Raw genomic sequence first — 57,164 nt, forward strand, 5'->3', positions numbered from 1 at the left:
TACATGAGTCGTACCTCGCGGCGGCGCTATCGGCAATTCACGAGCGCTATGCCAGCGTGGATGCATGGCTGGAACAGGAATATCAGCTGACGCCCGACGCGCGCGAAGCGCTGCGCTCACGCTTTCTCGAGGGGTAAATGCCGTTTTTTCCTGCCACGATTTGCCGCAGAAATGAAAAACGGCGAACTACACTTGAAACAACTGGCAAAAAAGTGTGATTTCGTACACATCTGATTTCCCTGTTGGATGGAATGCACATATAATGCGCTCCCATCTATTAGCTGAATCATCTGACAAAGGCCTTTGTGGCTTTGCCACTGCACACGACATGAAGAATATGAAAATATCGACACTCTTAGCGGCAGCCTTCGCCCTCGTCGGCTTTTGCAACACTGCATCCGCTGTCACTTATCCGCTGCCGACCGACGGTAGCCGACTGATTGGTCAGAACCAGGTGATTACGGTTCCTGATAACAACAAGCAACCGCTGGAATATTTCGCAGCTAAATACCAGATGGGATTGTCCAACATGCTGGAAGCCAACCCGGGCGTGGATACCTATCTGCCGAAGAGCGGCACCGTGCTGAATATCCCGCAGCAGCTGATTCTGCCGGACACCGTGCATGAAGGTATCGTTATCAACAGCGCGGAAATGCGTCTTTACTACTACCCGAAAGGCACCAACACCGTTATCGTGCTGCCAATTGGTATCGGCCAGCTGGGCAAAGATACGCCGATCAAATGGGTCACCAAGGTAGAACGTAAGAAAGCGGGTCCAACCTGGACGCCGACGGCGAAGATGCACGCGGAATACATCGCGGCGGGTAACCCGCTGCCGGCCGTCGTACCGGCGGGTCCTGACAATCCGATGGGGCTGTATGCGCTGTACATTGGTCGTCTGTATGCGATCCACGGCACCAACGCTAACTTCGGTATCGGGCTGCGCGTCAGCCACGGCTGCGTCCGTCTGCGTAACGAAGACATCAAATTCCTGTTTGAGAATGTGCCGGTTGGTACCCGCGTCGAGTTTATCGATGAGCCGGTGAAAGCCACTACCGAGCCGGACGGCAGCCGTTATGTCGAAGTACATAACCCGCTCTCCACCACCGAAGCGCAGTTCCAGGGCGGTGAAATCGTACCGATTACGCTGACCAAAGAAGTCCAGGCGGTCACCAGTCAGTCCGATGTCGATCAGACCGTGGTCGAGCAGGCTGTCCAGAACCGTTCCGGTATGCCGGTTCGTCTGAACTAATCTTCTGACGTAACGACATAAAAAAAGCAGGCCTTGCGCCTAATGCGGGTCACTGAAAGGTGACCCGCTTTTTTTTTGGTTTATCGCCGGCCAGGGCGATGCCGGTAAACGGTGGTTTGCACCACCGTAAAAACTAAATCCCCGGCTTAACAGCGACCTACGGGGCAGGAACGCCTACAGATATGTTGAAGCCGCATCGAAACGGCAATCTCTGTGAGATGACGGATTCTTACACCTCTGGCGGATCGGTCAACCGCCCCCTGAACGATCGCCATTAGGCCCGGTGCCCGCCTTTTTTATCCGTTATTGACCAGGATAATGCCGCCATGATCGTAGCGATAGTGGCAGCGGGCATACTCCAGCGGCGTCCCGTCTTCCAGATAGATAACCTGCTCAACTTCCAGTACCGGGTCGCTCTCGCCGCAGTTCAGGTGCAGCTGGTCGAGGGCATCCGGCTTCATCGCCCGCACCACGCGATACGAGCCCATTAGCTTCAGCCCCAGCGTCTCCTGCACGTAGCGAAACACCGAACTTTCCAGATGCGTTTTATTTAGCCCCGGCACCAGCGCCACGGGCATCACCGTCATATCCAGCGAGACCGGTTCGCCGTTGAGCACCCGCAGGCGGACAAAATCATAGACTGGGGCATCGGCGTCAATAAGCAGCGAGGTTTGCTCTTTTTCCGTGGCAAAGCGCAGTTCAAAGCGGATCACCTGGCTGGCCACTTCCCCGAGATGCTCCCAGGTTTTGGTGGCACCGAAGTAATCGCTGCCCGGCAGTTCCCACTGCGAGAGCTGCAGAAAGTTTTTCCGCACGAAGGTGCCCTGCCCTTTGCGGGTATAAATAAGGCCCTCGACAATAAGCTGGCGCATCGCCTGCTGGATGGTCATCCTGCTGGTGTTAAATTCCGCCGCCAGCGCAAACTGGTCGGGTAACGGGACGCTGGCGGGGTACTGCTGGCTGATAATCCGTTTTTTTATTTCCCGCGCGATCGAAAGATACTTCGCCGTCATTCCCCGTCCTTTTTTATGATGATTGTCTCTGGATATACTCTGCTGCACCAGTGCTGGCGGGCCTAAGAATACACCAAACGCCCGCCGCTCGCCCCGCTACATCTCTGCACCATTGCTGCGGATAGCCTGCTTTAACCAAGCGTAGCTTTTCTTCGGCACGCGCTTAAGGTCTTTCAGATCGTGGTTTTCGCGATTCACATACACCACGCCGTAGCGCTTGCGCATATCGCCCTGAGAGCTGAGGATATCAATCAGTCCCCAGCCGAGGTAGCCTATCACCTGCGCGCCATCTTCAAATATCGCCTCTTTCATGGCGTTGATATGATCGCGATGATAGGCAATACGGTAATCATCGGCCACCGGCGTCTCACCATCCCATGACTCAATCACGCCAATGCCGTTTTCAATCGGGAATACCGGCAAACGCCAGTCGTTGTAATAGCGCGTGATGATCATGCGGAAACCGAGCGGATCAATCTGCCAGTTCCATTCCGTCGCTTTCAGCCAGCTATTCGGTTTATCGCCGAACAGCATATAGTTGTTCACCGGCGTACCGGGAGGAACGGGATCGCTGTCCAGAGTCCGGCTGGCATAGTAGCTGAAGGCCAGATAGTCGACTTTTACCGTCGCCATCAGCGCCAGATCCTCTTCCCGATAGATCTCGCTAAAACCTTCCCGCGCCACGAAGTGCATGACTTCCGGGCTGTAGCCTTCACCGGCAAATGCGCGGAGCAGGTTCTGGTTAAAGAACTCATCAAGCTGCTGGGCGCAGAGCATATCGCGCGGCTTACAGGTCGCCGGATAGACCAGCGCGTGCGCCAGCATACCGCCCATCAGGCAGTGCGGTTTCGCCTGATGCAGATAGTGGGTCAGGTGAACATGGGCCATCATCACGTGGTGCTGGATCTGGTACAGCTCGCGCAGAGTTTTCTCACCGCGCAGATAGCCCGTAATGAGGAACGCCTCCGGCATATGGTAGAGATTCTGCTCGTTGAAGGTCAGCCAGTACTTCACCTTATCGCCGTAGCAGGCGATCATCTTCTGGCCGTAACGAATAAAGGCGTCCATCACACGACGGTCGGTGAAACCGTTATAGCGTTCCGCCAGTGAAAGCGGCATATCGAAATGATACAGGCAGATCATCGGCTCAATACCGCGGGCGATCAGTTCATCAATAAACCGGTGGTAGAAAGCGATCCCCTCTTCATTAAATTCGCCGTCGCCCAGCGGACACACCCGACTCCAGGCAATCTGGAAGCGATAGCAGTTCATCCCCAGATCCTGCATCAGGTCGAAATCTTCCCGGTAACGATGGTATGAGTCCGTGGCGACTTTCCAGTCGGAGGCGAATTCCGCAGGCTCGCGAATATCGTACACCGACATCCCTTTCCCCCCTTCATTCCAGGCCCCTTCCGTTTGCATGCTGGAAACCGAATTACCCCACAAAAAGTCCGCCGGTAGTCTATTGTTCATCTCACGCCTCTATATGACTAGTCATTTAAATTTCATGACTAGTCATATAAACGATCTTCACCACCCAGGCAAAACAAAGGATCGTTTTTTGTGAGCGCAGCAAATAAAAAAAGCCGGATCGGGGGCCCCGATCCGGCCAGACAGCGACCTGTATTTACTGCTGTGCGAGCTGATCGCGGCGATATTCACCCTGCCGCTCCAGCATCCAGCCGGGGTATTCGCGCGGCAGTGCGCTGACCGCATCCAGCTGGGCCAGCTCCACCTCGCTCAGTTGAATATCGACGGCGGCGAGGTTGTCCGCCAGCTGCTCGGGACGTTTGGCGCCGATAATCACGCTGCTGACCGCCGACTGATGCAGCAGCCAGGCGAGGGCAATCTGCGCGACCGAAACACCTTTAGCCTCCGCGATGACGCGCATGACATCGATGCAGTCGAAGGCGCGATCTTTATTTACTGGCGGGAAATCAAACGCCTGCCGACGGCCGCCCTCGGCGCTCTGGCCGTCACGATCGTACTTTCCGCTCAGCAGACCGCCGGCCAATGGACTCCAGACCATCAAACCGACCCCTTCACTCTGCATCATCGGAATCAGCTCACGTTCGAGATCGCGCCCGGCAATCGTGTAGTAAGCCTGGAGGGAGGCGAAGCGCGACAGCCCCAGACGCGCGGAAATCCCCAGCGCTTTCACGATTTGCCAGGCCGCCCAGTTTGACACACCGATGTAGCGGACATGTCCCTGCTGCACCAGATTATCCAGTGCATAGAGCGTCTCCTCGATGGGCGTTGCCGGATCGAAACCGTGCAGCTGATAAAGATCGATGTGATCGAGCTGCAGCCGTCGCAGACTCTCTTTGACGCTCCCCATGATGTGAAAGCGCGAACTGCCGCGGGAGTTGACGCCGGCTGTGCCGGTTTCGCCAAAGACTTTGGTGGCCACCACCACGTTCTCGCGCGGAACCTTCAGATTTTTTAGCGCCTGACCGGTTAACATTTCCGAACGGCCTTCAGAATAGACATCGGCGGTGTCGATAAAGTTAATGCCCGCATCCAGCGCACTGCCCATCAGCTGTTCGGCCTCAGCCTGGCGCAACTGACCAATTTTTCCCCACATGCCGCCTTCGCCGCCAAAAGTCATGGTGCCCAGGCACAGTCGGGAGACAAACAGACCGGTATTTCCGAGTTTTTGATAACGCATTGGACTCTCCTCATCAGGATATTAAACCTCAGCGTTAACGTTATACGCCCGCGGCGGAACGGGCGAATGGGGTGATTCTGTCTGTTTCTTGCCCAATCCTCTGAAAATCAGGCGATGAATAACAGTAAGGCGTAGCCCACCAGCGCCGCCCACAGCAGCAGCGGCAGAGAGTAAAGATGGAAGCGCCACCAGATGCGGCGATCTGATGCCATACGCAGTGCAATTAAATTCGCCAGCGAGCCGGGAAGCAGGCCAAAGCCGCCGACGTTGACCGCCCAGGCCAGCAGCGGCGAAGGAGGAACATAGTTGAGCAGCAGTATGGTGGCCGGTACGTTGCTGATGAACTGCGACAGGCCAATCGTCGACAGCCACAAGCCGCCGGCAGAAAGCTGCCCCACCCCGCTTAAAACCTGATGCAGCGCGGGAAGTTGCGTCAACAGATGAACGTCAATGAACATCACCATAAAGACCAGCAGCAGCGACCAGTCCACATGGATAATCACCGCCCGCGCCAGCAGCAGAAAGCCGAGAATAATCAGTCCCAGCCCCCACAGTTCAAGCTTCATTTCTAAAGCCGTCAGGAAGATCAGATAAAACGCCAGGCAGCCCCACACCAGCTTCGGCTGCCACGATGGCGCCCGGTCCGCGCTTTGAAAGTGCAGACGGGTGGCGGAGAAACAGCACCAGCACAGTACCAGCAGCGTCAACATCATTGCCGCCGCCAGCGGTAGCATTTGCCCGATAAACCCAAGGAAGCTGAGGCCGGATCGCCCCCACAGCAGGATATTTTGTGGATTACCGATCGGCGTTAACAAAGATCCGGCGTTGACCGCCAGCGCCTCGAAAATAATCAGCCGGTTAACCGGTATCGCGCACCATTTTTTCAACGTCAGCGTGAGCGGTACGACGATAAACAGCGCCACATCATTGGTCAGAAACGTCGAGAGCAGCGCCGCCGCAAGGACCATAAATATGGCCAGCTGACGCTCGGTGGCAAACCGACGCGCCATTTTGCGGCCAAGCACATCAAAATAGCCGCTCAGTTCAATCCCTTTAGTCAGCAGCATCAAGCCGCTCAGGGTGATAATCGTGTGCCAGTCGATAGCCTGGGGCCAGCTTTTTGGCGCAAACGGGACAAAGAAACTTAAGCCGCAGGCGATGATCACCAGTAAATGCAGAAAACGATCGCGAGCCAGAGAGTGAACAAAGGGAAGATTCATTCTCCTTGCTGCCCGTATTTAAGGGTGAACTGATTAAATGCCGCCAGCGTCTCTTCACTGACGTGATGTTCCATCCCTTCCGCGTCACGACGGGCTATCTCCGGACTCACGCCCAGAACCAGTAAGAAATTCTCGACGATCTGGTGGCGTTCGCGGCTCTCATGCGCCAGCTTCTCACCTTCCGGAGTTAAAAAGACCCCGCGCCATGGAATCTGCTCAATCAGCCCGACGCTGGCCAGGCGTTTTAACATTTTGGCCACCGTTGGCTGGGAGACCCCCAGACGCGCGGCCATATCAACCTGACGCGCCTCTCCCACTTCGCGAATCAGATCTGAAATCAATTCGACGTAGTCGTCAATCAGCTCCCGGCGGTGGGCTTCGCGTACCTGGCGAAACCCCTCAACGTGTTCTTCAACATTAACAAGCTGCGTCACTTTTTTTGTTATAGGTCTTCCGGCGCGACGGTTCATTGTGCTTCCTCATACGTGTGACGCATCAAGCATCATCTCAAAAGATCCCCATTGTAAATGATTGGGCCCGTAGCACAAAAAATTAACGTTTTAGCCATAGCTATAAAATATAGCCTGTGCTATATCTGTATGTAATACAGACATCCTTCAAGGAGCGAAGGGCGAAATTACAGGAGGTCCCATGAACGAATTCAAGAGGTGCTTACGCGTGTTTACTCATTCTCCTTTTAAAGTCCGCTTAATGCTGATTAACATGCTGTGCGACATGATGAACGGCAAGAATCGCCAGGAAAAACCCCATCACTAAATGCGGCGTCGCGGTACGCCGCTTCATTTTTCCGTCACAATACCCTGTCAAACTGACCCGTTTCGCCGCGTTCTCGCCGCTTTTTTCAAGTTTTGTAAGCTTTCTCTCAAAACAATCCGTTATGTCCGGTTGACCTTATCATTTGCAAGCCCTATCTTTTGTCAGCCCTGCCACTACTGCGGCTCGCAGAGACCCTCTTCAGGCACTGTCCAGCAGGTTTTACCCCTTGATGCCAGGGGATGCACATGGCGTCTTTTTGATTAATTACTATGAATGTCACCCTGAAAGAAACGCTGGTCGCTCGCGGATTAGTCCCTAACCCGTGGACAGGATTTTATTTTCTCCAGTCTCTGCTGATTAACCTCGCACTCGGCTATGAATTTAGCCTGCTCTATACCGTCGCATTTACATGCGTGTTACATCTGCTGTGGCGTCATGCCCCGCGGATGCAAAAGGTTGTGGTAGGAGGCTACTCGCTGCTTGCCGCCTTCTATTACCCGTTTGGCCAGGCGTACGGCGCCCCCAACTTCAATACTCTGCTGGCGCTGCATGCCACCAATGTCGAAGAGTCCACCGAAATTCTGACCATCTTTCCCTGGTACAACTACCTGCTGGCGGTCTTTATTTTTGCGCTGGGCGTGATTGCCGTGCGTCGTAAAGCGGAAGCGCGTAAGCCGTGGAGCAAAATGGAGGTGCTGGGGCTGCTGTTCAGCATCGGCATCTTCTTTCTGCAGCCGGTGCAGAATCTGGCCTGGGGCGGCGTCTTCAAAGTGATTGATACCGGCTATCCCGCCTTCCGTTTCGTGAAAGACGTGGTGGTCAACAATAATGAAGTGCTGGACGAGCAGGCGCGTATGGCTCAGCTGGCCAATATGAAAGACAGCTGGCATGTGCTGGCGGTCAAACCCAAATATCAGCTTTACGTCGTGGTCATCGGAGAGAGCGCGCGCCGCGATGCGCTTGGGGCTTTTGGCGGCCACTGGGACAACACGCCGTTCGCCAGTTCAGTCAACGGCTATCTGTTTAATGACTACATTTCCGCCAGCGGTTCAACGCAAAAATCTCTCGGCCTGACGCTCAACCGGGTGGTGGACGGCAAGCCGCAATACCAGGATAACTTCGTCACGCTGGCGAACCGCGCCGGCTTCCAGACATGGTGGTTTTCCAATCAGGGGCAAATTGGCGAATACGATACGGCGATAGCCAGCATCGCAAAGCGTGCGGATGAGGTGCAGTTCCTCAAGAATGGCGATTTTGAGGCCAACAAAAATACTCAGGATGAGCAGCTGTTGAAGCTAACCGAGCAGGTGCTCTCCGTGCAGCGGACCCAGCCGCAGCTGATCGTCCTGCATCTGATGGGATCGCACCCGCAGGCCTGCGATCGCACCAAGGGAAAATATACCGTCTTTGTGCAATCGAAAGAGACGTCCTGCTATCTCTACAGCATGACGCAAACCGATACGCTGCTCGGCAAGCTCTATCATCAGCTGCAGAATTCCGGCGAAAGCTTCTCGATGACCTATTTTTCCGATCACGGTCTGGCCTTTAAAGAGCGCGGTAAAGAGGTTCAGTACCTGGCGCACGACGATAAGTACCAGCAGAATTTCCAGGTGCCGTTTATGGTGCTGTCCAGCGATGATAAAGCGCATAAAGTGATTAAGGCACGGCGCTCTGCCAACGATTTCCTCGGGTTCTTCTCCCAGTGGACCGGGATCCGCGCCGCCGAGATTACGCCTCGCTACCGCTTTATCTCTGAACAAGCCGCCGGGCCGGCCTATATCACCAACTTCCAGCTACAGAAAGTAGACTATACCCACCTGGGTAGCGATCTGTTCACGACCCACTAGCAGGCACGCCGCCGGGAAACGGCGGCGGCAAACCCGGGCGAACGTCGCGGGCTGCAGGCAAAAAAAATCCGCCCCAGTGAGGCGGATTTTTTATATCACCGAAGCGATTAGAAGCTGTAACCAACGCCAGCGATCCAGGTGCCAACGTCAACGTTACGAATACGAGACTGCTCGTAGGAGAAGTCCAGAGCAACGTTTTCGATCGGGTTGAACTGCATACCTGCACCGTAAGAGAAACCGTAGTCGCTCATGTCGTGCTTGTTCGGGTAGCTGTTGTCCTGGAATTTACCGTGACCGATACCCACTACGCCGTAGATGCTAGCCCAGTCGTTCAGACGGTAAGCCGGACCTGCGGTGATGCCGTAGTACTGGCCTTTCTGGTATACGCCAGATTCAGTACGGTCTTTTTCGGTGTAGGTGAAAGAACCGATAACACCCAGCGGGCTATTGTCTTGCTCGTAACGGTACTTCAGGTTGAAACCGCCAGCTTTGTTGGCTTCACCCTGCATGTCGCTCTGAGCATAACCACCGGTAACGGTAGAAGTTGCAGCGAAAGCGGTACCTACGGATGCAGCCAGAACAACGGCCAGTGCTGAAAAACGTGCAATTTTATTCATAACCACCTCAAATGTGTTTCTAATAAGTCCTAAGTCTTAAATATATCAAAAACTTTCAGGAAACTCTTTTGACTTTACACTGTCTAACATAGCTTTTCATGTAACCAAAAGTTTCCATAATTCTGTAACAAACTGGAAAACAACCGTTTTTGGCGAATACCCTACTATTAAGGCCGATAAAGCCCCGCACGTGCATCCAGATTAATCCTAATCAACAGGTTAATTTATCTTCTCGTCTCGCCCCATTGTACGCCTCCCGAACGCGTTTTTTTCAACAATAGATAAACCGTAGCCAGGTAATTCATTTACACTGGAACCTTTACCGCATTTGACAAACCCTGACAGGAGAAAGGATGCCCGGCTCGTCCCGCAAAATACCGGCATGGCTGCCGATACTGGTCATTTTAATCGCCATGGTCTCTATCCAGAGCGGCGCTTCGCTGGCGAAATCGCTGTTCCCGTTGGTCGGCGCACCCGGCGTAACCGCGCTGCGCCTGGCATTAGGCACCTTGATTCTGGTGATTGTCTTCAAGCCCTGGCGCCTGCGCTTTACCGCAGAGCAGCGCCTGCCGCTCCTCTTGTATGGTCTGGCGTTGGGGGCAATGAATTATCTCTTCTACTTATCGATTCAGCGCATTCCGCTGGGGATTGCGGTGGCGCTGGAGTTTACCGGGCCGCTGGCGGTGGCGCTGTTTGGCTCGCGGCGTCCGCTCGATTTCGTCTGGGTGATCCTGGCCGTACTCGGGCTGTGGTTCCTGCTGCCGCTGGGGCAAGACGTCGCGCAGGTCGATCTGACCGGTGCGCTGCTGGCGCTGGGCGCCGGGGCCTGCTGGGCCGTCTATATTCTGACCGGCCAGCGTGCCGGAGAAGAACACGGTCCGGCAACGGTGGCGATGGGATCGCTTATTGCCGCCGTGGTCTTTGTCCCGCTGGGCATGCTGCAGGCAAGCGACACGCTGTTCCAGTGGTCGCTGCTGCCGCTGGGACTGGCCATCGCCGTCCTCTCTACGGCGCTGCCGTACTCGCTGGAAATGATTGCCCTCACCCGTATGCCTACCCGCACATTCGGCACGCTGATGAGCATGGAGCCGGCGCTCGCCGCGCTATCGGGCATGATATTTCTGGGCGAGACGCTGACCTCTACGCAAACCCTGGCGCTCGGGGCGATTATCCTCGCCTCAATGGGCTCTACGCTGACGATGCGTCGGGAAAGTAAAATCGAAAAAGTGGATATCAGCTAGCCAACGTTACCCGTTCTGCACGAGGTTCTCGCATCGTGCAGAACCGCGCCACCCCGCTGACTTTTTACGCAATTTCACCCCTTTTTCAAAATAGCCAACCTCCCCGCACTATCGAACCGATAGGGACAACCGCCCTCCCCATATGGCAATCCGTTGCTATACTTAGTGCCATTAGTTACCGGGGACAAGCGCTCCATTTGATTCAAATTTGATGTATGACGAGTATAAATATCAAGAGGATATGAAACTATGAGTACCGCAAAACTGGTTAAAACGAAAGCATCCGATCTGCTCTATACCCGCAACGATGTTGCAGACAATGAGAAGAAAGCAACCGTCGAGCTGCTGAATCGTCAGGTGATCCAGTTCATTGACCTGTCGCTGATTACCAAGCAGGCTCACTGGAATATGCGCGGTGCCAATTTTATTGCCGTTCATGAAATGCTGGATGGCTTCCGCACCGCTCTGACCGACCACCTCGACACCATGGCTGAACGAGCCGTACAGCTGGGCGGCGTTGCGCTGGGCACCACTCAGGTGATCAACAGCAAAACCCCGCTGAAAAGCTACCCGCTGGATATTCACAACGTTCAGGATCACCTGAAAGAGCTGGCTGACCGCTACGCGATTGTGGCCAATGACGTGCGTAAAGCGATCGGCGAAGCAAAAGATGAAGACACCGCCGATATCTTTACCGCCGCCTCCCGCGACCTGGATAAATTCCTGTGGTTCATCGAAGCCAACATCGCATAAACCTGCACAATCACCGTCAGCCTCGCTGGCGGTTTTTTTTCAGATTATCCTCACTTCTGCCACCTGATTTTTTCCTCGCGCCTCACTCGCACCATTTTAGTGCGCAACAATGGACAAAATACGTACAAAAGTAAAACAATTGTAATAATCACCTCACACAATCGTTACGGCGAGATTGTTTTACCATCAGTGTTTGCGTTAAAAATGCACTTGTTATGCGGCGTGTTTATGACGCACCAAAATGACGCCCCATCGCGGTGCATCTGCCGTGATCTATAACCGAAACCGTGCAACAGGATAGACTTCGTTTGTTATAAAACAACAAGTTGTAAAACTGGCACGATTTTTTCATATGGTTACGCGTTCTCGCAGGGGATCGTCCCGTGGATAAAAAAGGAAATGCTATGAAGTCTGTATTTAAAGTTTCACTGGCTGCACTGACCCTGGCTTTTGCGGTTTCTTCTCAGGCCGCTGAAAAACAACTGATTGTTGCGACCGATACGGCGTTTGTTCCGTTTGAATTTAAGCAAGGTGATAAGTATGTCGGTTTTGATGTCGACCTGTGGGACGCCATCGCGAAAGAGCTGAAACTGAACTATACCCTGAAGCCGATGGATTTCAGCGGCATCATTCCTGCGCTGCAAACCAAAAACATCGACCTCGCGCTGGCGGGGATTACCATTACTGAAGAACGCAAGAAAGCGATCGAGTTCTCCGATGGCTACTATAAGAGCGGTCTGCTGGTGATGGTGAAAGCCAATAACAACGACATCAAAGATGTGAAGGACCTGAACGGTAAAGTTGTGGCCGTGAAAGGCGGTACCGGCTCCGTTGACTACGCGAAAGCCAATATCAAAACCAAAGACCTGCGTCAGTTCCCGAATATCGATAACGCCTATATGGAGCTGGGTACCGGCCGCGCCGATGCCGTTCTGCACGACACGCCAAACATCCTGTACTTCATCAAAACGGCCGGCAACGGTCAGTTCAAAGCGGTAGGGGAATCGCTGGAAGCGCAAAACTACGGTATCGCCTTCCCGAAAGGCAGCGACGAGCTGCGCGAGAAAGTGAACGGCGCGCTGAAAACGCTGCGTGAAAACGGCACCTACAACGAAATTTATAAAAAATGGTTCGGTACTGAGCCAAAATAATAATCAGCATTGATCGCTTACAGGTCTGCTGAATTCCGATCACCCGGACAGGGCTACTGGCCACCGTCCGGGTATCGCTTTGCCGCAGGCCTGAGTCATTTTTTCTCAGAGGCACGCCTCTGTTTTTCGACACGGTAACAGGAACGAACTATGCAGTTTGACTGGAGTGCCATCTGGCCTGCCATTCCAATTTTGCTGGAAGGCGCCAAAATGACGCTGTGGATTTCCGTCCTCGGCCTGGCTGGCGGCCTGATAATCGGCCTCGTCGCCGGTTTCGCCCGCTGCTTTGGCGGCTGGATTGCTAACCACATTGCGTTAGTCTTTATCGAGATCATTCGCGGAACCCCGATTGTGGTTCAGGTCATGTTTATCTACTTCGCCCTACCGATGGCGTTCAATGATCTTCGCATTGACCCCTTCTCGGCGGCAGTCGTGACCATCATGATCAACTCCGGCGCCTATATCGCAGAAATTACCCGCGGGGCGGTACTCTCAATTCACAAGGGCTTCCGTGAAGCCGGCCTGGCGCTTGGCCTGTCCCGTCGCGAAACCATCCGCCACGTGATTCTGCCGCTGGCGCTGCGTCGCATGCTGCCGCCGCTGGGTAATCAGTGGATCATTAGCATCAAAGATACCTCGCTCTTTATCGTCATCGGCGTCGCCGAACTGACCCGTCAGGGTCAGGAGATTATTGCCGGTAACTTCCGCGCGCTGGAAATCTGGAGCGCCGTGGCCGTGATTTATCTGATCATCACCCTGGTGTTGAGCTTTGTTCTGCGTCGTCTTGAAAGAAGGATGAAAATCCTGTGATTGAATTTAAAAATGTTTCCAAGCACTTTGGCCCGACCAAGGTGCTGCACGATATCGATCTGAAGATCAATAAAGGCGAAGTTGTGGTGATTATCGGGCCGTCCGGCTCCGGGAAATCGACGTTGCTGCGCTGTATTAACAAACTGGAAGAGATCACCAGCGGCGAGCTGATCGTCGATGGCCTGAAGGTTAATGACCCGAAAGTCGACGAGCGCCTGATCCGTCAGGAAGCCGGGATGGTGTTCCAACAGTTCTATCTGTTCCCGCACCTGACGGCGCTGGAGAACGTCATGTTCGGGCCGCTACGCGTGCGTGGTGCTAAAAAAGAGGCTGCCGAAAAACTGGCTAAAGATCTGCTGGAAAAAGTGGGACTCGCCGAACGCGCGCACCACTACCCTTCCGAGCTCTCCGGCGGCCAGCAGCAGCGCGTCGCAATCGCTCGCGCCCTGGCGGTAAAACCCAAAATGATGCTGTTTGACGAACCGACCTCGGCACTGGATCCGGAACTACGCCACGAAGTGCTGAAAGTGATGCAGGATCTGGCGGAAGAAGGGATGACGATGGTCATCGTTACTCACGAGATCGGCTTTGCTGAGAAAGTGGCATCGCGACTGATCTTTATCGACAAAGGGCGTATCGCCGAAGATGGCGATCCGCAGGTACTGGTGAAAAACCCACCGAGCCCGCGTCTGCGCGAATTCCTGCAGCACGTCGCCTGATATTCCCCTGGCTCCCCGTATGCGGGGAGCCGCTTTCGCTTTCCAGACACATCCCACGCCGCTTCTCCCGCTATCAACTTCTATACTTAATGGTTTTGGAATGAGATGGAGGCGCCCGTGCCGTGGATCCTGTTACTGCTTGCTACGCTGTTTACCGCCCCGCTTTCGGCAGCCACACTGCCCGGTGTCCCGGCCGCGAGCGCTGAACAACCCGCCAGCAGTGAACCAGACCTCGAGAAAAAAAAGGCCGCCTATGCGGCGCTGGCCGATGTGCTGGAAAACGATGCCGCCCGCAGAGAATTAATCGACCAGCTGCGCTCTGCCGCCGCCACGCCGCCGCCGGCCAGCACGCCAAAGCTGACGCCGCCGGAAGAGAAAGATGAACGGACGGTACTGGAAAACGTCACCCAGGTGAGCCGCGAGTACGGTGAACGCTTTGCTTCACGTTTTTCTCAGCTGTGGCGCAATATCACTGCCTCTGCACATAAGCCGTTTCATGCCGAAACCTTTCGCAAAGCCGCCGGCCATTTCCTGCTGCTGGCCGCGCTGGTATTCGCCTTCTGGTGGCTGGTCCGCCTCGCCGCGCTGCCGCTGTATCGCAAAATGGGTCAGTGGGGGCGACGCAAAAACCACGATCGCGGTAACTGGCTACAGCTCCCGGCCACCATCGCCGGCGCGTTTATCTTCGATCTCCTCCTGCTGGCGTTGACGCTGTTTGTTGGCCAGATGCTCAGCGATCGGTTTAATGGCGGCAACCGGACTATCGCCTTTCAGCAAAGCCTGTTTCTGAATGCCTTCGCCTTGATTGAGTTTTTTAAAGCGATTCTGCGGCTGATTTTCTGTCCGCGGGTGACGGAGCTGCGGCCGTTTAACCTCAGCGATGAGAGCGCGAAGTACTGGAACCTGCGCCTGAGCGCGCTGAGCAGCCTGATTGGCTACGGCCTGATCGTCGCGGTGCCGATTATCTCCAATCAGGTCAACGTTCAGGTCGGCGCGCTGGCGAATGTGGTCATTATGCTGTGTATCACCCTCTGGGCGCTGTATCTGATCTTCCGTAATAAAACGCGGATTACCCAGGGGCTGCTGCACCTGGCGGACCGCTCGCTGGCCTTCTTCAGTCTGTTTATCCGCGCCTTTGCGCTTATCTGGCACTGGCTGGCCTGCCTCTACTTTATCGTGCTGTTTTTCTTTTCACTTTTCGACCCCGGCAACAGCCTGAAATTTATGATGGGAGCCACGGTACGCAGCCTGGCGATTATCGGCGCCGCCGCGCTGCTCTCCGGCATCTTGTCACGCTGGATAGCGAAAACCATTACCCTGTCGCCGCAGACCCAGCGCAACTATCCCGAGCTGCAGAAGCGGCTGAACGGCTGGATCTCCGTCGCGCTCAAAGTGGCGCGAATTTTAGTGGTCTGCGTGGCGATTATGCTGCTGCTAAGCGCCTGGGGACTGTTTGATTTCTGGAACTGGATGCAACACGGCGCCGGGCAAAAAGCGGTGGATGTGCTGATTCGCATCGCGCTGATTCTGTTCTTCTCCGCCATCGGCTGGACGCTGCTCGCCAGCCTGATAGAAAACCGCCTGGCCTCAGATATTCACGGCCGCCCGCTACCGGGCGCTCGTGCCCGTACGCTGCTGACGTTATTCCGTAACGCGCTGGCGGTCATTATCAGCACCATCACGGCGATGATCCTGCTCTCCGAAGTGGGGGTGAATATCGCGCCGCTGCTGGCCGGCGCCGGTGCGCTGGGGCTGGCCATTTCGTTCGGTGCCCAGACGCTGGTAAAAGATATTATCACCGGCATTTTTATCCAGTTTGAGAACGGGATGAATACCGGTGACCTGGTAACCATCGGGCCGTTAACCGGCACAGTGGAACGGATGTCGATCCGTTCCGTCGGCGTGCGCCAGGATACCGGCGCTTACCATATTATCCCGTGGTCCTCGATTACCACCTTCGCGAACTTCGTGCGCGGCATCGGTTCAGTGGTTGCCAACTACGATGTCGACAGACAGGAAGATCTGGATAAAGCCGGCCAGGCGCTGAAAAACGCGGTTGCCGACGTGATGGATCAGGAGGAGATTCGCGGGCTGGTGATTGGCGAGCCGTCATTTGCCGGGCTTGTCGGCCTGAGCAATACGGCATTTACCCTGCGGGTCACCTTCACCACTCTGCCGCTGAAGCAGTGGACGGTACGCTTTGCGCTCGATACGCAGGTGAAGAAACATTTCGATCTCGCCGGAGTCCGGGCGCCCGTGCAAACCTACCAGGTTCTGCCGGCACCTGCGCCCATCTCCGCGCCACCTGCGGCGCCCGCAGAGCCGACGCTCTAGCCACGGAGCAGAGCACATTCCGGGCGAACCTGGCCGCCCGGAGGCATCATCCTTAACGTGCCAGCGGACGGCGGCGTTTAGCCTCATCCATGAAGGTCCAGGCGATAAAGCGACTCTGCTTCTGCCCCTGAGCCATCTCTTTTTTCACCACCTTCACCGCGCCGGCTTCGGTCAACGCACGGTAAAGCGGCGGCAGATTATCGCCGCGCGACACCAGCGAGGTGAACCATTTCACCTGGCGACCAAACTGCTGGCTTTCGCGGATCATCTGCGTAATGAACGCCACTTCACCGCCTTCGCACCACAGCTCCTGCTGTTGGCCGCCGAAGTTCATCACGCTGTCCGCCCCCAGCCCCAGATTGCGACGCTTACGCTCGCCGCCTGCCTGCGCGCTGGCAGCAGAATCGTGGAACGGCGGATTGCACAACGTCGCATCAAAACACTCATTTTTATGAATAATGCCGCTAAAGATAGCCCCGCTCTCTTTCTGTCGACGCAGACGAATCTGGCGACTGAGTCCCGGGTTAGCATTGATAATCGCCTGCGCGCTGGCGATCGCTTCCGCGCTAATTTCGCTGCCGGTAAAACGCCAGCCGTACTCATGCGCACCAATCAGCGGATAGATTAAGTTTGCCCCGGTGCCGACATCAAGGATGCTGGCATTTTCAGGAATGGTGCCGGTATCCAGCGCCAGCAGGTCGGCCAGGTGGTGAATATAATCCGCTCTTCCCGGTACCGGCGGGCATAAGAAGCCGTCTGGAATATCCCAGTGTTTCACCGCGTAAAAATGCGCCAGCAGCGCCTTATTCAGCGCCTTCACCGCCAGCGGGTTAGCAAAATCGATGGTCTGCTCGCCCACCGGATTAAGGGTGATAAAGCCTTGCAGCTCAGGGTGAGCCTGGCATAGCGCGGGCAAATCATAACGTTGATGATGACGGTTACGCGGGTGTAACCCCGGTTTCTGGGCTTTCATGGCAATCTCCTTTGAACAGCCGCGTAAGATACCCGTTGACGGCGGCGCGGTAAATAAGGGAGTCTGGATATCTCTTATTCGGTTACGGGTGCTCTATGTATTTCTATCAACCTTCACAGGGACATGGCCTGCCGCACGACCCGCTTAACGCGATTATCGGCCCACGCCCTATCGGCTGGATCGCCTCTCTGGACGCCGCAGGCCATCGCAATCTTGCCCCCTACAGCTTCTTTAACTGTTTTAACTATCGGCCCCCGATTATCGGTTTTGCCAGCAGCGGCTGGAAAGACAGTGTACAGAATATTGTCGAAACCAAAGAGTTTGTCTGGAATCTGGCCACCCGCCCTCTGGCTGAAGCGATGAACGAAACCTCCGCCAGCATTCCCCGCAACGAAGATGAATTTGCCCGTGCCGGGCTGACTCCCGCCGCCAGCCGTCTCGTTGCGGCCCCTCGGGTCGCGGAAAGCCCGGTGAACTTCGAGTGTCGGCTCTCCCAATGTATTCGCCTGACCCGTGCCGATGGTGAGCCTGTCGATAGCTGGCTGGTGCTCGGCGAAGTCGTCGCGGTACATATCGATGAGTCGTTACTGGAAAATGGCGTCTATCAGACCGCTAAGGCCAGGCCGATTCTCCGTGCCGGCGGGCCGAGCGCCTATTACACTATCGATGAAAATCTGCGTTTCGACCTGATCCGCCCGGACGCCCGTTAAGCCGTTTGTTCTTCCGCCCGACCCACGGCGCGCGCCCGGTCGGGCCGCCGTTTATGCAAAAAAGATGTTGTTTGTCTTCAATTTTTTACCCTGTCTATCCTGCCGTAAAGGCCTAAACTTATAGTATGTCCCATGCAGTTAATGAGGATATGCTCATGAAAAGAAATCTGCTGTTACTCACCGCAATCGCGATTGCCCTCACCCCTTTTATTGCCCAGGCCGGGATCTCACCTCCTCCGTCTACCGCCGAGAGCGGTCCGCTACGCCCTGCTGGCACCGTTTCTGCCTCCGGCGCCAGCAATCTGGATGATCTGCAGGCGAAACTGGCGGAAAAAGCCCATCAAAAAGGGGCTATCGCCTGGCGAATCAACTCCGCCAGCAGCGCGAATAAAATGTCCGGTACCGCCATTATCTATAAATAATCCGCCGGTCTGAACGGGTCTGAACCCATCGCGGTCCCGCCTCGCGTGGCCCGACCGCTGCCGTTTATGTAGAAAAAATGCAGTTCACGTAAAGAAATGTATTTATTTTTTTATCAACGAGTGATAAAAATTCGCCGTCATTTGATAATAGTTATCAAAATCATTATCAAACGCATTGCTATTTTAACAAATCACCTGCAGCGGTCGGGGCCGGCATCGCTGTGCCTGCGGTTGTGATGGCTTTAATTAAAACTATAAGTTGCTTATTGAAATGGACAAAAAACAAAACTTACCGTTCAGCAGTTTTAGCTCGCTGACGATCTTTACCGGCATGTGTCTGAGTCTGTCGCCGACAGGCCTGGCTCTGGCCGCAGACAACACCGAAAAAAATGGCGGTGAAACGCTGGTGGTGGAAGCGCAGGCTCCCTCTCTGTATGCCCCGACGCAATCCGCCGACCCCAAATTTTCCCGCCCGATTGCCGATACCACCCGTACGGTCACCGTGGTCTCCGAGCAGGTGATGAAAGATCAGGGCGTGACTAACCTGACCGATGCGCTGAAGAACGTTCCCGGCGTCGGAGCCTTCTACGCCGGTGAAAACGGCAGCTCGTCGACCGGCGACACCATTTATATGCGCGGAGCCGATACCTCTAACAGCATCTATGTCGATGGTGTCCGCGATATCGGTAGCGTGACCCGCGATACCTTTAACACCGAACAAGTGGAAGTGATTAAAGGCCCGTCTGGCTCTGACTACGGTCGTAGCGCTCCGACCGGCTCAATCAACATGATCAGCAAACAGCCGCGTCTGGATTCCGGTATCGATGCCTCCGTCAGTGCCGGCAGCGCCTGGTTCCGTCGCGGTACGCTCGATATCAATGAAGCCATCGGCGAAACCAGCGCCGTACGGCTGAACCTGATGGGCGAAAAAACCCATGATGCCGGCCGCGATAAGGTCAAAAATGAGCGTTACGGCATCGCGCCATCGGCCGCGTTTGGTCTCGGCACTGAGAACCGTCTGTACCTGAACTATCTCCATGTCACCCAGCACAACACGCCGGACGGCGGTATTCCGACCATTGGTCTGCCGGGGTACTCCGCGCCAACCCCAGGCACCGCGGCGCTCAATCACTCGGGTAGGGTGGCTACCAGCAACTTCTACGGGACGGATTCCGACTACGACGACTCCACCACCGATACGGTGACCATGCGCTTCGAGCATGACCTGAGCGATAACACCACCATTCGCAACACCACCCGCTGGTCGCGCGTAAAACAGGATTATCTGCTGACTGCAGTCATGGGCGGCGCGACCAACATCACCCAGCCGGATCCGAACGATGTCGGCACCTGGACCTGGTCGCGTCTGGCGAACACCAAAGACGTCAGCAATAAAATTCTGACCAACCAGACCAACCTGACCTCAAAGTTCTATACCGGTTCGATCGGGCATGATATCAGCGCCGGTTTCGAGCTGACCCGGGAAACACAGACCAACTACGGCGTTTATCCCATTACGCCTCCGGCGGTCAATATTTACCATCCCAATAGCAACATCTCTATTGGCGGTCTGGACCGCAGCGGCGCCAACGCCAACGGGCAGACGGATACCTTCGGCGTTTATGCCTTCGATACCCTGCAGATTACCCGTGATTTCGAGCTGAACGGCGGCATCCGTCTGGATAACTACCAGACCAAATATGACAGCGCCAGCCTGTGCGGCGGCACCGGCCGCGGTGCGGTTGCCTGTCCGGCCGGCGTGGCGAAAAACAGCCCGGTCACCACGGTTGATACCTCCACCAGCGGCAATCTGGTGAACTGGAAAGCCGGTGCGCTGTACCACCTGACCGACAGCGGCAACATTTACGTCAACTATGCGATCTCCCAGCAGCCTCCGGGCGGCAATAACTTTGCCCTGGCCCAGAGCGGCACCGGGAACAGCGCCAACCGTACCGATTTTAAACCGCAGAAAGCGAAAACCAGCGAAGTCGGTACCAAGTGGGAGCTGATGGATAAACGTCTGCTGCTGACGGCAGCGCTTTTCCGTACCGATATTGAGAACGAAGTCGAGCAAAACGACGACGGCACCTATTCGCAGTACGGTAAAAAACGCGTTGAAGGTTATGAGCTGTCGTTGGCCGGGAATATCACCCCGGAGTGGCAGGTTATCGGCGGATATACCCAGCAGCACGCCAGCGTTCGTGAAGGCAACAACATCGCCCAGGACGGCACCAGCGCGCTGCCGTACACGCCGGAGCACGCCTTTACCCTCTGGAGCCAGTACCAGGCAACCGATGCCATCGCCCTTGGCGCAGGCGCTCGCTATATCGGCAGCATGCACCGCGGCAGCGACGGCGCCGTCGGTACGCCGTCCTACACCGAAGGCTACTGGGTGGCTGATGCGAAAGTGGGCTATCGTATCAACCGTAACGTCGATCTACAGCTGAACGTCTATAACCTGTTCGATACCCATTACGTCGCCTCAATCAACAAGAGCGGCTACCGTTATCATCCAGGCGAACCGCGTACTTTCCTGCTGACCGCCAACGTGCATTTCTAATCCACGACGGGGCGGCGACGCCCCGTTTCTTGAGGAGAAACAACGATGATGTACCATATCCCCGCCGTTCTCAGCCCACAGGAAGTTGACGATTTTCGCGCGCAGCTGCAGCAGGCCGACTGGGTTGACGGGCGAGCCACGACCGGCGATCAGGGCGCGCTGGTGAAAAAAAATCAGCAGGTCGATACCCGCAGCCCGCTGTACGGCGAACTGCAGAACCGGGTCCTCGCGGCGCTCAACCGCAGTTCGCTGTTCTTCGCCGCCGCCCTGCCCAAAACTCTCTCCAGCCCGCTGTTTAACCGCTATCAGCAGAGTGAAACCTACGGTTTTCACGTTGACGGCGCGGTGCGCAGTCAGGCTCAGGGCGGCTGGATGCGTACCGATCTTTCCGCCACCCTGTTCCTCAGCGCGCCGGAGAGTTATGACGGCGGTGAGCTGGTGGTAAACGACACCTATGGCCAGCATACGGTCAAGCTGCCGGCGGGCGACCTGGTGCTCTACCCGTCAAGCAGCCTGCACTGCGTGATGCCGGTGACCCAGGGCGTGCGCGTGGCTTCTTTTCTGTGGATCCAGTCGATGATCCGCGATGATAAACGCCGCAGCATGCTGTTCGAGCTGGATCGGAATATTCAGACTCTGAAGAGCCGCCACGGCGAGAGTGACGAGGTGCTATCGCTGCTTAATCTGTACCATAACCTGCTACGGGAGTGGTCGGAAATCTGAGCCCTTGCCTGATGCATTTTTGCCCCCATCTTCACGCTACCCGCCATACTCAAGTTGCCTGCACGTTGGCTTGGCTACTCGACTCCCAATGAGGCCTCACCCATACGGGCCGCCGCCGCGCAGCATTCAAATCTGTTGCGCACAGATTGGCCGCTCCCCCCAGCCACTTACCGGAGTAAGCGCCCGGGGGGCCGGCGTCGTCGCCTTTCTGCAACGCGAATAAGTCAGGGTATATAATGACAGTAACAACAGTGAGGAGGTGCATCATGGCATCAGGTTGGGCAAATGATGGCGCAGTTCAGGATCAGATCGACAGCACCGTTGATGATGCGGTCGCACGGGCGAGAAACGCCCTACCCAGCGGAGAGAGCCACAAATTTTGTGATGAATGCGGAGAGCCGATTCCCGAGGCCCGGCGGAAGGCGATCCCGGGGGTCAGATACTGCGTGAAGTGCCAGCAGGAGAAAGATTTACATAACAATACATTTTCAGGATATAATCGCCGTGGCTCCAAGGACAGCCAGCTACGCTGACCTTCCTTTACCGTTCATTACCGCAGAAAGCATTATCTTTTCGCGCACGTTTTTTGGCTAAAAAAGTGGCAAAATGTGCCCTCAATGCGTTCTTCATCCCGCCGGCGTCTCTCCGGCCATCCCGCCACGAAATAATTTATTAATATTCAATAAATTAATAATCATTCAAAAAAATCGATGAAGACTGTTAATTTCCTTCGATTTTATCTCTCGCAAAAAAGCGTGATACTTATCACATCGACGGAACATCGTCCTCTTAACAAAATAACCTGCGAGAGATTAACTATGAAAACCATTAAATATGCTGCCGCTGCTATTGCCCTTACTACTCTGTCCTTTGGCGCTTTTGCCGCTCAGCCGGTTAGCCCGTCTCAGGCTGAAAGCATGAACAAAATTGGCGTAGTGTCTGCTGAAGGCGCAACGACTCTGGATGGTCTGGAAGCCAAACTGGCTGAAAAAGCGGAAGCCGCTGGCGCGACTGGTTACAGCATCACCTCCGCTAACACCAACAACAAAATTAGCGGTACCGCGGTTATCTATAAATAATCGCTGCCCGACCTGTATTAACCCTGAACGACCCTTTAATACCCTTGTTTTGCCCGTCCGTGCCACCGGACGGGCTTTTTTTTATGCGTTGCTTTCTGACGTGAGCTTTTTTCAGGGGAAACCGGCGGCTACCACTGTTCCGCCACCCGGCTCAGTCCCTGCTCGAGGGTCGCAACCTCGCCGGCTGCCACCAGGCAGCAGGCCAGCTGAATTCTCAATGAGGTCGGCAGCGGCTCACTTCCCACTACGCAGCGCTCAATCCAGCGAGCGGTGACCTGAGGATCTTTTGACTCCGGCAGTACAGCCCCCTCCTCCGGCAGCTCGCTCTGGCGTTCATGCACAACCCGCGTCCCTGAAGCATCAATCAGGCTAATTTGCGGGCATCGCTGTGGATTGGCATACACTTCACCTTCCGTCCCGTGCATTAACAGCGCCCGTCCGCCGATCTCAACAAAGAATTTCGCAACCTTGCCCACATATTCGGGGTGAGAAACGCTCGATAAACGTAGCGCCGCATCTTCAGCAAATGGCGTCGCCAGCTTTGCCAGCGTATGTGCGCTGTTGCGTACGCCCATACGCCAGCGCAGGGCAAGCTGTTTCTCCAGCGGCGGGCAGAGTACGCTAACCGGTATGTACACCGGCTCGTGGCCGTCGAGTCGCGCCTGAGCCTGGCCCGCATGTCGGGTGGCGGGGATCCCCATCAGCTCAAAAATCGTTTCCGTCAGCACCCGGGTCGGATCGTGGCTGACGCCATGCACCACCACCGGAAAGCCGAGCTTATGCAACAAAACGGCCAGCAGAGGAGTCAAATTAGCCTGCTTACGCGCGCCATTATAGCTAGGGATCACAATCGGCATTGGCCTGGCGACAGGCGGCGTCAGACGCAGGGTCTTCTGCTGCATGGCTTCATAGAAGCCTTTCATTTCCGCTTCGCCTTCGCCTTTAATACGCAGGGCAATTAAAATCCCGCCCAGCTCCAGCTCTGCCACCTCGCCGTCAAGCATCCGCGAGTAAAGCGCGCGGGCAGTATCCACATCCAGGTCACGCGCGTGATTTTTCCCGCGCCCGACTTCTTTAATGATCTTGCTGTAGTCCATCGAAGACTCCTGTTAGCTGCTCACATCGTCGACATTACACCGTTAACGCCGTTTGCGACGCGTCTGTTTTGCTTTTGTTTTGACGATAACCTCTGGAACGGCAGGCTGTTCTATCGGAAAAACGGGCAATGCGTTCAGTAGACGCTTACCATAATTTTTGGTCAACAAACGCTTATCATAAATCACCACCTCGCCCCAGCAGCTGTGGCTGCGAATCAGGCGTCCGACCTGCTGAATCAGGTTAAAGGAGGCGCTTGGCAGACTCTGCACTTCAAACGGATAGCGGTTCAGGCTCTTCAGCCATTCGCCTTCGGTAATCACCACCGGACTGTCTATGGGTGGGAAGGCAATCTTATGAATATGTACCTGGCTGAGCAGCTCACCTTTGAGATCCAGCCCTTCGGCAAAGGACTGTAGCCCCACCAGCACGCTACGTTCCCCCCCTTCGACGCGCTTGCGGTGCAGTTCCACCAGCCGGTAGCGCGGCTTATCGCCCTGTACCAGCAAGAGCAGGCGCAGATCGGGGACATGTTCCAGGAAACGCTGCATCGCCCGCCCGCTGGCGAACAGCACCAGCATCCCGAGATGCTTTTTACTTTCAACCTGCTCGCGGAAATAAGCTGCCATTTCAGCAATATGCTGCTCTTCGTTATCGATCAGCGGTTCATAGCGCATCTGCGGAATAACGATTTTGCCCTGCTCAACATGGTTAAAAGGGGAATCCAGCGCCACAAAACGGTCGCCGGCCTTTTCTTTCAACCCGCTCATCTCCTGCAGGCGTGAAAAGCTGTTCAATGAGCGCAGGGTAGCGGAGGTGACAACAATATGCGGTACGCTGCGCCACAGCAGCCTTTCCAGCTGGTCGCTGACGCGAATGCCGACGCAGTGAAACCAGATATGCGTTTGACCGTCGCGCATATCGCGCGTCACCCATTTGGTGACCGGCGCGCCGGATGACTGCGCCAGCGACGCCAGCCGCCACAGCTTGCTCTGGCTTTCAAACATCCCCAGCGCACGGTTCATTTGCAGCAGAACCCGATGCAGGCGCACCACGTCGTGGCTACCGGTTTTTTCCCCGAGGTCGTTAAGAAAGAGCTCCGCCAGCCCGCGTAGCATCTCGGTCAGTTTCGCCAGACGCTGGCAGATATCCATCACCTCCTGCGGCAACTCGCCCATCGGGAAACGGTGCTCGGCTTCCTGCCCGGCCGGCATATAGAGATTAAGGATAGCGTTCAGCGAGGCGATCAGCTCATACAGCTCCTCACAGTGGCCGGTCAGGCGCTCGGGATTGGCCAGCGGCGGCGTGGTTTTCGGCCGAAACTGCTCCATACAGGTCGCCACCAGCTTACTGAACAGATCCAGCTGTAGCCGGTACCAGGGGGCGGTCATTTCCGCGCTCATTTCCAGCGCATCGCGAGCTACGTCCGGCAGATGATGGCCTTCATCGAGCACCAGCAGCAGGTTTTTCGGCTCCGGCAACACGGCTTCGCTCTCCATCGCCGCCATCACCAGCGCATGGTTCGCCACCACCACTTCCGCCTCCTGAATTTCTCGCCGGGCAACGAAGAACGGACATTCGAGATAGTAGTGGCAGTTGCGGTTGAGGCAGCTGGCTTTGTCGGTGCTCAGGCGACTCCATAGCGCATCATCGACAGGTTTATCGGTGTGATCGCGCAGACCGTCCCAGCGGTAGCTGTCGAGATCGGTTTTCAGCGTCGCACACAGCTTCTGTTCAGCCTGATTATTCGGCGTGAGATCGTCATCGAGAAACGCCAGCAGGTCCTGCTGCGTCGGTTCGGTGCTGGCCAGCGCCGTAAGATTGCGTGGGCAAACGTAACGTCCGCGACCAAACGCGGCGGTAAAACGCAGATCGGGAATAATTTTGCGCAGCAGCGGCAGATCTTTGCTGTAAATCTGATCCTGTAGCGCAACGTTGGCGGTACTCACCACCAGGGTTTTCTGCTGCTCACGGGCGATAGCGATGCCGGGAATCAGATATGACAGCGTCTTGCCGACGCCGGTGGGTGCTTCAATAGCCAGGTGTCGGCCTTCTTCCCCGGCCAGCGTTTTTGCCACGTCGGCAATCATCTGCCGCTGTGGCGGACGGGGAATAAAATCCGGGATCTGTTCCTGAAGCGCCTTATACCAGGCGGCGATTTGCGCTTTTAGCGCAGCGGTCAAAGCCATGAGAAAACCTGAATACTGTATAAACAGCCACTATTGTGACACTTTTTACCTGGCAGGAGGAATTTCTTTCTGAGCAATGTGGAATGATGCTCGGGATTTGTCAATGCACCGACCGGGAATCACAGGGCACGCGAGGGAAGAACCCGGAGACAGCATGCGCGCTGCTTCCGGGTGTCGTTGCGTTATCCGGGTAAAACCTGTTGCCCGGATAGCGACGATCTGGCGGGAGGCGGTTACTCAGCTGCCGCTGGTTTACGCGGGCGACGACGGCGCTGTTGCTCGCCGGCCGGTTTCGCCTCGCCGATACGACGTGAAGGTTTTGCCCCGGCTTTCGGCGCTTCGCCATCGTTACGCCGCGGCGCAGACTGCTGGCTGCGACCCTGCCCCTGGGCGTTACGTCCTTGTCCCTGACCGCTGCGGCCCTGGCTCTGGCCGCGACCGCCGCCACCGCTACGCTGCTGGCGACCGTTTTGAATCGGCTCCGCTCTGATAGACGGATCCGGCGCATAGCCATCAATAGCGATGCGGGGAATCTCTTTTTTCAGCAGGCGTTCGATATCATGCAGCAGTTTATGCTCGTCCACGCAGACCAGCGACAGCGCTTCACCGGTGGCGGCTGCGCGACCGGTACGGCCGATACGGTGAACGTAATCTTCCGGCACGTTAGGCAGCTCGTAGTTGACGACGTGCGGCAGCTCTTCGATATCCAGCCCACGCGCCGCGATATCCGTCGCCACCAGCACGCGAATACCACCGGATTTGAAGTCGGCTAATGCCCGGGTACGCGCCCCCTGGCTCTTGTTGCCATGAATAGCGGCGCTGCGGATGCCGTCTTTATTCAGCTGCTCGGCCAGGTGGTTGGCGCCATGTTTGGTGCGGGTAAAGACCAGCACCTGCTGCCAGTTACCTTCACCGATCATCTGCGACAGCAGTTCCCGCTTACGTTTCTTATCAACGAAATGGACGTGCTGCGTCACCTGCTCGGAAGCGGTATTACGGCGAGCCACTTCGATTTCCAGCGGGTTATGCAGCAGCTTTTCCGCCAGCGCCTTGATGTCGTCCGAGAAGGTCGCGGAGAACAGCAGGTTCTGGCGTTTCGCCGGGAGCTTCGCCAGCACGCGGCGAATATCATGAATAAAGCCCATATCCAGCATACGGTCGGCTTCATCAAGCACCAGGATTTCAACCTTATCCAGGCTGACGGCATTCTGATGTTCAAGATCCAGCAGGCGCCCAGGGGTGGCCACCAGAACATCGACGCCGCTGCGCAGCTTCATCATCTGCGGGTTAATACTCACCCCGCCAAAAACCACCAGCGAGCGAATATTCAGGTATTTGCTGTAATCGCGAACGTTTTCACCGATCTGTGCCGCCAGTTCACGCGTTGGCGTGAGGATCAGCGCGCGCACCGGGCGACGGCCTTTAGCATGCGGCTCTTTCTGAATCAGATGCTGCAGGAGCGGCAGGGTAAAGCCCGCCGTTTTGCCGGTGCCGGTCTGGGCGCTGGCCATCAGATCGCGTCCCTGCAACACCGCAGGGATAGCCTGCTGCTGAATTGGGGTTGGCTCAAGGTAACCCTGCTCGGCGACAGCGCGCAGGATATCAGGGTTCAGGCCAAGGGAATCAAAAGACATAACAACTCCAAACCACCCCGGCCCGTAACAGGCGTAGTTTTCGGGGAGATTATTGCGAATAGAGATGGCAAAAACCACAATGCCATAAAGGGGCGCAGTCTAGCAGGTTTTGTGACGCAGCGCATAAATATCCCCTCGAGGCCGCTGCGCCGGATAATCCTCGTCACCCGCCGCTTGCAAAGAGTGATGCGAAATACGCAAAAGAGAGTATCCACTATTCTGGACAGTGACGCGAATTGGTCATACTCTTAATCAATCGATTGATTAATTTTTTATAGTGCGATGACGACGACTCCTGTGACAACCAAAGGTGAACAAGCCAAAAGCCAGCTCATTGCCGCAGCCATCGCCCAGTTCGGCGAATACGGCCTGCACGCAACCACCCGCGATATTGCCGCGCAGGCCGGGCAAAATATCGCGGCGATCCCCTACTATTTTGGTTCCAAGGACGATCTCTATCTCGCCTGCGCCCAGTGGATTGCCGATTTTATCAGCCATAATTTTCGTCCGCATGCCGAAGCGGCGGAAACGCTGCTGGCGACACCTTCGCCGGATAAGGCGGAGATTCGGGTACTGATTCTGCGCGCCTGTCAGAATATGATTTTGCTGCTGACCCAGGATGACACGGTCAATTTGAGCAAATTCATCTCCCGCGAGCAGCTTTCCCCTACCCCGGCCTACCAGCTCATCCACGGTCAGGTAATTGCGCCGCTCCATCGCTACCTGACCCGTTTGATCGCCGCATTTACCGGCCTTGATGCCGATGACACGGCAATGATTCTGCACACCCACGCGCTGCTGGGAGAGATTCTTGCCTTCCGCCTTGGGCGGGAAACCATTTTGCTGCGCACCGGATGGACGCAGTTCGACGAAGAAAAAACTGAGCAAATTTATCAGGTTATCGCCTGCCATATTGATTTCGTTCTGCAAGGGTTATCGCAAAGGAGCCTGGGATCATGAAAAAACCCGTCATCATCGTTCTGTTCATACTGCTGCTGATTGCCGCATTCGGCGGCGGCTGGTGGTGGTATCAAAGCAGCCAGCAAAGGGAGCTGACCCTGTATGGCAACGTCGATATTCGCACCGTGAACATGAGCTTCCGCGTCGGCGGACGACTGGCCTCACTGAACGTTGATGAGGGCGATAAGATTCAGGCCGGGCAAATACTAGGCCAGCTGGATCGCGCCCCGTATGAGAACGCCTTACAACAGGCTCAGGCGAATGTCTCCACGGCTCAGGCGCAGTATGACCTGATGATGGCCGGCTACCGGGCGGAAGAGATAGCCCAGGCCGCCGCCGCCGTCAAACAGGCGCAGGCCGCGTACGATTACGCGCAGAACTTTTACCAGCGTCAGCTGGGGCTGCGTCAGAACAGCGCCATCTCGGTTAACGATTTGGAAAACGCGCGCTCCTCCCGCGACCAGGCTCAGGCGACGCTGAAGTCCGCGCAGGACAAGTTGCGCCAGTATCGCGCCGGCAACCGCCCGCAGGAAATCGCCCAGGCCAAAGCCAGCCTTGAACAGGCGCAGGCGGCCCTGGCGCAGGCTAAACTCGACCTGCACGATACCACGCTGATCGCCCCGTCCGACGGCACGCTGATGACCCGCGCCGTCGAACCGGGCAGCATGCTCAGCGCCGGCGGCACGGTTATGACGCTGTCGCTGACTCACCCGGTATGGGTCCGTGCCTACATTGATGAAAAAAATCTCGGCCAGGCGGTACCCGGACGCGAAGTGCTGCTCTATACCGATAGTCGCCCGAATCAACCCTGGCACGGCAAGATTGGCTTTGTGTCGCCGAGCGCCGAATTCACGCCGAAGACCGTAGAGACGCCAGATTTACGGACTGACCTCGTCTATCGCCTGCGTATTGTCGTCACCGATGCGGATGATTCGCTGCGCCAGGGGATGCCGGTAACCGTCACCTTCAGCAGCGGGAACGGACATGAGTGAGGACGTTATCACGCTCAACGGGCTCACCCGCCGCTTCGCCGGCATGGATCGGCCCGCCGTTGCGCCGCTCAACTGCACCATCCGCGCCGGCTATGTCACCGGTCTGGTCGGCCCTGACGGCGCCGGGAAAACCACCTTGATGCGCATGCTCGCCGGGCTACTGAAGGCCGATGACGGCACCGCCAGGGTGATCGGTTTCGACCCGATTACCGACGATAGCGCGCTGCACGCGGTGCTCGGCTATATGCCGCAAAAATTCGGCCTGTACGAAGACCTGACGGTCATGGAAAACCTTACGCTGTATGCCGACCTGCGCAGCGTTACCGGCGAGACGCGCAGGAAAACCTTCGCTCGTCTGCTGGAATTTACCTCCCTCGGCCCCTTTACCGAACGCCTGGCGGGGAAACTTTCCGGTGGGATGAAGCAGAAACTGGGCCTCGCCTGCACCCTGGTGGGCGAGCCAAAAGTCCTGCTGCTCGATGAGCCGGGGGTCGGGGTTGACCCTATATCCCGCCGTGAACTGTGGCAAATGGTGCACGAACTGGCCGGCGACGGGATGCTGATCCTCTGGAGCACCTCCTACCTTGATGAAGCCGAACAGTGCCGCGACGTCCTGCTGATGAATGAAGGCCAGCTGCTTTATCAGGGCGAGCCGAAAGCGTTGACCCAAACCATGGCCGGCCGCAGTTTCCTCGTCTCCAGCCGCGAGGAAAATAACCGTCGCCTCCTGCAACGAGCGCTGAAGCTGCCGCAGATCAGCGATGGCGTCATTCAGGGGAAATCGGTACGCCTGATCCTGAAAAAAGAGGCCACCATTGCGGAGGTGCAGCGCAGCGCTAACATGCCGACGCTGGAGATTGCCGAAACCGCACCGCGCTTTGAAGATGCATTCATCGATCTGCTGGGCGGCGCCGCGACCGCGGAATCGCCGCTGGGCGAAATTATCCACCGCGTAGAGGGCACGGCCGACGAGACGGTGATTGAAGCGCAGAGTCTGACCAAAAAATTCGGCGACTTCGCCGCCACCGACCACGTAGATTTCCGCGTCAAACGCGGGGAAATTTTCGGCCTGCTTGGCCCCAACGGCGCCGGTAAATCCACCACCTTTAAAATGATGTGCGGCCTGCTGGTGCCGACCTCCGGCAAGGCGCTGGTTCTGGGAATGGACCTGAAAGTCAGTTCCGGGAAAGCACGCCAGCATCTCGGCTACATGGCGCAGAAGTTTTCGCTGTACGGCAACCTGACCGTTGAACAAAACCTGCGCTTCTTCTCGGGCGTTTATGGCCTGCGTGGTCGGGTCCAGAACGAGAAAATCGCCCGGATGAGCGATGCTTTTGGTCTGAAAAGCATCGCCAGCCATGCGGCCGATGAGCTGCCGCTGGGGTACAAACAGCGTCTGGCGCTGGCCTGCTCGCTGATGCATGAACCCGATATTCTGTTTCTCGATGAGCCGACATCCGGCGTCGACCCGATTACCCGCCGCGAGTTCTGGCTGCATATTAATAGCATGGTGGATAAAGGGGTGACGGTGATGGTGACGACCCACTTTATGGATGAGGCGGAATATTGCGATCGTATTGGTCTGGTGTATCACGGCAAGCTGATCGCCAGCGGTACGCCGGATGCGCTCAAAGCGCTGGCGGCAAATGATCAACAGCCCGATCCGACGATGGAGCAGGCCTTTATCACCCTGATTCACGACTGGGATAAGGAGAATGCCGGTGAGCGCTAAAATTCTCTCATGGCGCCGCGTGCGCGCCCTGTGCGTCAAAGAGACGCGGCAGATCGTCCGCGACCCCAGCAGCTGGCTGATTGCGGTGGTCATTCCGCTGCTGCTGCTGTTTATCTTCGGTTACGGGATCAATCTCGACTCCAGCAAGCTCAAAGTCGGCGTACTGCTGGAGCAACAAAGCGAAGAGGCGCTGGATTTCGTCCACGCCATGACCGGCTCACCCTATATTGACGCCACCGTCAGCGACAATCGCCAGCAGCTGATTGAGATGATGCAGGCCGGGCGCATTCGTGGGCTGGTGGTCATCCCGGTGGATTTCGACCAGAAGATGGCGCGCCCCGGCGATGATGCTCCCATCCAGCTGATTACCGACGGTAGCGAACCCAATACCGCCAACTTTGCCCAGGGCTACGTAGAGGGCATCTGGCAAATCTGGCAGCAGCAGCGCGCGGAAGATCGCGGGGAAACCTTCGAACCGCTGATTGATGTACAGATGCGCTACTGGTTTAACCCCGCGGCCATCAGCCAGCACTTTATTATTCCCGGCGCCATTACCATCATTATGACGGTGGTCGGCGCGATTCTGACCTCGCTGGTGGTGGCCCGCGAATGGGAGCGCGGGACCATGGAGGCGCTGCTGTCGACGGAAATCACCCGTGCGGAGCTGCTGCTGTGTAAGCTGATTCCCTACTATTTCCTCGGCATGCTGGCGATGCTGCTGTGCATGCTGGTGGCGATGTTCATCCTCGGCGTGCCGTTTCGCGGTTCGCTGGTGGTTCTGTTCTTGATAACCAGCCTGTTTTTGCTCAGCACCCTCGGGATGGGGCTGCTCATTTCGACCATCACCCGCAATCAGTTTAACGCCGCGCAGGTCGCTCTGAACGCCGCCTTTCTGCCCTCCATTATGCTCTCCGGGTTTATTTTCCAGATCGACAGTATGCCGGCGGTGATCCGCGCGGTGACCTACGTCATCCCGGCGCGCTATTTCGTCAGCACGCTGCAAAGCCTGTTTCTCGCCGGTAATATTCCGGTGGTACTGCTGGTGAACACGCTGTTTTTAATTGCCTCGGCGGTGATGTTTATCGGCCTGACCTGGCTGAAAACCAAACGTCGGTTGGATTAAGCCTGGCGCTCGTATTTTGCCCGGTGGCGCTATGCTTACCGCGCCTGCGGAGCCTGTTGGTCGGGTAAGCGCCGCGCCACCTGACATGAGGAAAGTACTATGTTTCATCGCTTATGGACCTTGATTCGTAAAGAGCTGCAATCGCTGCTGCGCGAACCGCAAACGCGCGCCATTTTGATTATGCCGGTTCTGATTCAGGTGCTGCTGTTTCCCTTCGCCGCAACGCTGGAAGTGACCAACGCGACCATCGCCATCTACAACGAAGACAATGGTCGTCACGCGGTAGAACTGACCCAGCGTTTCGCCCGGGCTAAGGCCTTCACCCATGTGATGCTCCTCAAGAGCCCGCAGGAGATCCGCCCGACGATTGATGAACAAAAAGCGCTGTTGCTGATCCGCTTCCCGGTGGACTTCTCGCGCAATCTCGACACCAACCAGCCCGCGCCGCTCCAGCTCTTACTGGACGGGCGCAACTCGAACAGCGCGCAAATCGCCGCCAACTACCTCCAGCAGATCGTCAAAAACTATCAGCAGGAGCTGCTGGAAGGGAAAGCGAAGCCGAACAACAGCGAGCTGATCGTGCGCAACTGGTATAACCCGAATCTCGATTACAAGTGGTTTGTGGTTCCATCGCTGATCGCGATGATCACCACCATCGGGGTGATGATCGTCACCTCTCTCTCGGTGGCCCGCGAGCGGGAGCAAGGCACGCTCGATCAGCTGCTGGTTTCGCCGCTGGCCACCTGGCAAATTTTCGTCGGCAAAGCGGTCCCGGCGCTGATTGTCGCCACGCTGCAGGCGAGCATCGTGCTGGCTATTGGCATCTGGGCGTATCAAATCCCCTTCGCCGGTTCGCTGCTGCTGTTTTACTTTACGATGGTCATTTACGGTCTGTCGCTGGTGGGATTTGGTCTGCTGATTTCGTCTTTATGCTCAACCCAGCAGCAGGCTTTCATCGGCGTTTTCGTCTTTATGATGCCGGCGATCCTGCTCTCCGGCTACGTCTCGCCGGTTGAGAATATGCCGCAATGGCTGCAGGATGTGACATGGATAAACCCGATTCGTCACTTTACTGACATCACCAAGCAGATTTATTTGAAGGATGCGAGTCTGGAGATTGTTTGGGGAAGTTTGTGGCCGCTACTGGTCATAGCGGCCACAACGGGTTCAGCGGCATATGCGATGTTCCGCAGAAAGATCGCCTGATCCCCGTCATCGTTCAGCCTGCCTCGGCGTTGACCTGATTACCCGGTCCGTCCTGGGCCTCGCCCCGTCGGCCCGTTCGCACAGCTATCTGTGCTTCTGGGGATTGGCAGCGTTACCGCCTTGCTGCAACCCGAAGGCTTTCGGGTAACGGTTCTTGTCTTTCGCCAGCAGTGACACCACTGCCGGACCCGCCAGAATCGCCACCCCGGCGACGGCCAGCAGCAGATTGTTATGCAGCACGCGTGACAGCAGCCACAGCACGATAACCGCTACGCCAAAGTACCAGGTGGTGGTGAGTTCCTCAAGGAAATCACCGACATCGCGCCAGCGTGCTTCGTGGTGACGCTGTAAAAACAACATCGACAGTAACGTGACGCCGTACAGTACGCACAGCCCTAATCCGACGCGAACCAGCGCGCCACTCATCCAACCCATCACTAGTACTGCCACGACCAGTAGATGCAACATAATCTGCCAGCAACTGAGGCCAGTTGCGACGCGTACACGTTGTTGCCACTTCATGGCTTCTCTCCTGAAGGATCTTTATCTGTAACTCAGAGTACCGCACTTTACGGAAAATTCCGGAACACCGCATCTTTTTGTGACACCTACTACACTATTTCATTCAGGAAAGTGACATTGACCGGGGAAATATGTCTGAGCAAACGTGCAGATTTTCGTTAAACGTGCTGACAATTAACATCCATAAAGGCTTTACGACGTTTAATCGACGCTTCATGTTGCCGGCACTGCGCGACGCCATTCGCAGCGTCAGCGCCGATATCGTCTGTCTGCAGGAGGTCACCGGGGCGCATGAGATTCATTCGCTGCAGATCGAAAACTGGCCGGACCGCAGCCATTATGAGTTTCTTGCCGATACCCTGTGGAGCGAATACGCCTATGGACGCAACGCAGTCTACCCGGAAGGCCATCACGGCAACGCCGTACTCTCTCGCTTTCCTATTGAATATAATGAAAATATCGATATCTCCGTTGGCAACAGCGAAAAGCGCGGTCTGCTCTACTGCCGAATCGTTCCGCCGCAAAGCGCGGCGCTACATCTGATTTGTGTGCACCTCGGCCTGAGCGCGCGGCAGCGATCGGCCCAGCTGGCGATGCTCGCCAGGCGGGTCAACGACCTGCCCGCCCAGCAGCCGGTGGTGGTGGCCGGCGATTTTAATGACTGGCGCCAGCAGGCCAACCGGGTGCTAAAGGCGCAGGCCGGGCTGGAGGAGATCTTTACCCGCGCCCATGGCCGCCCGGCGAGAACCTTTCCTGCGCGTCTTCCGCTCCTGCGCCTTGATCGGATCTACGTGAAAAATGCGCATGCCAGCCACCCAACGGCGTTGCCACTTCGACCCTGGCGTCACCTCTCTGATCATGCCCCGCTGAGCGTGGAGATTCATCTATGAAATGCAGCTGGCAGGAAGGAAACCGCATCCAGCTCCTGGAGAACGGCGATAACTACTATCCGGCACTGTTTGCCGCCATCGCCCGCGCGCAGCGGAAAGTGATCCTCGAAACGTTTATCTGGTTTGAAGATGACGTGGGCTGGCAGCTGCACGCCGTGCTGTTAAAAGCCGCACGCCGCGGGATACGGGTCGAAGTGCTGCTCGACGGCTACGGTTCCCCCGACCTGAGTGAGCGTTTCGTGAATGAGCTGAGTGCCGCCGGCGTGATTTTTCGCTACTACGATCCGCGCCCGCGTCTGTTCGGCATGCGAACCAATCTGTTTCGCCGCATGCACCGCAAAATTGTGGTGATCGATGAGACGACGGCCTTCGTCGGGGGCATCAATTACTCCGCCGAGCACATGACCGACTATGGCCCGGAGGCAAAACAGGATTATGCCGTTCAGGTGGAGGGGCCGGTGGTGCAGGATATCCTGCAGTTTGAGCTGGAAAATCTCCCGGCCAGCGAAGAGACGCGCCGCTGGTGGCTCAGGCGTCGCCACCAGCCGGCGATCAACCGCAACCCCGGGGAGGCGCAGGCGCTGTTTGTCTGGCGGGATAATCAAGAACATCGCGATGATATTGAACGCCATTATCTCAAGATGCTGGCTAACGCCCGCCGGGAAGTGATCATTGCCAACGCCTACTTTTTCCCCGGCTACCGGCTGCTGCATGCGATGCGTAACGCCGCCCGCCGCGGCGTGCGGGTTAAGCTGATCGTGCAGGGCGAGCCGGATATTCCTATTGTTAAAGTCGGCGCCCGCCTGCTGTATCGCTATCTGGTCAACGGCGGCGTACAGATTTTTGAGTATCGCCGCCGGCCGCTGCACGGCAAAGTTGCTCTCGCCGACGACCATTGGGCCACCGTCGGATCGAGCAATCTTGACCCGCTGAGCCTGTCATTAAATCTGGAAGCTAACCTGATTATCCACGATCGCCAGTTTAATCAGACCTTGCGCGACAACCTTAACGGACTGATCGCCGAGGACTGTAAGCAAGTGGACAAGTCGATGCTGCCAAAGCGCAGCTGGTGGAATGTGGGTACCAGCGTGCTGGCCTTCCACTTTCTCCGTCACTTCCCGGCGTGGATAGGCTGGCTGCCTGCCCATACGCCGCATCTGGCGCGGGTCCGCCCGCCGGTGCAGCCAGAAATTGAAACTCAGGATCGGCTGGATGCGACGAATCAGGAGGTGAAACCCTGATGGCAAAATCACACCCTCGCAGGCGGATGGCGAAAAAGATCTTTACCGTCATTTTCTTCCTCGCCGTAACGGCCCTGCTGGTGGTTTATGCGCAAAAAGTGGACTGGCCGGCGGTGTGGAAGGTGATTCGCCACTATGATCGCACCGCCCTGCTCGGCGCGGTGGGGCTGACGATAGCGAGCTACCTGATTTATGGCTGCTACGATCTGCTGGGGCGCGCATGGTGCGGACATAAACTGGCTAAACGGCAGGTGATGCTGGTGTCGTTTATCTGCTACGCCTTTAATCTGACCCTCAGCACCTGGGTTGGCGGTATCGGTATGCGCTACCGCCTCTATTCGCGCCTCGGTTTGAGCGGCGGGACCATTACCCGTATTTTCTCGTTGAGCATCACCACCAACTGGCTGGGGTTTATTCTGCTGGGCGGCGTGATTTTCACCGCAAATCTGGTGGCGCTACCGGCGCACTGGTATATCAGTCAGGACACGCTGCGGCTCATCGGGGGCGGACTGCTGGCGATGAGCGCGCTTTATCTGTGGGCCTGCGCCTTTGCCCGTCGGCGCCATCTGACGATTAAAGGCCAACGGCTGGTGCTGCCTTCATGGCGGTTCGCTCTGCTGCAGATGGCGCTTTCGGTGGCAAACTGGATGGTGATGGGCGCGATTATCTGGCTGCTGATGGCGCAGCAGGTCGATTATTTCCTCGTCCTGGGCGTGCTGCTGGTCAGCAGTATTGCCGGCGTCATTGTGCATATTCCAGCCGGGATCGGCGTGCTGGAAGCCGTTTTTATCGCCATGCTTTCCGCCGAGTCGATTAGCCGCGGGGCGATTATTGCCGCCCTGCTGGCCTGGCGCGCGCTGTATTACTTTTTGCCGCTGCTTATCGCCACCGTCGGCTATCTGCTGCTGGAGAGTCGGGCGAAAACATTACGCGAAAGGAATCAGCGTAAGCTGGCGGACGGATAGGTGAGATGGCGGGGATAATCGGCGCTCCCCGGGCCAGGCGCAGCCCGGGGAGCAAAGGCGTTAACGACGGTTGCCGAAAATACGCAGCAGCATCAGGAACAGGTTGATAAAGTCCAGATACAGCGTCAGCGCGCCAAGAATGGAGTACTTACGCAGCGTGGAGGTGTCTCGCGTATCGATCTGCTCGCCGATGTTTTTCAGTTTCTGCGTGTCATAAGCGGTCAGGCCGACGAACACAATCACCCCGATATAGGTAATCGCCCACATCAGCGCTTCACTCTTCAGCCAGAAGTTGACCAGCGAAGCCAGGACAATACCAATTAAGGCCATAAACAGCATGTTGCCGAAACCGCTGAGATCGCGCTTAGTGGTATAGCCATAAAGGCTCATTATCCCAAACATCCCGCCGCTGACCACAAAGGTACTGGCAATCGACGAATAGGTATAGACGAGGAAGATGCTGGATAGCGTCAGTCCGGTCAGCGCCGAATAGAGCATAAACAGCGTGGTCGCCATCCCTGCGCTCAGGCGCTGCACCATCCCGGAAAGCACGAATACCAGCGCCAGCTGGGCGATAATCAAACCAAAAAAGGTTATTTTGCTGGAAAAGACGAACATCATGACCGCCGGCGTATTGGCGGCAAACCAGGCAATGAATGCCGTCAACAGCAGCCCGACCGTCATCCAGCCGTAAACCTGGGCCATATAGGTTTGCAGGCCGCTGCGTGCCTGAATAATGGAATCTGAACGAGGGAATCTGTCCATGACTGTCTCCTGATTAACACGTTTTCTCTTACTAAGCGTACCACACTACCAGCGCTCTGCCGCCTGGCGATCGCTATCGCGTGCATCCACCCAACGTTCGCCTTCCGGTGTCGCTTCCCGCTTCCAGAACGGTGCGCGGGTTTTCAGGTAATCCATAATGAACTCCCCGGCGGCAAAAGCGCTGCTGCGGTGCGCGCTGGTCACGCCAACGAATACAATCTCTTCGCCTGGCCACATTTCGCCGATGCGGTGAATCACCGTCACCCGGCCGAGCGGCCAGCGTTCCCGCGCCAGCTCAACGATTTCCGCCAGCGATTTTTCCGTCATTCCCGGGTAGTGTTCGAGGGTCAGCGCCTTCACGCTATCCCCGAGATTGTGATTACGTACTTTTCCGGTAAAAGTGACCACCGCGCCGTCTTCATCGCGCTCGGCCAACCACGGATATTCGTCGCCGACGCAAAAACGATCGTGGCTGACGATAATACGAGTCTGCGTCATTTAACCTCCCGTAACCGGCGGAAAGAACGCCACTTCGTCGCCGGCCACCAGCGGATGGTCAAAGGGGGCCAGCGTCTGGTTTACCGCCGCCAGCAGCTTGCCCTCTTCCAGCGCCAGCGCCCAACGTTCGCTGCGGCCGGCGAGCTGACGCCGTACGGTTTCGACCGTCGACTGCGCATCGACCTCAAGGGTCAGGGATTCAGTGCCAACCAGTTCGCGCACCTGGGCAAAAAACAGAACCTTAATCATGAGTCTCGTCCGCCTTGAAATCCCCGGATTTACCGCCGCTTTTCGCCAGCAGACGCAGCGGACCAATCACCATATCTTTTTGCACCGCTTTGCACATATCGTAAATCGTCAGCGCCGCCACGGAAGCAGCGGTCAGCGCTTCCATCTCCACGCCGGTTTTGCCGGTCAGACGGCACAGCGACTCGATGCGCACCCGGTTGTGTTCCGGCTGGGCCTGCAAATTGACCTCGACTTTACTCAGCATCAGCGGATGACACAGCGGGATCAGCTCCCAGGTGCGTTTTGCCGCCTGGATACCGGCAATGCGGGCGGTGGCGAAGACATCGCCTTTATGGTGGCTGCCGTCGATGATCATCGCCAGCGTCTCCGGCCGCATTTCAACATAGGCTTCAGCCCGGGCTTCGCGTACCGTCTCGGCCTTGGCAGAAACGTCTACCATGTGCGCCTCGCCGGCGGCGTTAATATGGGTGAGTTGTGACATCGTTTATTTCTTAAGATGAGAGATAAAGTTACATGGGCGCGTACGGGCATCCAGCTGCGGAGCAATGATATTTTCCCACGCGGTGCGGCAGGCTTTGGTTGAGCCCGGCATGGCAAAAATCAGCGTGCGATTCGCCATGCCGGCAATGGCGCGGGATTGCAGCGTCGATGTGCCGATTTCTTCGAAGGAAAGCATGCGGAAAACTTCACCAAACCCTTCGACTTCACGGTCAAACAGCGGTCGCAGCGCCTCCGGCGCCTGATCCCCGTCGGTAAACCCGGTTCCACCGGTGATGAGCACCACCTGCACATCATCGCTGGCTATCCACGCCGAGACCCGGGCGCGGATGTCATAGCGGTTCTCTTTAACAATCGCCTTATCGACAATACGGTGGCCCGCCTCCTGCGCCGCGTCACGCAGCCAGTGGCCGGAGGTATCATCCTCTTCGCCACGTCGGCTGGAAACGGTGAGAATAGCAATACGGGTCGGGTTAAACTCAGCGCTGGCCTGACTCATCTGTTCGCTCCTTTAGAATGAATTATCCGCCAATATACGACAGGTTTTGCGTAATACCGGTGTTGCCCTGATGCAGGAAATGGGTTTGTTTTTTATGGGTTAATGCTTCGGAGATGCGCGCTTCCAGCGCCGCCTGCTGCTGGTCCTCGACAAGCAGGTCGCGCAGATCCACGCCGCCGTCGCCGAACAGACACAGATGCAGCTTGCCTACGGAGGAGACGCGGAGACGGTTGCAGCTGGCGCAGAAATCTTTCTCGTACGGCATGATTAAGCCAATTTCCCCGGCGTAATCCGGGTGACAAAAGACCTGGGCCGGGCCGTCGCTGCGTTGGCTGATTTGGTGAATCCAGCCGCGACGCAGCAGCTCATCGCGCAGCACCATGCCGGAAATATGGTGACGTCGGAACAGGTCGCTGCCCTCGCCGGTCTCCATCAGCTCGATGAAGCGCAGCTGAATGCGTCGGGGTTGGATCCACGCGAGGAAGGTGTCGAGCTGATGATGGTTCACATCGCGCATCAGCACGGTATTGACCTTGACCTTCTCAAAACCGGCGGCAAAGGCGGCATCAATGCCGTCCATGACCTGGTGAAATTTATCCTGCCCGGTAATGGCATGAAACTGGCGCGCGTCGAGGCTGTCAACGCTGACGTTAATCGCCGTCAGTCCGGCATCACGCCACCGGCTGACGTCGCGCGCCAGACGATAGCCATTGGTGGTGACCGCAATCTGGCGAATCGCGCTGTTTTCACGTACGGCGGCGATGATATCGGCAAAGTCGCGGCGCAAAGAGGGTTCGCCGCCGGTCAGCCGCACCTTCTCGGTGCCGAGCGCAGAGAAAGCGCGCGTGACGCGACGTACTTCATCAACGCTGAGAAAGCCTTTGTTGGTGACCGCGCCGGGTTTGTAACCATCCGGCAGGCAGTAGGTGCAACGAAAGTTACACACATCGGTAATTGACAGGCGCAAGTAATAAAACTTACGCGCAAATGCATCGGTAAGCTGTGAAGCCATATACACCTTTCCAAGTACGGGAGACGCGGTCATTTCTTCCCACGCCCTGGTGACAAGCGAGGCTGTCACGGCCAAAGCACCATATCTTGCGACACAGGCACAGAGGCTAGAGTGTTAACTGGTTTATGCCGATAGTAGCGCGGAAACGGCAGTTTCGCCATTCTCACTTTCGTTATATAATTGTGTATATATCGACACGATCGTGCATTTTCGATACAGAATAGCTAAAAACCAGGCTTTTGCATTGATATCGGTCATTTTGTCAGGATCCGGGCATCGTCTTTTAGGGGTAGATCGGTTACTGTGAGCCCGTTTAATTGAGATAAGGAATGTGTATGCGCACTCGTACGTTCGCCGATCTGGATCGCGTCGTGGCACTTGGCGGAGGGCACGGTCTGGGCCGGGTGATGTCATCACTCTCATCGCTCGGATCACGTCTTACCGGGATCGTCACGACTACCGATAACGGCGGCTCCACGGGGCGGATTCGCCGTTCCGAAGGCGGCATTGCCTGGGGCGATATGCGCAACTGCCTTAACCAGCTGATCGCTGAACCCAGCATTGCTTCGGCGATGTTTGAGTACCGTTTCTCCGGTAATGGCGAACTTTCCGGGCATAACCTCGGAAATCTGATGTTAAAGGCCCTGGATCACCTGAGCGTGCGGCCTTTAGAGGCGATCAATTTAATCAGAAATCTGCTAAAAGTGGACGCATTCCTGATCCCGATGTCGGAACAACCGGTAGATCTGATGGCCATTGACCATGAAGGCCATGAAGTCTACGGCGAAGTCAATATCGACCAGCTGCCCCGCGTGCCGAAGGAACTGATGCTCTCCCCGCCGGTGCCGGCGACCCGCGAAGCGGTAGAGGCTATCGCAGAAGCCGATTTAATCCTGATTGGCCCCGGAAGTTTCTATACCAGCCTGCTGCCGATTCTGCTGCTCGATGAGATGGCGCAGGCGCTGCGCCGAACGCCGGCGACAATGGTCTTTATCGACAATCTTGGCAAAGAACACAGCCCGGCGGCGAATCTGACGCTGGCGGACAGGGTCGGGATTATGGAGCACTATATTGGCAAGCGGGTGATCGATGCCATCGTTGTTGGGCCGAAAACCGATACGACCGGTCTGGAAAACCGGGCGATCGTGCAGACGCCGCTGGATGCCGCGGATGTTCCCTATCGCCACGACCGGGTGCTGTTACGTAACGCGCTGGAAAAAGCGATCCAGACCTTAGGTTAACCCGCTGGAGGCGAGAAGGCGCGGGTAACGACGCGCCAGACCTTTATATTAAAATATTAAGGTTGTCTTAAAATAAAGGTGGCACCATGGCAACTATCTTAGTCCCAGGATTGTTGCTATGTCGTTATTCACTTTACGTCGGCCGGTCATGAGCCGTACGGTTTATCTGATTATTTTTGCCCTCTATGTCGGGCTGCTGCTCAATCTCGCGTTCTATCGTCAGGTGTTCACTCTGCTGCCGGTAAACAGCCTGCACAACTGGCTGGTGTTCCTCAGCATGCCGGTGGTTGCCTTCAGCGTGATGAATATTCTCACCACGCTCGCCTCCTTCCTCAAGCTCGACCGCCTCGTTATTAGCCTGTTTATTCTGCTGAGCGCCTCGGCCCAGTATTTTATCTGGACCTTCGGCGTCGTCATTGACCGCGCCATGATTACCAACATTCTGGATACCACGCCGGCGGAAAGCTTCGCCCTGATGTCCGGTAAGATGGTGCTGACGCTGGGACTGTCCGGTGTTCTGATGGTCGCCCTCGCCTGGTGGATAAAAATCAGTAAAGCCAAAACAGTGTGGCGCAGCATCGCGGTACGTCTGCTGAATATCCTCGTGTCGGCCCTGCTGATCGTTCTGGTCGCTGCGCTGTTTTATAAAGATTACGCCTCGGTCTTTCGCAACAATAAAGAGCTGGTGAAATCCCTGAGTCCCTCCAATAGCATCGTTGCCATCAACTCGTGGTATGCGCACAACAAGATGGACAACCTGCCGCTGGTAAACATTGGCGAAGATGCCGTGCAAAAACCCGAAATGCACAGCGGCCCGCGCAAAAACCTGACCATTCTGGTGCTGGGAGAGACGTCGCGCGCGCAGAATTTCTCGCTGGGCGGCTACGAACGCGAGACCAACCCGCGACTCAAACAAGACGATGTCATCTACTTTGCGAATACCACCTCCTGCGGCACGGCGACCGCGGTGTCGGTACCCTGCATGTTCTCCAATATGCCGCGGGCGCATTACGATGAAGAGCTGGCCCACCATCAGGAAGGCGTTCTCGACATCCTGCAACGCGCCGGCATTCGGGTGCTGTGGAACGACAACGACGGCGGCTGTAAGGGCGCCTGCGATCGCGTCCCGCATCAGAACGTGACCGACCTGAACCTGACCGGCCAGTGCATCGATGGCGAATGTTACGATGAAGTGTTGTTCCATAATCTGGAGAGCTACATCGATAATCTGCAGCAGGACGGGATTATCGTGCTGCACACCATCGGTAGCCACGGTCCGACGTATTACAATCGCTACCCTGCTGAATTCAAAAAATTCACCCCAACCTGCGATACCAACGAAATCCAGAGCTGCACCCAGCAGCAGCTGACGAATACCTACGATAATACAATTCTGTATATCGACTATATAGTTGATAAAGCGATAAAATTATTGCAGTCAAAGCAGGATAAATTCACCACCAGCCTCGTTTACCTCTCCGATCACGGTGAGTCGCTGGGGGAAAATGGCGTCTATTTACACGGCCTGCCGTGGTCAATCGCCCCGGAAACGCAAAAACATGTGCCGATGCTGCTCTGGTTGTCCGAGGATTACCAACAGCGCTATGGCGTTTCCAGCCAGTGTCTGCAACAAAGAGCTAAAACAGACCCTTATTCTCAGGATAATCTGTTTTCTACCCTGCTCGGACTCCTTGGGGTCGATACCCGCGAGTACCAGGCAACCGATGATATTTTAACGCCGTGCAGAAGCGAGACCGCCAGATGAAAATCTTAGTCATTGAAGACGACGCACTCCTGTTACAAGGCCTGATCCTGGCAATGCAAAGCGAGGGATACGTCTGTGATGGCGTCGCCACTGCTCACGAGGCCGCCCTGTCCCTCGCCAGCAACCATTACAGCCTGATCGTACTCGATCTCGGCCTGCCGGATGAAGATGGCCTGCACTTCCTGATGCGCATGCGTCGGGAAAAATTCAGCCAGCCGGTGCTGATCCTGACCGCCCGCGATACCGTTGAAGATCGCATCAGCGGTCTCGACACCGGCGCGGATGACTATCTGGTGAAACCTTTCGCCCTGGAAGAGCTGAACGCCCGCATCCGCGCGCTGCTCCGCCGCCATAATAACCAGGGCGACAACGAAATGGCCGTGGGCAACCTGCGGCTGAACATGACTCGTCGCCTGGTGTGGCTGGGCGGCGAGGCGCTGGACCTGACGCCGAAAGAGTACGCCCTGCTCTCTCGCCTGATGATGAAAGCGGGCAGCCCGGTACACCGTGAAATTCTCTACAACGATATCTACAGCTGGGACAATGAACCCGCCACCAATACGCTGGAGGTTCATATCCATAACCTGCGCGAAAAAGTGGGTAAAGCCCGTATTCGTACCGTCAGGGGGTTTGGCTATATGCTGGTGAACAATTCAGGAACGGAATAACGCCATGGCACTGTTCGCAAGTGAAACCTGGACCATGCGTCACCGTCTGCTGCTGACGATCGGCACTATTCTGGTGGTCTGTCAGCTGATCAGCGTTTTCTGGTTATGGCACGAAAGCAAAGAGCAGATTCAGCTGCTGGTGGCGAGCGCCATCGAAGGGCATAACAACCAAAAGCACGTTGAACACGAAGTGCGCGAGGCGGTCGCGAGTCTGTTAATACCCAGCCTGCTGATCGTCGGTCTGGCGCTGTATATCAGTCTGGTGGCGGTGAGAAAAATCACCCGACCGCTGTCGAATCTGCAAACTGAGCTGGAGAGCCGTACGCCGGATAACCTGCAGCCGATTACGCTGACGGAGTCGGTTCCGGAAGTGACGGCGGTGACGACAGCGATTAACCAGCTGGTTTCTCGCCTTAACTTAACCCTCGATCGCGAACGTCTGTTCACCGCTGACGTCGCGCACGAGCTGCGTACCCCGCTGGCGGGACTGCGTCTGCATCTCGAACTGATGGCGAAAGTACACCACGTGGAGGTGGGTCAGCTGATCCAGCGTCTGGATCAGATGACCAACAGCATCTCACAGCTGCTGCAGCTGGCGCGCGTCGGGCAGTCATTTTCCGCCGGGAGCTACCAGCGCGTGCTGCTGAAAGAGGATGTGGTCGAACCGATTCGCGGTGAGCTGGAGAGCATGCTGGAACAGCGCCAGCAGACGCTGGCGCTCGCCCTCCCCGAGGGGGATGATGCCAAAGATGTTGTTGTCTCCGGTGATGCCACGCTGCTGCGCGTTGTGCTGCGCAATCTGGTGGAGAATGCGCATCGCTATAGCCCGGCAGGGTCGAAGATAAAAATCGCCATACAGGCCGGTACAACGCCGGTTATGGCCGTGGAAGATGAAGGTCCGGGGATTGATGAAGCGAAAAGCGGCGAGCTGAGTAAAGCATTTGTCCGTATGGACAGCCGCTACGGGGGAATTGGCCTGGGATTAAGTATTGTGACGCGCATCGTTCAGCTGCACGATGCCCAGTTTTTCTTACATAACCGCCAGCCTGGCCCCGGCGTTCGAGGCTGGATTCAGTTTCCTAAGCCTTCGCGTTAGAACGTCAGCACCCACTGATGGACAAAAGCGACAACCACAACAAACGCACAGGTAAGGGCCAGAGACTCACGGAAGGTTAATTTTTGCATGACACTATCCTCATCAGAATGAGGATAGTGTCGCCTGGCAAGATTAAGCAGACATTAAGCCAGCCAGAAAACGCCGCGGAATAGCAAAAAATCGGCGTCCCGTCACACTGCCTGGCCCCACGCGCAGCGCATCGCGTCCTGCGGGATCAGGACGCCGCAATAAACAGCTCGCGGAGCTGATGCAGCTGGTCACGAATTTGCGCGGCTTCTTCGAACTCCAGATTCTGCGCATGTTGCATCATCTGCCCTTCCAGCTCGTGAATTCTCTGCTGCAGCGCTTTTGGCGTCAGCAGCACCTCAGGCGTATCCGCCTCAACCGGCGAACGTGATTTTCCGCGGCCCTTGGCTTTCGTCTTCGCCAGATTGCTGCCCAGTTGCAGAATATCGACCACTTTTTTATTCAGCCCCTGCGGGGTGATACCGTGCTCTTCGTTATAGCGCTGCTGCTTCTCACGGCGACGCTCGGTCTCGCTGATGGCTTTGGCCATCGAAGCGGTAATTTTATCGCCATACAGAATCGCTTTACCGTTGATATTACGCGCGGCGCGACCGATGGTCTGAATCAGCGAGCGTTCCGAACGCAGGAAGCCCTCTTTATCGGCATCCAGAATTGCCACCAGCGACACTTCCGGCATATCCAGCCCCTCACGCAGCAGGTTGATACCCACCAGAACATCGAACTCGCCCAGCCGCAGGTCGCGGATGATCTCCATACGCTCCACGGTATCGATATCGGAGTGCAGGTAGCGCACGCGTTCGCCGTGCTCTTCGAGATACTCCGTTAAATCTTCCGCCATCCGTTTGGTCAAAGTGGTGACCAGCACGCGCTCGTTGATGGCGACGCGGATGCGAATCTCCGACAGCAGGTCATCGACCTGAGTCGCCACCGGCCGCACTTCAATCAGCGGGTCAAGCAGCCCGGTCGGACGTACCACCTGATCGACCACCTCATCGCCAGATTTATCCAGCTCATAAGGCCCCGGCGTCGCCGAGACGTAAATGGTCTGCGGCGCCAGCGCCTCAAACTCTTCGAACTTCAGCGGACGGTTATCCAGCGCCGACGGCAGACGGAAGCCGTACTCCACCAGCGTCTCTTTGCGCGCCCGATCGCCGCGGTACATGCCGCCGATTTGCGGAATAGTGACGTGGGATTCGTCAATCACCAGCAAACCGTCTGCCGGCAGGTAATCAAACAACGTCGGCGGCGGTTCGCCCGGCCCGCGCCCGGAAAGATAGCGCGAGTAGTTTTCGATGCCCGAGCAGTAGCCCAGCTCGTTCATCATTTCGAGGTCGAACTGGGTACGCTGGCTCAGGCGCTGCTCTTCCAGCAGCTTGTTGTTTTCCAGCAGCACTTTACGCCGCTCCGCCAGCTCGACTTTTATCTCTTCCATCGCCTGAACGATTCGCTCGCGTGGCGTCACGTAGTGCGTTTTCGGGTAGATGGTATAGCGTGGAATCGTCGATTCAACCTGACCGGTGAGCGGATCGAACAGCGACAGCCGCTCAACCTCTTCATCGAACAGCTCGATACGCAGCGCAATATCGTCGGATTCCGCCGGGAAGACGTCGATCACTTCGCCGCGCACGCGGAAGGTGCCGCGCTGGAAGGCCTGATCGTTACGGGTATACTGCAGCTCCGCCAGGCGGCGTAAAATCGCCCGCTGGTCGATCAGCATGCCGGTGGTCAGGTGCAGCATCATCTTCAGGTAGAGATCCGGGTCGCCCAGACCGTAGATAGCCGATACCGAAGCCACTACCACCACATCGCGCCGCTCAAGCAGCGCTTTGGTCGCCGACAGACGCATCTGCTCGATATGCTCGTTCACCGACGCGTCTTTCTCGATGAAGGTGTCCGAGCTCGGCACGTAGGCTTCAGGCTGATAGTAATCGTAGTAGGAGACGAAATATTCCACCGCATTGTCCGGGAAGAACTCTTTCATTTCGCCGTACAGCTGTGCTGCCAGGGTCTTATTCGGCGCCAGCACCATCGTCGGACGCTGAAGATCGGCGATAACGTTAGCAATGGTGAACGTCTTGCCCGACCCGGTCACCCCCAGCAGCGTTTGGTGCGCCAGGCCATCTTCCAGCCCCTCTTCCAGGCGGCGGATAGCCTCCGGCTGGTCGCCAGAAGGACGGAATGCGGAATGCAGCGTGAACGTTTTACTCATATGTCTGGCCCTGAAGAAGGATGAAGCGCCTGGTGATATACGGCAGGTGTTTAATTCTACCCTTCACGCTCACTTTTGCCAATAAATAATACTGGATATAAAAACAGTATTCTATTATTGTTTGTGCCTGAAATCGCCCGCGCGCGCGTCGTTTTGGGGTAAAAAAAGACCATCCTGCAGAATAATCCGCCAGAGAGTAGGGTTATCCCCAAAAAAATTTATCATTTAACATTTGTCAAGCAAGGTGGTGAATCTTTTGTGGCATCAGGTGACACTTTCCTTACAGCCATTGCTTTTATTCAACTAATTGATATTTAATGATATTAAACAAAAGATGGGTTTCGCGCCAATTCAGCCGCAGGCCGCGTAATCTCTAGCTTACCGCAAGTTCTCTAACTCTAATACACAAGGTTATCCACAGGAATAGTGGATAAGTGTCTGCAGGCCATGCCTTCTGCCACCCCGCAGAAATCGACCGCCGGTGAAAATCGACCGCCTAAAAAAAATTATCGAATTATTTTTGATATTTATCAGCTAAGGGTGCCTGCTTTTTTGTTGCTTTCTGCACCATTTTTCATACCCCTTAGCACCGGGAGAGTGCAACCGCCTCGCTGACTCGCCTTCGCCCCGCCCCGCGGCAGCTGCCCGTACGGGAAAAAACCGAAACATCTTTTTCCTGGCAAGAGATTTGCAGAATCTTCATGTCGCCCGCTATCCCCAAACAGGAGAAAACGTCTATGTTGAGTCTACGCGCAGTCAATCAGTACTACGGAAATCAGCACACGCTATGGAATGTCGACCTTGAACTTCAGCCGGGGGAGTGCACCTGTGTGATGGGACTCCAGGGGATGGGGAAAACCACGCTGGTGAACTGCATTACCGGACATCTTCCGGTCGCCAGCGGCAGTATGACCTGGCATGACATCGGCTCGCCGCCCTGCGATATCACGCCGCTCTCCGCCCATTCCCGCTCGATTATTGGCATCGGCTATGTCCCGCAGGACAGGCGGATCTTTTCTCAGCTGAGCGTGGAGGAGAATCTGCATATTGCGCTGGCCGCCGGAGGGAACCCGGGCGGCGCCGTAAAGGGGGAGATTTACGATTTTTTCCCGGAGCTCTACGCACGACGTCAGCATAAAGCCGCGATGTTGTCAGAAGATGACCAGTACCAGCTGGCGCTGGCGAGAGCGCTGGTTGTCCGGCCGCGTCTGCTGATTCTTGATGAACCTTCGCGTGGCAGCGGACAACACTTCGTGCATAAGCTGGGTGACCTGCTGGTGCGCCTGAACCGCGACATCGGTTTAACGGTGCTGCTGGCGGAACAGCACCTGCCGTTTATTCGCCGGGTGGCGGACCGTTTTTGCCTGCTGCATCGCGGGCGTAACGTGGCGCAAGGCCGCGTTATCCAGCTGGATGAACCGCTGCTGGCACAGTGGATGACGCCCGATCCAGCGCGCTGAGATCCAGATACTGGCCGAGATCTTCACGTCGCGACGCGTCCGCCAGCCATGGGATCTCGCCCAGCAACGGGGCCGCAAGTCGATCGTTGAGGGTCGCCAGATATTCCGCATGGCGTTTACCCGGCGGCTGGATGTCGTTTGCAATCCAGCCCACCAGCGGCAGCCCGGCCTGACGTACCGCCTGGGCCGTCAGCAGCGCGTGGTTGATGCAGCCGAGTTTAATGCCGACCACCAGAATGACCGGCAGCCGTTCGTCGCGTACCCAGTCGGCAAAACTCAGCGTCGCGGATAGCGGCGTAAACCAGCCTCCCGCTCCCTCCACCAGCACCCATTCCGCCAGCGTCTCCAGTTCACGCAGCCCGGCAGAAAGCGCATCGCCGGTAATCGGCCGCCCCTCTTCCGCGCTCACGATATGCGGTGAGGTCGGTTCGGCAAAGGTAAAGGGGTTGACCTGCGCATAGTTCAGCGCCACACCGCTATTGCGCTGGAGTGCCAGCGCATCATCGTTACGCAGCCCGTGCGCCGTCAACTCACTCCCGGAGGCGACCGGTTTATAGCCCGCGCACTTCAGACCTGACAGCTTCGCCGCCTGCAACAGGGCGCAGCTGGTGACCGTTTTACCGACTTCTGTGTCGGTTCCGGTGACGAAAAAACGTTTAGTCACGTTCAATGACTCCTGTAAAAAGATGGTACGTCAGCGGGCACTGGCCCTGCTGTTTTGGCCAGGCCAGCTGCAGCTGACGCAGTTTTCCCCGGCTCAACGGCGCCGCGCTGCGCCCCTGATGCAAGTGTGTTGCCCCAATCCCTTTGAGCGAACGCATCGCGCTCAGAGCATCGGCAAACGGCAGGCTGACGGCGTGAACCTCGCCAACGGCTCGCCGCCCGGCCAGCGCCTCGCGCACCGCCCGTTCGCTGAGAAAGCGGTTGGCATGGGGATGGGTGTCAATCGCGCGCCAGGCCTGATTCAGCTCGGGAAGCGAATCGGCCAGCAAGGTGGTGAACGCGACCCGACCGCCGGGGCGCACCACCCGGCACAGCTCATCGAGCGCGCCGGACAGACTCTCGCACCACTGAACCGCCAGATTGCTCCACGCCAGATCGACGCAGGCATCGGCCAGCGGCAGCGACTCAATATCCCCGGCAAGATAACGATGCGCGCACGCGTTGCGCTGGGCCTGCGCCAGCATCTCAACCGAGAGATCGAGCGCCGTCACATGACTGCCGACCTCGCGCCAGTAGCGACTCATGCTGCCGGGGCCGCAGCCGGCGTCGAGGACCGCTGAAAAGGGGCGGCCATGAAGCTGACGCAGCAGCAGTTCAGCGCTGTAACGCTGCAGCGCGTCGTGTTGCGAATAGTGGGTGGCCGCCCGGCCAAAGGCCGCAGCCACCGCCCGTTTATTCACCGCCGCCATGCAGCACCTCCAGCAGACGGGTAATATCAGTCGGCTCATGGGCCGCGGTCAGCGTCAGGCGCAGCCGCGCGCTGCCTGCCGGCACCGTCGGCGGACGAATGGCCGTCGCCCAGCAGCCCTGCTCACGCAGGCGCGCCGCCAGCTGCAACGCCCGCGTATTGTCACCCACGATCAGCGGCTGAATCGCGCTGGTCGAGGCGCTCAGCTCCCCCGGAAAATCCGCCATACCGTCGCGAAATTGCGCCACGCGGCTGGCCAGTTTTTCCCGCCGCTGCCGGCCATCATCGCTGCGGATCACCGCCAGCGCGGCGCTCAGCGCAACCGCCTGGGCCGGCGGCATGGCGGTGCTGTAAATCAGATGTCGGGCAAACTGCAGCAGATAGTCCGCCAGCGCCTCGTCGCACAGGATCGCCGCGCCGCTGACGCCAAAGGCTTTACCGAAGGTCACGACCAGCAGTTCCGGGCGGACGTTTTGCGCGTGGCAGCTACCGCGCCCTTCATCGCCCACGACGCCAATACCATGCGCATCGTCCACCAGCAGCCAGCCGCCGGCCGCCCGGGTCGTTGGGGCAATATCGCGAAGCGGTGCACTATCGCCATCCATGCTGAACACCCCTTCCGTCACCACCAGCTGTTGCCCCGCCAGCGGCTTACCGAGAAGTTCACTCAACTGCTGCACGTCGTTGTGCGCAAAGCGTCTGAGCTGCGCCGGGCTCAGGCTGGCCGCTTCGAGTAAAGAGGCGTGGCTCAGGCGATCCGCAACGATGCGATCGTCCCTGGCGAGCAGCGCGGTAATCAGCGCCTGGTTGGCGGCAAACCCGGAAATAAACAGCAGCGCGCGCGGATATCCCAGCCAGTCCGCCAGGCTCTCTTCCAGTTCACGATGCGCCTCGCTGTAACCGCTGACGTGGCCGGATCCGCCGGAACCCACGCCATAACGCGCCGCCCCCTGCTGCCAGGCGGCGATAATCTGCGGATGCTGGCTCAGTCCGAGATAATCATTGCTGGAGAAATTCAGCCAGCGCCGATCTTCACGGATAAGCCAACGCCCGGCACCCTGCGCCACCGGCTGGCGGCGACGGAATGCATCCGCCTGCCGCCGCTCGCTCAGCGCCTGGTCGATGCGTTGCTGCCAGCTCATAGCACCGCCGCGTTGTAGTATTCCTCGGTATCGGGGTTATTCAGCGCATGTTCCAGACGCTGCTGTTGCTCGTTATCGCCTTCCAGCACCGCCGTCTGCTGCGGGTTAAGCCCCAGTTTGCGGAACAGCTGCAGGTCTTTGTCCTCTTCCGGGTTCGGCGTGGTCAGCAGCTTGCAGCCGTAGAAAATCGAGTTCGCCCCGGCCATAAAGCACATCGCCTGGGTCTGTTCGTTCATCTGCTCGCGGCCGGCGGAAAGACGCACGTACGAGGTCGGCATCATGATGCGCGCCACCGCAATGGTGCGGATAAAATCGAAAGCATCGACATCGTCGTTATCGGCCAGCGGCGTGCCCTTCACCTTAACCAGCATGTTGATCGGCACGCTTTCCGGCGGCGTTGGCAAATTAGCCAGCTGTAACAGCAGGCCAGCGCGATCTTTCTCGGTTTCGCCTAAGCCGACGATCCCGCCGGAACACACCTTAATCCCGGCGTCACGCACTTTGTCGAGGGTGTCCAGGCGCTCCTGATAGGTGCGGGTGGTAATGATGTTGCCGTAAAATTCCGGCGAGGTATCGAGGTTGTGATTGTAGTAGTCCAGCCCGGCTCCCGCGAGGCGCTGCGCCTGGGTGTCGGTCAAGGTGCCGAGCGTCATGCAGGATTCGAGCCCCAACGCTTTGACGCCTTTGACCATTTGCTCCAGATACGGCATATCGCGATCGTTGGGGTTCTTCCAGGCGGCCCCCATGCAGAAGCGCGTTGATCCGGCATTTTTTGCCTGGCGCGCGGACTCCAGCACCTGCTCAACTTCCATCAGACGCTCCGATTCGAGACCGGTTTTGTAGCGCGCGCTTTGCGGGCAATATTTACAATCTTCCGGACAGGCGCCGGTTTTGATCGACAGCAGCGTGCTGACCTGGACCTGACGCGGATCGAAGTGCTGGCGGTGGGTCTGCTGCGCTTCAAACAGCAGATCTAACAATGGTTTATTAAACAACTCAGTAACTTGCGACATTGTCCAGCGTGCGTGGTGAGCCATTGGCCTCTCCAAAGGGTTTTGTTAATTGTCGGTTCGGTTTATACTCGTAAACCTAAATGTTTTCAAAATGGTTTACAAGTCACTTATGACAACGGACGATCTCGCCTTCGATCGGCGCCACATTTGGCACCCCTACACCTCCATGACTTCTCCTCTGCCGGTCTATCCGGTGGTTTCCGCCCACGGCTGCGAGCTGTCCCTCGCCGGCGGAGAGCAGCTGATTGACGGAATGTCATCCTGGTGGGCGGCAATCCACGGCTACAATCACCCTCGTTTAAACGCCGCGATGAAAGCGCAGATTGACCAGATGTCACACGTGATGTTTGGCGGTATCACCCACCCTTCGGCGGTGGCGCTGTGCCGCCAGCTGGTGGCGATGACTCCGGAGTCGCTGGAGTGCGTATTCCTCGCCGACTCCGGCTCGGTCGCGGTGGAAGTGGCCATGAAGATGGCCCTGCAGTACTGGCAGGCAAAAGGCGCAGCGCGGCGGCGCTTTCTCACCTTCCGCAACGGCTACCACGGCGATACCTTTGGCGCGATGTCGGTCTGCGATCCGGATAACTCCATGCACAGTTTGTGGCAGGGCTATTTGCCGGATAACCTGTTCGCCCCGGCGCCGCAAAGCCGCTTTGGCGGCGAGTGGGATGAACGGGATATGGTGCCGTTTGCCCGCCTGATGGCGGCCCATCGGGATGAGATCGCGGCGGTCATTCTCGAACCGGTCGTACAGGGCGCCGGCGGCATGAGGATGTATCATCCTGAGTGGCTGAAGCGCATCCGCAAGATGTGCGATCGTGAGGGCATTCTGCTGATTGCCGATGAGATTGCCACCGGATTTGGCCGGACCGGCAAGCTGTTTGCCTGCGAACACGCGGATATCGCCCCGGATATTCTGTGTCTCGGCAAAGCGCTGACCAGCGGAACCATGACGCTGTCGGCTACCCTCACCACCCGTTCGGTGGCCGAGACCATCAGCGACGGCGAAGCCGGCTGCTTTATGCACGGCCCGACCTTTATGGGCAATCCGCTGGCCTGCGCGGTGGCGACAGAAAGTTTGCGTCTGCTGGAAAGCGGCGAATGGCAAGGCCAGGTCGCCGCGATTGAAGCGCAGCTTAATGTCGAGCTGGCTCCGGCACGGGAATCCCCGCTGGTCGCCGATGTCCGCGTGCTGGGTGCCATCGGCGTGGTGGAAACTTGCCGCCCGGTCAATATGGCCGCGCTGCAGCGCTTCTTCGTCGAACAAGGCGTATGGATTCGCCCGTTCGGCCGCCTGATTTACCTGATGCCGCCGTACGTGATTACCCCGCTGCAGCTGACGCGCCTGACCCAGGCGGTTAACGCGGCGGTGCTCAACGAAACATTTTTTCGCGATTAAGTAGCAGAAACTGGCCGTCAACAGGACTACACTTCTTTGTTAATCAGTTGATTATCCCAGAGGAGACGAGACGGCATGAACCTAATCAGTCACGATCTGCAGGATGGCGGGAAATTGCCCCACCGCCATGTATTTAACGGCATGGGCTACGATGGCGATAATATCTCGCCGCATCTGGCGTGGGACGAGGTGCCTGACGGAACTAAAAGCTTTGTGGTGACCTGTTACGATCCCGATGCGCCCACCGGCTCCGGCTGGTGGCACTGGCTGGTCGCCAATCTACCGGCGGAAACGCGCGAACTACCGCAGGGAGCCGGCTCCGGTCTGGCCCCGCTGCCGGCCAGCGCAATCCAGACCCGCACCGATTTCGGCCTCCCCGGCTACGGCGGCGCGGCGCCGCCAAAAGGGGAAAGCCATCGCTACATCTTTACGGTGCATGCGCTGGATGTCGAGAAGATCGAGGTCGATGAAGGGGCAAGCGGTGCGATGGTAGGCTTTAACGTCCATTTTCATTCGTTGGGCAGCGCATCCATCACCGCCCTGTTTATCTGACTTTCTCCCGTCAGTCCCTCCCCGGATAGCGGCTTACGCCTTATCCGGGCGACCTGACACCCCCTTTGTGGCCCGGTAAACCTGGCCCGGGGCGCGAATTACGCCACCCGGGATACCTGACAGCCCCTTTGTAGCCCCGGTAAGCGCAGCGCCACCGGGGGAGCCCCCAGGGGCGCGAATTACGCCCACCCGAAATACCTGACAACCCCTTGTAGCCCCGGTAAGCGCAGCGCCACCGGGGACTCATTCAGCTCGAAGATGACTGCTCAGCCACCGGCATCCGCACGGTTTTTTTGACTTTCGCATACCAGATAATCGTCAGCAGCCCAAGCCAGACCAGACCGGCGATCAGCGCAATCCGCGTCTCCTCCACCATCCCGAGCACCGCAATCACCAGTCCCATAAACAGCAGGGTCAGCAGCGGCGCAACCGGCCAGAACGGCACCGGGAACGCAATCTGGCGACGTTCTTCTGCCGACAAACCGCGACGCATGGCGAAATGAGCCAGCAGGATCATCAGCCAGACCCATACCGTTGCAAATGCCGCCAGGGAGGCAATCAGCACAAAGACCTGTTCCGGCATCAGATAGTTCAGCACTACCGCCACCAGCAGCGCCACGCCCATCACCACTACCGTCATCCACGGCACGCCGTTGCTGGCGATTCGCTGGAAGCTTTTCGGCGCCATCCCCTCTTTTGCCATGCCGTACATCATGCGACCGGCGCCAAAAATATCGCTATTGATGGCTGAAATACTGGCGCTGATCACGATGATATTGAGGATTGTCGCCGCCGCCGGAATCCCCAGGCCGCTAAAAATAAGCACGAACGGGCTGCCCTGCTCGCCAAAGCTGTTCCACGGGAAAATGGCCATCAGGATCGCCAGCGTGCAGACATAGAACAGCACGATACGCAGCGGGATGGTATTAATTGCCTGCGGAATCACTTTCTTCGGGTTCTGCGCTTCCGCCGCGGTCACGCCGATAATTTCGACGCCGCCAAAGGCAAACATCACAATACCCAGCGACGCAACAATTCCCTGCCAGCCGTTCGGCGCGAACCCGCCGTGGCTCCACAGGTTTTCCAGCCCCGTCGCCGGGAAGGCATGACCAAAGCCGAAGAAAATAATGCTGCCGCCGGCGACGATCATCGCAATAATCGCCACCACTTTAATCAGCGACAGCCAGAACTCCATCTCGCCGAAAATGCGCACGTGGCACAAGTTCATCGCGCCGATGAAGAAGATAATACTCAGTACCCAAATCCAGCGCGGCACATCCGGGTACCAGAGCCCCATATAGATACCAAACGCGGTGACATCCGCCAGGGCGACAATCACCATCTCAAAGGTATAGGTCCAGCCGGTGATAAACCCGGCCAGCGGCCCGAGATACTGGCGGGCATAGCTGCCGAAGGAGCCGGAAACGGGGTTGCGTACCGCCATTTCGCCCAGCGCACGCATGACGATAAATACCGCCGCGCCGCCGATCAGATAGGCCAGCAGAACCGCCGGTCCCGCGGCCTTAATGGCGGCGGCAGAACCATAAAACAGCCCGGTACCAATGGCGGAACCGAGCGCGATGAAGCGAATATGTCGGGCATTCAGCCCGCGCAGCAGGTGGGGCTTTTGTGGCGATTGTGGTTGTTGTTGCATATGCAAGTGTCCTGATAATTTTTGTATGACGACAAATATGCGTGTAGGACGGCCGGGGGGAGCTTATCCCCCCGACACGGGTACAGAAAACAACGAGGGTCAGATCTGACCAGACAAGACGGCAGGGAGCAGTCGCGTCAGGTGGCGCGCTGCCAGAAGCTCAATAGCGTTATCGATATCCGGGGCGAAGAAGCGATCCTGGGTGTAATGCGAAACCCGCTCGCGCAGCAGATGACGCGCCTCTTCCAGCAGCGGACTGCTGGCCAGCCCTTCGCGCATATCCAGCCCCTGGACGGCGGCCAGCCACTCCACGGCCAGCACGCCGCGGGTGTTTTCCGCCATCGCCCACAGACGACGACCGGCAGCCGGCGCCATCGAGACGTGATCTTCCTGGTTTGCCGACGTCGGCAGGCTATCAACGCTGTGCGGGTGCGCCAGCGCTTTGTTCTCACTGGCTAACGCCGCAGCGGTCACCTGCGCAATCATAAAGCCGGAGTTGACGCCGCCATTTTTCACAAGGAAAGGCGGCAGCTGCGACATATGACTGTCCATCATCAGCGCAATACG

Annotated in this window: 55 protein-coding genes and 1 riboswitch (2 of these 56 only partly in view); of the genes, 31 read left to right on the forward strand and 24 right to left on the reverse strand. The window is 57.1% G+C overall.

What is annotated here, in order from left to right:
- Positions 1-137, forward strand: the 3' end of a protein-coding gene (locus Q1L34_RS18210) for a tyrosine-protein phosphatase (protein WP_015584834.1). The gene continues 646 nt to the left of window position 1, outside the view; the window shows 137 of its 783 coding nt (coding positions 647-783); its start codon lies off the left edge, out of view; the stop codon is at positions 135-137.
- Positions 138-328: 191 nt separating this feature from the next.
- Complete coding sequence (gene ldtB / locus Q1L34_RS18215) at positions 329-1,252, forward strand: L,D-transpeptidase (RefSeq protein ID WP_160873486.1); 924 nt, start codon at positions 329-331, stop codon at positions 1,250-1,252.
- A 296-nt stretch (positions 1,253-1,548) separates the two neighbouring features.
- Here the strand turns inward: ldtB and Q1L34_RS18220 are convergent, their stop codons facing one another.
- The 5 genes from Q1L34_RS18220 to mntR all read right to left on the reverse strand — a co-directional run bounded on the left by Q1L34_RS18220 (position 1,549) and on the right by mntR (position 6,623).
- Positions 1,549-2,265 (reverse strand): GntR family transcriptional regulator, encoded by a 717-nt coding sequence (locus Q1L34_RS18220; protein ID WP_004859844.1) that lies wholly within the window; start codon positions 2,263-2,265, stop codon positions 1,549-1,551.
- A 96-nt stretch (positions 2,266-2,361) separates the two neighbouring features.
- Positions 2,362-3,738: a glycoside hydrolase family 1 protein gene (locus Q1L34_RS18225; RefSeq protein ID WP_032716938.1), complete on the reverse strand. Its 1,377-nt coding sequence runs from the start codon at positions 3,736-3,738 to the stop codon at positions 2,362-2,364.
- Positions 3,739-3,892: 154 nt separating this feature from the next.
- Positions 3,893-4,933: an aldo/keto reductase gene (locus tag Q1L34_RS18230; protein WP_162661519.1), complete on the reverse strand. Its 1,041-nt coding sequence runs from the start codon at positions 4,931-4,933 to the stop codon at positions 3,893-3,895.
- A 107-nt stretch (positions 4,934-5,040) separates the two neighbouring features.
- Positions 5,041-6,153, reverse strand: a complete 1,113-nt coding sequence (locus tag Q1L34_RS18235; RefSeq protein WP_004859836.1) for an anion transporter — start codon at positions 6,151-6,153, stop codon at positions 5,041-5,043.
- Positions 6,150-6,623: a manganese-binding transcriptional regulator MntR gene (gene mntR, locus Q1L34_RS18240; RefSeq protein WP_004859834.1), complete on the reverse strand. Its 474-nt coding sequence runs from the start codon at positions 6,621-6,623 to the stop codon at positions 6,150-6,152. Before mntR ends, Q1L34_RS18235 begins: the two co-directional genes overlap by 4 nt.
- 181 nt (positions 6,624-6,804) lie before the next feature.
- On the opposite strand from mntR, the gene mntS reads away from it, so the two are divergent.
- The gene (mntS, locus tag Q1L34_RS18245) at positions 6,805-6,930 is read left to right on the forward strand and encodes a manganase accumulation protein MntS (RefSeq protein ID WP_015584839.1); all 126 of its coding nucleotides are present in this window, start codon (positions 6,805-6,807) and stop codon (positions 6,928-6,930) included.
- A gap of 269 nt (positions 6,931-7,199) precedes the next feature.
- A complete protein-coding gene (locus Q1L34_RS18250) occupies positions 7,200-8,777 on the forward strand; it encodes a phosphoethanolamine transferase (protein ID WP_015584840.1) in 1,578 nt (525 codons plus the stop codon).
- 107 nt (positions 8,778-8,884) lie between these two features.
- On the opposite strand, the gene ompX is transcribed toward Q1L34_RS18250, so the two are convergent.
- Entirely contained in the window at positions 8,885-9,394 is a 510-nt protein-coding gene (ompX, locus tag Q1L34_RS18255; protein ID WP_004859826.1) for an outer membrane protein OmpX, read from the reverse strand.
- Positions 9,395-9,747: 353 nt separating this feature from the next.
- On the opposite strand from ompX, the gene rhtA reads away from it, so the two are divergent.
- The 6 genes from rhtA (at position 9,748) to ybiO (ending at position 16,402) form a co-directional block, all read left to right on the forward strand.
- The gene (gene rhtA / locus Q1L34_RS18260; protein ID WP_004859821.1) at positions 9,748-10,635 is read left to right on the forward strand and encodes a threonine/homoserine exporter RhtA; all 888 of its coding nucleotides are present in this window, start codon (positions 9,748-9,750) and stop codon (positions 10,633-10,635) included.
- A 249-nt stretch (positions 10,636-10,884) separates the two neighbouring features.
- A complete protein-coding gene (dps, locus tag Q1L34_RS18265; protein WP_004859819.1) occupies positions 10,885-11,388 on the forward strand; it encodes a DNA starvation/stationary phase protection protein Dps in 504 nt (167 codons plus the stop codon).
- A gap of 404 nt (positions 11,389-11,792) precedes the next feature.
- Positions 11,793-12,539 (forward strand): glutamine ABC transporter substrate-binding protein GlnH, encoded by a 747-nt coding sequence (gene glnH, locus Q1L34_RS18270; protein ID WP_004859818.1) that lies wholly within the window; start codon positions 11,793-11,795, stop codon positions 12,537-12,539.
- A gap of 150 nt (positions 12,540-12,689) precedes the next feature.
- The gene (glnP, locus tag Q1L34_RS18275) at positions 12,690-13,349 is read left to right on the forward strand and encodes a glutamine ABC transporter permease GlnP (RefSeq protein WP_004859816.1); all 660 of its coding nucleotides are present in this window, start codon (positions 12,690-12,692) and stop codon (positions 13,347-13,349) included.
- A complete protein-coding gene (glnQ, locus tag Q1L34_RS18280) occupies positions 13,346-14,068 on the forward strand; it encodes a glutamine ABC transporter ATP-binding protein GlnQ (RefSeq protein ID WP_004859814.1) in 723 nt (240 codons plus the stop codon). The genes glnP and glnQ overlap by 4 nt, the downstream gene beginning before the upstream one ends.
- Before the next feature lie 117 nt (positions 14,069-14,185).
- Entirely contained in the window at positions 14,186-16,402 is a 2,217-nt protein-coding gene (gene ybiO / locus Q1L34_RS18285) for a mechanosensitive channel protein (protein ID WP_064357791.1), read from the forward strand.
- Positions 16,403-16,454: 52 nt separating this feature from the next.
- On the opposite strand, the gene rlmF is transcribed toward ybiO, so the two are convergent.
- A complete protein-coding gene (gene rlmF, locus Q1L34_RS18290; protein ID WP_015584842.1) occupies positions 16,455-17,375 on the reverse strand; it encodes a 23S rRNA (adenine(1618)-N(6))-methyltransferase RlmF in 921 nt (306 codons plus the stop codon).
- A gap of 95 nt (positions 17,376-17,470) precedes the next feature.
- On the opposite strand from rlmF, the gene Q1L34_RS18295 reads away from it, so the two are divergent.
- The 6 genes from Q1L34_RS18295 to ybiJ all read left to right on the forward strand — a co-directional run bounded on the left by Q1L34_RS18295 (position 17,471) and on the right by ybiJ (position 22,869).
- Complete coding sequence (locus tag Q1L34_RS18295) at positions 17,471-18,085, forward strand: flavin reductase family protein (RefSeq protein ID WP_004859806.1); 615 nt, start codon at positions 17,471-17,473, stop codon at positions 18,083-18,085.
- Between the two features lie 155 nt (positions 18,086-18,240).
- Positions 18,241-18,507, forward strand: coding sequence for a YdgH/BhsA/McbA-like domain containing protein (locus tag Q1L34_RS18300; RefSeq protein WP_064357229.1), 267 nt, complete (start codon positions 18,241-18,243; stop codon positions 18,505-18,507).
- Between the two features lie 271 nt (positions 18,508-18,778).
- Positions 18,779-21,067: a catecholate siderophore receptor Fiu gene (locus tag Q1L34_RS18305; RefSeq protein ID WP_004859802.1), complete on the forward strand. Its 2,289-nt coding sequence runs from the start codon at positions 18,779-18,781 to the stop codon at positions 21,065-21,067.
- A 45-nt stretch (positions 21,068-21,112) separates the two neighbouring features.
- On the forward strand, positions 21,113-21,790 hold the full coding sequence (gene ybiX / locus Q1L34_RS18310; protein WP_004859801.1) for a PKHD-type hydroxylase YbiX: 678 nt from the start codon (positions 21,113-21,115) through the stop codon (positions 21,788-21,790).
- A gap of 266 nt (positions 21,791-22,056) precedes the next feature.
- Positions 22,057-22,323 carry a DksA/TraR family C4-type zinc finger protein gene (locus tag Q1L34_RS18315; protein WP_004859799.1) on the forward strand — a complete coding sequence of 89 codons (267 nt, stop codon included), beginning with the start codon at positions 22,057-22,059 and terminating at the stop codon, positions 22,321-22,323.
- Between the two features lie 285 nt (positions 22,324-22,608).
- Positions 22,609-22,869: a DUF1471 family protein YbiJ gene (gene ybiJ / locus Q1L34_RS18320; protein WP_004859796.1), complete on the forward strand. Its 261-nt coding sequence runs from the start codon at positions 22,609-22,611 to the stop codon at positions 22,867-22,869.
- Positions 22,870-22,997: 128 nt separating this feature from the next.
- Here ybiJ and ybiB read toward each other — a convergent pair whose 3' ends face one another.
- The 3 genes from ybiB to rhlE form a co-directional block, all read right to left on the reverse strand.
- Positions 22,998-23,966 carry a DNA-binding protein YbiB gene (gene ybiB, locus Q1L34_RS18325; protein ID WP_325993266.1) on the reverse strand — a complete coding sequence of 323 codons (969 nt, stop codon included), beginning with the start codon at positions 23,964-23,966 and terminating at the stop codon, positions 22,998-23,000.
- A gap of 42 nt (positions 23,967-24,008) precedes the next feature.
- Positions 24,009-26,153 carry an ATP-dependent DNA helicase DinG gene (gene dinG, locus Q1L34_RS18330; protein ID WP_327204230.1) on the reverse strand — a complete coding sequence of 715 codons (2,145 nt, stop codon included), beginning with the start codon at positions 26,151-26,153 and terminating at the stop codon, positions 24,009-24,011.
- A 233-nt stretch (positions 26,154-26,386) separates the two neighbouring features.
- Positions 26,387-27,787: an ATP-dependent RNA helicase RhlE gene (gene rhlE, locus Q1L34_RS18335; protein ID WP_015584846.1), complete on the reverse strand. Its 1,401-nt coding sequence runs from the start codon at positions 27,785-27,787 to the stop codon at positions 26,387-26,389.
- Positions 27,788-28,069: 282 nt separating this feature from the next.
- On the opposite strand from rhlE, the gene cecR reads away from it, so the two are divergent.
- From cecR to Q1L34_RS18360, 5 genes are all read left to right on the forward strand, one after another.
- Positions 28,070-28,747 carry a transcriptional regulator CecR gene (gene cecR, locus Q1L34_RS18340; protein ID WP_004859787.1) on the forward strand — a complete coding sequence of 226 codons (678 nt, stop codon included), beginning with the start codon at positions 28,070-28,072 and terminating at the stop codon, positions 28,745-28,747.
- On the forward strand, positions 28,744-29,739 hold the full coding sequence (gene hlyD / locus Q1L34_RS18345; RefSeq protein ID WP_004859785.1) for a secretion protein HlyD: 996 nt from the start codon (positions 28,744-28,746) through the stop codon (positions 29,737-29,739). The genes cecR and hlyD overlap by 4 nt, the downstream gene beginning before the upstream one ends.
- Entirely contained in the window at positions 29,732-31,471 is a 1,740-nt protein-coding gene (locus Q1L34_RS18350) for an ATP-binding cassette domain-containing protein (protein ID WP_004859783.1), read from the forward strand. Before hlyD ends, Q1L34_RS18350 begins: the two co-directional genes overlap by 8 nt.
- Positions 31,461-32,594 carry an ABC transporter permease gene (locus tag Q1L34_RS18355; protein ID WP_319795107.1) on the forward strand — a complete coding sequence of 378 codons (1,134 nt, stop codon included), beginning with the start codon at positions 31,461-31,463 and terminating at the stop codon, positions 32,592-32,594. The genes Q1L34_RS18350 and Q1L34_RS18355 overlap by 11 nt, the downstream gene beginning before the upstream one ends.
- A 99-nt stretch (positions 32,595-32,693) precedes the next feature.
- Positions 32,694-33,800 (forward strand): ABC transporter permease, encoded by a 1,107-nt coding sequence (locus tag Q1L34_RS18360; protein WP_327204231.1) that lies wholly within the window; start codon positions 32,694-32,696, stop codon positions 33,798-33,800.
- Between the two features lie 84 nt (positions 33,801-33,884).
- Here Q1L34_RS18360 and Q1L34_RS18365 read toward each other — a convergent pair whose 3' ends face one another.
- The gene (locus tag Q1L34_RS18365) at positions 33,885-34,322 is read right to left on the reverse strand and encodes a YbhQ family protein (protein ID WP_015584848.1); all 438 of its coding nucleotides are present in this window, start codon (positions 34,320-34,322) and stop codon (positions 33,885-33,887) included.
- 131 nt (positions 34,323-34,453) lie between these two features.
- On the opposite strand from Q1L34_RS18365, the gene Q1L34_RS18370 reads away from it, so the two are divergent.
- Genes Q1L34_RS18370 through Q1L34_RS18380 form a run of 3 tightly spaced genes read left to right on the forward strand, consistent with a single transcriptional unit; the run spans position 34,454 to position 37,418 of the window.
- Positions 34,454-35,212 carry an endonuclease/exonuclease/phosphatase family protein gene (locus Q1L34_RS18370; protein WP_004859779.1) on the forward strand — a complete coding sequence of 253 codons (759 nt, stop codon included), beginning with the start codon at positions 34,454-34,456 and terminating at the stop codon, positions 35,210-35,212.
- Complete coding sequence (clsB, locus tag Q1L34_RS18375) at positions 35,209-36,453, forward strand: cardiolipin synthase ClsB (protein WP_004859778.1); 1,245 nt, start codon at positions 35,209-35,211, stop codon at positions 36,451-36,453. Before Q1L34_RS18370 ends, clsB begins: the two co-directional genes overlap by 4 nt.
- Entirely contained in the window at positions 36,453-37,418 is a 966-nt protein-coding gene (locus Q1L34_RS18380; RefSeq protein WP_004859777.1) for a lysylphosphatidylglycerol synthase domain-containing protein, read from the forward strand. The genes clsB and Q1L34_RS18380 overlap by 1 nt, the downstream gene beginning before the upstream one ends.
- 60 nt (positions 37,419-37,478) lie before the next feature.
- Here the strand turns inward: Q1L34_RS18380 and Q1L34_RS18385 are convergent, their stop codons facing one another.
- From Q1L34_RS18385 to moaA, 6 genes are all read right to left on the reverse strand, one after another.
- Complete coding sequence (locus tag Q1L34_RS18385) at positions 37,479-38,183, reverse strand: Bax inhibitor-1/YccA family protein (protein WP_004859776.1); 705 nt, start codon at positions 38,181-38,183, stop codon at positions 37,479-37,481.
- Between the two features lie 45 nt (positions 38,184-38,228).
- Positions 38,229-38,681 (reverse strand): molybdopterin synthase catalytic subunit MoaE, encoded by a 453-nt coding sequence (moaE, locus tag Q1L34_RS18390; protein ID WP_004859775.1) that lies wholly within the window; start codon positions 38,679-38,681, stop codon positions 38,229-38,231.
- On the reverse strand, positions 38,682-38,930 hold the full coding sequence (gene moaD, locus Q1L34_RS18395; RefSeq protein ID WP_044348188.1) for a molybdopterin synthase sulfur carrier subunit: 249 nt from the start codon (positions 38,928-38,930) through the stop codon (positions 38,682-38,684).
- The gene (gene moaC, locus Q1L34_RS18400; RefSeq protein ID WP_015584850.1) at positions 38,923-39,411 is read right to left on the reverse strand and encodes a cyclic pyranopterin monophosphate synthase MoaC; all 489 of its coding nucleotides are present in this window, start codon (positions 39,409-39,411) and stop codon (positions 38,923-38,925) included. The genes moaD and moaC overlap by 8 nt, the downstream gene beginning before the upstream one ends.
- 3 nt (positions 39,412-39,414) lie before the next feature.
- Positions 39,415-39,927 (reverse strand): molybdenum cofactor biosynthesis protein B, encoded by a 513-nt coding sequence (moaB, locus tag Q1L34_RS18405; protein WP_004859772.1) that lies wholly within the window; start codon positions 39,925-39,927, stop codon positions 39,415-39,417.
- Positions 39,928-39,949: 22 nt separating this feature from the next.
- Positions 39,950-40,939: a GTP 3',8-cyclase MoaA gene (gene moaA, locus Q1L34_RS18410; protein ID WP_004859771.1), complete on the reverse strand. Its 990-nt coding sequence runs from the start codon at positions 40,937-40,939 to the stop codon at positions 39,950-39,952.
- A riboswitch (molybdenum cofactor riboswitch) is annotated at positions 40,927-41,065 on the reverse strand. (Overlaps the previous gene by 13 nt.)
- Positions 41,066-41,274: 209 nt before the next feature.
- On the opposite strand from moaA, the gene yvcK reads away from it, so the two are divergent.
- From yvcK to pmrB, 4 genes are all read left to right on the forward strand, one after another.
- Positions 41,275-42,180, forward strand: a complete 906-nt coding sequence (gene yvcK, locus Q1L34_RS18415) for a uridine diphosphate-N-acetylglucosamine-binding protein YvcK (protein ID WP_004859770.1) — start codon at positions 41,275-41,277, stop codon at positions 42,178-42,180.
- Positions 42,181-42,298: 118 nt separating this feature from the next.
- On the forward strand, positions 42,299-43,945 hold the full coding sequence (gene eptA / locus Q1L34_RS18420) for a phosphoethanolamine transferase EptA (RefSeq protein WP_064357231.1): 1,647 nt from the start codon (positions 42,299-42,301) through the stop codon (positions 43,943-43,945).
- On the forward strand, positions 43,942-44,613 hold the full coding sequence (gene pmrA / locus Q1L34_RS18425) for a two-component system response regulator PmrA (protein WP_004859768.1): 672 nt from the start codon (positions 43,942-43,944) through the stop codon (positions 44,611-44,613). The genes eptA and pmrA overlap by 4 nt, the downstream gene beginning before the upstream one ends.
- A gap of 4 nt (positions 44,614-44,617) precedes the next feature.
- Positions 44,618-45,709 carry a two-component system sensor histidine kinase PmrB gene (pmrB, locus tag Q1L34_RS18430; RefSeq protein WP_004859767.1) on the forward strand — a complete coding sequence of 364 codons (1,092 nt, stop codon included), beginning with the start codon at positions 44,618-44,620 and terminating at the stop codon, positions 45,707-45,709.
- Positions 45,710-45,944: 235 nt separating this feature from the next.
- Here pmrB and uvrB read toward each other — a convergent pair whose 3' ends face one another.
- Positions 45,945-47,966 carry an excinuclease ABC subunit UvrB gene (gene uvrB, locus Q1L34_RS18435; protein ID WP_004859765.1) on the reverse strand — a complete coding sequence of 674 codons (2,022 nt, stop codon included), beginning with the start codon at positions 47,964-47,966 and terminating at the stop codon, positions 45,945-45,947.
- 737 nt (positions 47,967-48,703) lie between these two features.
- On the opposite strand from uvrB, the gene Q1L34_RS18440 reads away from it, so the two are divergent.
- Positions 48,704-49,426, forward strand: a complete 723-nt coding sequence (locus Q1L34_RS18440; protein ID WP_004859764.1) for an ABC transporter ATP-binding protein — start codon at positions 48,704-48,706, stop codon at positions 49,424-49,426.
- Here Q1L34_RS18440 and bioD read toward each other — a convergent pair.
- Genes bioD through bioB form a run of 4 tightly spaced genes read right to left on the reverse strand, consistent with a single transcriptional unit; the run spans position 49,368 to position 53,016 of the window.
- A complete protein-coding gene (gene bioD, locus Q1L34_RS18445; RefSeq protein ID WP_004859763.1) occupies positions 49,368-50,090 on the reverse strand; it encodes a dethiobiotin synthase in 723 nt (240 codons plus the stop codon). The genes Q1L34_RS18440 and bioD overlap by 59 nt on opposite strands.
- Complete coding sequence (bioC, locus tag Q1L34_RS18450) at positions 50,083-50,838, reverse strand: malonyl-ACP O-methyltransferase BioC (RefSeq protein WP_004859762.1); 756 nt, start codon at positions 50,836-50,838, stop codon at positions 50,083-50,085. The genes bioD and bioC overlap by 8 nt, the downstream gene beginning before the upstream one ends.
- Positions 50,822-51,979, reverse strand: coding sequence for an 8-amino-7-oxononanoate synthase (gene bioF, locus Q1L34_RS18455; protein WP_064357232.1), 1,158 nt, complete (start codon positions 51,977-51,979; stop codon positions 50,822-50,824). Before bioF ends, bioC begins: the two co-directional genes overlap by 17 nt.
- Positions 51,976-53,016 (reverse strand): biotin synthase BioB, encoded by a 1,041-nt coding sequence (gene bioB / locus Q1L34_RS18460; protein ID WP_004859760.1) that lies wholly within the window; start codon positions 53,014-53,016, stop codon positions 51,976-51,978. Before bioB ends, bioF begins: the two co-directional genes overlap by 4 nt.
- An 85-nt stretch (positions 53,017-53,101) precedes the next feature.
- Between bioB and bioA the strand changes: the two genes are divergently transcribed.
- Positions 53,102-54,391 carry an adenosylmethionine--8-amino-7-oxononanoate transaminase gene (gene bioA, locus Q1L34_RS18465; protein WP_327204232.1) on the forward strand — a complete coding sequence of 430 codons (1,290 nt, stop codon included), beginning with the start codon at positions 53,102-53,104 and terminating at the stop codon, positions 54,389-54,391.
- A 75-nt stretch (positions 54,392-54,466) separates the two neighbouring features.
- Positions 54,467-54,943, forward strand: a complete 477-nt coding sequence (locus Q1L34_RS18470) for a kinase inhibitor (protein WP_004859758.1) — start codon at positions 54,467-54,469, stop codon at positions 54,941-54,943.
- 247 nt (positions 54,944-55,190) lie between these two features.
- Here the strand turns inward: Q1L34_RS18470 and Q1L34_RS18475 are convergent, their stop codons facing one another.
- A complete protein-coding gene (locus tag Q1L34_RS18475; protein ID WP_004859757.1) occupies positions 55,191-56,597 on the reverse strand; it encodes an amino acid permease in 1,407 nt (468 codons plus the stop codon).
- Positions 56,598-56,696: 99 nt separating this feature from the next.
- Positions 56,697-57,164, reverse strand: partial view of a histidine ammonia-lyase gene (hutH, locus tag Q1L34_RS18480; RefSeq protein WP_327204233.1) — the end only. Its footprint extends 1,065 nt past the window's final position; only the last 468 of its 1,533 coding nucleotides appear in the window; its start codon lies beyond the right edge, outside the window — the gene reads right to left on this strand; the stop codon is at positions 56,697-56,699.

The sequence above is a fragment of the Klebsiella ornithinolytica genome, assembly GCF_030505655.1.
GTDB classification, from domain to species: Bacteria; Pseudomonadota; Gammaproteobacteria; order Enterobacterales; family Enterobacteriaceae; genus Klebsiella; species Klebsiella ornithinolytica.

Coding starts and splice junctions, on each gene's coding strand:
- Q1L34_RS18225 (WP_032716938.1), bottom strand. CDS start 3,738: ATGAACAATAGACTACCGGCGGACTTTTTGTGGGGTAATTCGGTTTCC.
- Q1L34_RS18220 (WP_004859844.1), bottom strand. CDS start 2,265: ATGACGGCGAAGTATCTTTCGATCGCGCGGGAAATAAAAAAACGGATT.
- cecR (WP_004859787.1), top strand. CDS start 28,070: ATGACGACGACTCCTGTGACAACCAAAGGTGAACAAGCCAAAAGCCAG.
- eptA (WP_064357231.1), top strand. CDS start 42,299: ATGTCGTTATTCACTTTACGTCGGCCGGTCATGAGCCGTACGGTTTAT.
- Q1L34_RS18350 (WP_004859783.1), top strand. CDS start 29,732: ATGAGTGAGGACGTTATCACGCTCAACGGGCTCACCCGCCGCTTCGCC.
- Q1L34_RS18250 (WP_015584840.1), top strand. CDS start 7,200: ATGAATGTCACCCTGAAAGAAACGCTGGTCGCTCGCGGATTAGTCCCT.
- ldtB (WP_160873486.1), top strand. CDS start 329: ATGAAGAATATGAAAATATCGACACTCTTAGCGGCAGCCTTCGCCCTC.
- dinG (WP_327204230.1), bottom strand. CDS start 26,153: ATGGCTTTGACCGCTGCGCTAAAAGCGCAAATCGCCGCCTGGTATAAG.
- rhlE (WP_015584846.1), bottom strand. CDS start 27,787: ATGTCTTTTGATTCCCTTGGCCTGAACCCTGATATCCTGCGCGCTGTC.
- moaB (WP_004859772.1), bottom strand. CDS start 39,927: ATGAGTCAGGCCAGCGCTGAGTTTAACCCGACCCGTATTGCTATTCTC.
- Q1L34_RS18365 (WP_015584848.1), bottom strand. CDS start 34,322: ATGAAGTGGCAACAACGTGTACGCGTCGCAACTGGCCTCAGTTGCTGG.
- ompX (WP_004859826.1), bottom strand. CDS start 9,394: ATGAATAAAATTGCACGTTTTTCAGCACTGGCCGTTGTTCTGGCTGCA.
- Q1L34_RS18235 (WP_004859836.1), bottom strand. CDS start 6,153: ATGAATCTTCCCTTTGTTCACTCTCTGGCTCGCGATCGTTTTCTGCAT.
- bioF (WP_064357232.1), bottom strand. CDS start 51,979: ATGAGCTGGCAGCAACGCATCGACCAGGCGCTGAGCGAGCGGCGGCAG.
- Q1L34_RS18300 (WP_064357229.1), top strand. CDS start 18,241: ATGAAAAGAAATCTGCTGTTACTCACCGCAATCGCGATTGCCCTCACC.
- yvcK (WP_004859770.1), top strand. CDS start 41,275: ATGCGCACTCGTACGTTCGCCGATCTGGATCGCGTCGTGGCACTTGGC.
- Q1L34_RS18360 (WP_327204231.1), top strand. CDS start 32,694: ATGTTTCATCGCTTATGGACCTTGATTCGTAAAGAGCTGCAATCGCTG.
- glnH (WP_004859818.1), top strand. CDS start 11,793: ATGAAGTCTGTATTTAAAGTTTCACTGGCTGCACTGACCCTGGCTTTT.
- Q1L34_RS18440 (WP_004859764.1), top strand. CDS start 48,704: ATGTTGAGTCTACGCGCAGTCAATCAGTACTACGGAAATCAGCACACG.
- uvrB (WP_004859765.1), bottom strand. CDS start 47,966: ATGAGTAAAACGTTCACGCTGCATTCCGCATTCCGTCCTTCTGGCGAC.
- rlmF (WP_015584842.1), bottom strand. CDS start 17,375: ATGAAAGCCCAGAAACCGGGGTTACACCCGCGTAACCGTCATCATCAA.
- pmrB (WP_004859767.1), top strand. CDS start 44,618: ATGGCACTGTTCGCAAGTGAAACCTGGACCATGCGTCACCGTCTGCTG.
- Q1L34_RS18470 (WP_004859758.1), top strand. CDS start 54,467: ATGAACCTAATCAGTCACGATCTGCAGGATGGCGGGAAATTGCCCCAC.
- rhtA (WP_004859821.1), top strand. CDS start 9,748: ATGCCCGGCTCGTCCCGCAAAATACCGGCATGGCTGCCGATACTGGTC.
- ybiJ (WP_004859796.1), top strand. CDS start 22,609: ATGAAAACCATTAAATATGCTGCCGCTGCTATTGCCCTTACTACTCTG.
- Q1L34_RS18380 (WP_004859777.1), top strand. CDS start 36,453: ATGGCAAAATCACACCCTCGCAGGCGGATGGCGAAAAAGATCTTTACC.
- clsB (WP_004859778.1), top strand. CDS start 35,209: ATGAAATGCAGCTGGCAGGAAGGAAACCGCATCCAGCTCCTGGAGAAC.
- moaA (WP_004859771.1), bottom strand. CDS start 40,939: ATGGCTTCACAGCTTACCGATGCATTTGCGCGTAAGTTTTATTACTTG.
- moaC (WP_015584850.1), bottom strand. CDS start 39,411: ATGTCACAACTCACCCATATTAACGCCGCCGGCGAGGCGCACATGGTA.
- Q1L34_RS18315 (WP_004859799.1), top strand. CDS start 22,057: ATGGCATCAGGTTGGGCAAATGATGGCGCAGTTCAGGATCAGATCGAC.
- Q1L34_RS18305 (WP_004859802.1), top strand. CDS start 18,779: ATGGACAAAAAACAAAACTTACCGTTCAGCAGTTTTAGCTCGCTGACG.
- bioB (WP_004859760.1), bottom strand. CDS start 53,016: ATGGCTCACCACGCACGCTGGACAATGTCGCAAGTTACTGAGTTGTTT.
- ybiB (WP_325993266.1), bottom strand. CDS start 23,966: ATGGACTACAGCAAGATCATTAAAGAAGTCGGGCGCGGGAAAAATCAC.
- Q1L34_RS18370 (WP_004859779.1), top strand. CDS start 34,454: ATGTCTGAGCAAACGTGCAGATTTTCGTTAAACGTGCTGACAATTAAC.
- hlyD (WP_004859785.1), top strand. CDS start 28,744: ATGAAAAAACCCGTCATCATCGTTCTGTTCATACTGCTGCTGATTGCC.
- bioC (WP_004859762.1), bottom strand. CDS start 50,838: ATGGCGGCGGTGAATAAACGGGCGGTGGCTGCGGCCTTTGGCCGGGCG.
- bioA (WP_327204232.1), top strand. CDS start 53,102: ATGACAACGGACGATCTCGCCTTCGATCGGCGCCACATTTGGCACCCC.
- ybiX (WP_004859801.1), top strand. CDS start 21,113: ATGATGTACCATATCCCCGCCGTTCTCAGCCCACAGGAAGTTGACGAT.
- mntR (WP_004859834.1), bottom strand. CDS start 6,623: ATGAACCGTCGCGCCGGAAGACCTATAACAAAAAAAGTGACGCAGCTT.
- mntS (WP_015584839.1), top strand. CDS start 6,805: ATGAACGAATTCAAGAGGTGCTTACGCGTGTTTACTCATTCTCCTTTT.
- moaD (WP_044348188.1), bottom strand. CDS start 38,930: ATGATTAAGGTTCTGTTTTTTGCCCAGGTGCGCGAACTGGTTGGCACT.
- Q1L34_RS18385 (WP_004859776.1), bottom strand. CDS start 38,183: ATGGACAGATTCCCTCGTTCAGATTCCATTATTCAGGCACGCAGCGGC.
- Q1L34_RS18475 (WP_004859757.1), bottom strand. CDS start 56,597: ATGCAACAACAACCACAATCGCCACAAAAGCCCCACCTGCTGCGCGGG.
- pmrA (WP_004859768.1), top strand. CDS start 43,942: ATGAAAATCTTAGTCATTGAAGACGACGCACTCCTGTTACAAGGCCTG.
- glnP (WP_004859816.1), top strand. CDS start 12,690: ATGCAGTTTGACTGGAGTGCCATCTGGCCTGCCATTCCAATTTTGCTG.
- Q1L34_RS18295 (WP_004859806.1), top strand. CDS start 17,471: ATGTATTTCTATCAACCTTCACAGGGACATGGCCTGCCGCACGACCCG.
- dps (WP_004859819.1), top strand. CDS start 10,885: ATGAGTACCGCAAAACTGGTTAAAACGAAAGCATCCGATCTGCTCTAT.
- Q1L34_RS18230 (WP_162661519.1), bottom strand. CDS start 4,933: ATGCGTTATCAAAAACTCGGAAATACCGGTCTGTTTGTCTCCCGACTG.
- moaE (WP_004859775.1), bottom strand. CDS start 38,681: ATGACGCAGACTCGTATTATCGTCAGCCACGATCGTTTTTGCGTCGGC.